The sequence below is a fragment of the Pseudomonas sp. 05T35 genome, from assembly GCF_056396605.1.
This window is the reverse complement of sequence record NZ_JBFTLU010000020.1, coordinates 1-43,808: the sequence shown is the minus strand read 5'-3', so window position 1 is coordinate 43,808 and position 43,808 is coordinate 1. Positions and strand designations below refer to the sequence as shown.

The 43,808-nt window shown below is 60.2% G+C and carries 34 protein-coding genes and 1 pseudogene; 28 read left to right on the top strand and 7 right to left on the bottom strand.

Annotated elements, in window-relative coordinates; all coding sequences use genetic code 11:
- Positions 1-61: 61 nt before the first annotated feature.
- The 5 genes from hslU to AC1DH9_RS02885 all read right to left on the bottom strand — a co-directional run bounded on the left by hslU (position 62) and on the right by AC1DH9_RS02885 (position 7,116).
- On the bottom strand, positions 62-1,402 hold the full coding sequence (gene hslU, locus AC1DH9_RS02905) for an ATP-dependent protease ATPase subunit HslU (RefSeq protein WP_477807777.1): 1,341 nt from the start codon (positions 1,400-1,402) through the stop codon (positions 62-64).
- Positions 1,403-1,456: 54 nt separating this feature from the next.
- Positions 1,457-1,987 (bottom strand): ATP-dependent protease subunit HslV, encoded by a 531-nt coding sequence (gene hslV, locus AC1DH9_RS02900; RefSeq protein ID WP_007899242.1) that lies wholly within the window; start codon positions 1,985-1,987, stop codon positions 1,457-1,459.
- Between the two features lie 231 nt (positions 1,988-2,218).
- On the bottom strand, positions 2,219-2,920 hold the full coding sequence (locus AC1DH9_RS02895) for an SPOR domain-containing protein (protein WP_054595220.1): 702 nt from the start codon (positions 2,918-2,920) through the stop codon (positions 2,219-2,221).
- A 1-nt stretch (position 2,921) separates the two neighbouring features.
- Entirely contained in the window at positions 2,922-4,658 is a 1,737-nt protein-coding gene (argS, locus tag AC1DH9_RS02890; RefSeq protein ID WP_477807776.1) for an arginine--tRNA ligase, read from the bottom strand.
- A 238-nt stretch (positions 4,659-4,896) separates the two neighbouring features.
- Positions 4,897-7,116: a primosomal protein N' gene (locus tag AC1DH9_RS02885; RefSeq protein WP_427537719.1), complete on the bottom strand. Its 2,220-nt coding sequence runs from the start codon at positions 7,114-7,116 to the stop codon at positions 4,897-4,899.
- A 329-nt stretch (positions 7,117-7,445) separates the two neighbouring features.
- On the opposite strand from AC1DH9_RS02885, the gene rpmE reads away from it, so the two are divergent.
- From rpmE to AC1DH9_RS02865, 4 genes are all read left to right on the top strand, one after another.
- Positions 7,446-7,661 (top strand): 50S ribosomal protein L31, encoded by a 216-nt coding sequence (gene rpmE / locus AC1DH9_RS02880; RefSeq protein WP_145016632.1) that lies wholly within the window; start codon positions 7,446-7,448, stop codon positions 7,659-7,661.
- Positions 7,662-7,669: 8 nt separating this feature from the next.
- On the top strand, positions 7,670-8,488 hold the full coding sequence (locus AC1DH9_RS02875) for a thermonuclease family protein (RefSeq protein WP_427537722.1): 819 nt from the start codon (positions 7,670-7,672) through the stop codon (positions 8,486-8,488).
- A gap of 181 nt (positions 8,489-8,669) precedes the next feature.
- Positions 8,670-9,938, top strand: coding sequence for a malic enzyme-like NAD(P)-binding protein (locus AC1DH9_RS02870; protein ID WP_054595225.1), 1,269 nt, complete (start codon positions 8,670-8,672; stop codon positions 9,936-9,938).
- Positions 9,939-10,920: 982 nt separating this feature from the next.
- On the top strand, positions 10,921-11,310 hold the full coding sequence (locus AC1DH9_RS02865) for a DUF6124 family protein (protein ID WP_054593867.1): 390 nt from the start codon (positions 10,921-10,923) through the stop codon (positions 11,308-11,310).
- 72 nt (positions 11,311-11,382) lie between these two features.
- Here AC1DH9_RS02865 and AC1DH9_RS02860 read toward each other — a convergent pair.
- A pseudogene (locus tag AC1DH9_RS02860) lies at positions 11,383-13,471 on the bottom strand (penicillin-binding protein 1A).
- A 216-nt stretch (positions 13,472-13,687) separates the two neighbouring features.
- On the opposite strand from AC1DH9_RS02860, the gene AC1DH9_RS02855 reads away from it, so the two are divergent.
- From AC1DH9_RS02855 to gspM, 23 genes are all read left to right on the top strand, one after another.
- Positions 13,688-14,752 carry a pilus assembly protein PilM gene (locus AC1DH9_RS02855; protein ID WP_477807775.1) on the top strand — a complete coding sequence of 355 codons (1,065 nt, stop codon included), beginning with the start codon at positions 13,688-13,690 and terminating at the stop codon, positions 14,750-14,752.
- Positions 14,752-15,318 carry a PilN domain-containing protein gene (locus AC1DH9_RS02850; protein ID WP_427537729.1) on the top strand — a complete coding sequence of 189 codons (567 nt, stop codon included), beginning with the start codon at positions 14,752-14,754 and terminating at the stop codon, positions 15,316-15,318. The genes AC1DH9_RS02855 and AC1DH9_RS02850 overlap by 1 nt, the downstream gene beginning before the upstream one ends.
- The gene (gene pilO / locus AC1DH9_RS02845) at positions 15,315-15,938 is read left to right on the top strand and encodes a type 4a pilus biogenesis protein PilO (RefSeq protein WP_054595229.1); all 624 of its coding nucleotides are present in this window, start codon (positions 15,315-15,317) and stop codon (positions 15,936-15,938) included. The genes AC1DH9_RS02850 and pilO overlap by 4 nt, the downstream gene beginning before the upstream one ends.
- Positions 15,935-16,462, top strand: a complete 528-nt coding sequence (locus AC1DH9_RS02840) for a pilus assembly protein PilP (RefSeq protein ID WP_427537733.1) — start codon at positions 15,935-15,937, stop codon at positions 16,460-16,462. Before pilO ends, AC1DH9_RS02840 begins: the two co-directional genes overlap by 4 nt.
- 13 nt (positions 16,463-16,475) lie before the next feature.
- The gene (locus AC1DH9_RS02835; protein ID WP_427537736.1) at positions 16,476-18,554 is read left to right on the top strand and encodes a type IV pilus secretin PilQ; all 2,079 of its coding nucleotides are present in this window, start codon (positions 16,476-16,478) and stop codon (positions 18,552-18,554) included.
- Between the two features lie 4 nt (positions 18,555-18,558).
- Positions 18,559-19,077, top strand: coding sequence for a shikimate kinase AroK (gene aroK, locus AC1DH9_RS02830; RefSeq protein ID WP_427537739.1), 519 nt, complete (start codon positions 18,559-18,561; stop codon positions 19,075-19,077).
- Between the two features lie 147 nt (positions 19,078-19,224).
- The gene (gene aroB, locus AC1DH9_RS02825) at positions 19,225-20,325 is read left to right on the top strand and encodes a 3-dehydroquinate synthase (RefSeq protein ID WP_477807774.1); all 1,101 of its coding nucleotides are present in this window, start codon (positions 19,225-19,227) and stop codon (positions 20,323-20,325) included.
- Positions 20,326-20,335: 10 nt separating this feature from the next.
- Positions 20,336-21,961, top strand: a complete 1,626-nt coding sequence (locus AC1DH9_RS02820; protein ID WP_427537745.1) for an AAA family ATPase — start codon at positions 20,336-20,338, stop codon at positions 21,959-21,961.
- Positions 21,962-22,310: 349 nt separating this feature from the next.
- Entirely contained in the window at positions 22,311-26,756 is a 4,446-nt protein-coding gene (gene gltB, locus AC1DH9_RS02815) for a glutamate synthase large subunit (protein ID WP_427537748.1), read from the top strand.
- Between the two features lie 33 nt (positions 26,757-26,789).
- Positions 26,790-28,208, top strand: a complete 1,419-nt coding sequence (locus AC1DH9_RS02810) for an FAD-dependent oxidoreductase (protein WP_477807773.1) — start codon at positions 26,790-26,792, stop codon at positions 28,206-28,208.
- A 240-nt stretch (positions 28,209-28,448) separates the two neighbouring features.
- A complete protein-coding gene (gene hemE / locus AC1DH9_RS02805) occupies positions 28,449-29,516 on the top strand; it encodes a uroporphyrinogen decarboxylase (RefSeq protein WP_477807772.1) in 1,068 nt (355 codons plus the stop codon).
- Between the two features lie 537 nt (positions 29,517-30,053).
- Positions 30,054-31,979: an N-acetylglucosamine-binding protein GbpA gene (gene gbpA, locus AC1DH9_RS02800; protein ID WP_477807771.1), complete on the top strand. Its 1,926-nt coding sequence runs from the start codon at positions 30,054-30,056 to the stop codon at positions 31,977-31,979.
- Positions 31,980-32,546, top strand: a complete 567-nt coding sequence (locus AC1DH9_RS02795) for a type II secretion system protein N (RefSeq protein WP_477807770.1) — start codon at positions 31,980-31,982, stop codon at positions 32,544-32,546. It begins immediately after the preceding gene.
- A complete protein-coding gene (gspD, locus tag AC1DH9_RS02790; protein WP_427537766.1) occupies positions 32,547-34,445 on the top strand; it encodes a type II secretion system secretin GspD in 1,899 nt (632 codons plus the stop codon).
- A complete protein-coding gene (gene gspE, locus AC1DH9_RS02785; RefSeq protein ID WP_427537769.1) occupies positions 34,442-35,923 on the top strand; it encodes a type II secretion system ATPase GspE in 1,482 nt (493 codons plus the stop codon). Before gspD ends, gspE begins: the two co-directional genes overlap by 4 nt.
- Positions 35,924-35,926: 3 nt before the next feature.
- Positions 35,927-37,138, top strand: a complete 1,212-nt coding sequence (gene gspF, locus AC1DH9_RS02780) for a type II secretion system inner membrane protein GspF (protein ID WP_477807769.1) — start codon at positions 35,927-35,929, stop codon at positions 37,136-37,138.
- 3 nt (positions 37,139-37,141) lie between these two features.
- On the top strand, positions 37,142-37,597 hold the full coding sequence (gspG, locus tag AC1DH9_RS02775; RefSeq protein WP_427537775.1) for a type II secretion system major pseudopilin GspG: 456 nt from the start codon (positions 37,142-37,144) through the stop codon (positions 37,595-37,597).
- A 3-nt stretch (positions 37,598-37,600) separates the two neighbouring features.
- Complete coding sequence (gene gspH, locus AC1DH9_RS02770) at positions 37,601-38,068, top strand: type II secretion system minor pseudopilin GspH (RefSeq protein ID WP_427537778.1); 468 nt, start codon at positions 37,601-37,603, stop codon at positions 38,066-38,068.
- Entirely contained in the window at positions 38,061-38,453 is a 393-nt protein-coding gene (gene gspI / locus AC1DH9_RS02765; protein WP_427537781.1) for a type II secretion system minor pseudopilin GspI, read from the top strand. Before gspH ends, gspI begins: the two co-directional genes overlap by 8 nt.
- Complete coding sequence (locus tag AC1DH9_RS02760) at positions 38,446-38,991, top strand: type II secretion system protein GspJ (RefSeq protein WP_427537784.1); 546 nt, start codon at positions 38,446-38,448, stop codon at positions 38,989-38,991. The genes gspI and AC1DH9_RS02760 overlap by 8 nt, the downstream gene beginning before the upstream one ends.
- Positions 38,988-39,851, top strand: a complete 864-nt coding sequence (locus AC1DH9_RS02755; RefSeq protein WP_477807768.1) for a type II secretion system protein GspK — start codon at positions 38,988-38,990, stop codon at positions 39,849-39,851. Before AC1DH9_RS02760 ends, AC1DH9_RS02755 begins: the two co-directional genes overlap by 4 nt.
- Positions 39,848-40,945 (top strand): type II secretion system protein GspL, encoded by a 1,098-nt coding sequence (gene gspL / locus AC1DH9_RS02750; RefSeq protein ID WP_427537790.1) that lies wholly within the window; start codon positions 39,848-39,850, stop codon positions 40,943-40,945. The genes AC1DH9_RS02755 and gspL overlap by 4 nt, the downstream gene beginning before the upstream one ends.
- Complete coding sequence (gene gspM / locus AC1DH9_RS02745) at positions 40,942-41,409, top strand: type II secretion system protein GspM (RefSeq protein WP_427537793.1); 468 nt, start codon at positions 40,942-40,944, stop codon at positions 41,407-41,409. Before gspL ends, gspM begins: the two co-directional genes overlap by 4 nt.
- Before the next feature lie 10 nt (positions 41,410-41,419).
- Here the strand turns inward: gspM and AC1DH9_RS02740 are convergent, their stop codons facing one another.
- Positions 41,420-42,664: an MFS transporter gene (locus AC1DH9_RS02740; RefSeq protein WP_427537957.1), complete on the bottom strand. Its 1,245-nt coding sequence runs from the start codon at positions 42,662-42,664 to the stop codon at positions 41,420-41,422.
- A gap of 152 nt (positions 42,665-42,816) precedes the next feature.
- On the opposite strand from AC1DH9_RS02740, the gene AC1DH9_RS02735 reads away from it, so the two are divergent.
- The gene (locus tag AC1DH9_RS02735) at positions 42,817-43,713 is read left to right on the top strand and encodes a LysR family transcriptional regulator (protein ID WP_427537796.1); all 897 of its coding nucleotides are present in this window, start codon (positions 42,817-42,819) and stop codon (positions 43,711-43,713) included.
- Positions 43,714-43,808 lie beyond the last annotated feature (95 nt).

The following is a 43,808-nucleotide window of genomic DNA, read 5'->3' as shown; positions in this document are numbered from 1 at the left end:
TGTTATGGCCTCATCGCGAGCAGGCTCGCTCCCACAGGTCCTGTACCACAGTAGAAGTGACCTACAGGATATAACGGGACAGGTCTTCGTTCTGCGCCAATTCGCCGAGGTGGCTGTTGACGTAGTCAGCGTCGATGCGGATCGGCTCTTCGCTGTGGGTGCTGGCCAGGTCGCTGGCACTGAACGACACCTCTTCGAGCAGGCGCTCAAGCAGGGTGTGCAGGCGACGGGCACCGATGTTCTCGGTCTTCTCGTTGACCTGCCAGGCGATCTCCGCCACGCGTTTGATGCCGTCGGGCTGGAACTCGATGGTCACGCCTTCGGTTTTCAGCAGGGCGCAATACTGCTCGGTGAGCGATGCATGCGGCTCGCAGAGGATGCGCTCGAAGTCTTCCGGCGTAAGGGCCTTGAGTTCGACGCGGATCGGCAGGCGGCCTTGCAGCTCGGGCACCAGATCGCTTGGCTTGCTCAGGTGGAACGCACCGGAAGCGATGAACAGGATGTGGTCGGTCTTGACCATGCCCAGTTTGGTGTTGACCGTGCAGCCTTCGATCAGCGGCAGCAAGTCGCGCTGTACGCCTTCGCGGGACACGTCGACGCCACCGGTATTGCCGCGCTTGGCGACCTTGTCGATTTCGTCGATGAACACGATGCCGTGCTGCTCGACCGCTTCCAGCGCTTTGGCTTTGAGCTCTTCGTCATTGACCAGGCGGCTGGCTTCTTCGTCGCGCACCAGTCTCAGCGCTTCCTTGACCTTGAGCTTGCGGCTCTTGCGCGTGCCCTTGCCCATGTTGGCAAACAGGCTCTGCAACTGGTTGGTCATTTCTTCCATGCCCGGTGGCGCGGAGATATCGACGCCGGACACTTCGGCTACTTCGATTTCAATCTCCTTGTCATCCAGCTGACCTTCGCGCAGGCGCTTGCGGAACAGTTGGCGGGTGTTGGAATCCTGGGCCGGCGCGGAGTCTTCGTTGCTGAAGCCCATGCGTGCCGGTGGCAGCAGTGCATCGAGGATGCGCTCTTCGGCGGCATCTTCGGCGCGATGGCGAACCTTGACCATTTCCTGTTCGCGCAGCAGCTTGATTGCTGCATCGGCGAGGTCGCGAATGATCGACTCGACGTCACGGCCGACATAGCCGACTTCGGTGAACTTGGTCGCTTCGACCTTGATGAACGGCGCGTTGGCGAGTTTGGCCAGGCGACGGGCGATTTCGGTTTTACCGACACCGGTCGGGCCGATCATCAGAATGTTCTTGGGTGTTACTTCAACGCGCAGCTCTTCAGGCAGTTGCATCCGGCGCCAGCGGTTACGCAGGGCGATGGCGACGGCGCGCTTGGCATCGTCCTGGCCGATGATATGGCGACTGAGTTCATGGACGATTTYGCGGGGAGTCATTGGCATAGTAATTGGCGGTCCTCAAGCAAGAATGAGCCGTGGCGCAAGGCCAAAACAGGCTTACTCGGCGAGATCCTGCTCCTCAATGGTGAAGGTGTGGTTGGTGAAGACACAGATGTCGCCGGCGATGCCGAGCGCGGTTTCAACGATTTCGCGGGCTGACAGATCGGTTTTCTTCAGCAGGGCGCTGGCTGCGGCCTGAGCGTAACCGCCGCCGGAACCCATGGCGATCAGGCCTTCTTCGGGTTCGACCACATCGCCGTTACCGGTGATGATCAGAGAGGCGTCTTTGTTGGCGACTGCAAGCATCGCTTCGAGGCGGCTGAGGGAGCGGTCGGTGCGCCACTCTTTGGCGAGTTCGACGGCGGCACGAACCAGATGGCCCTGGTGCTTTTCAAGCTGGCCTTCGAAACGTTCGAAGAGGGTAAAGGCGTCAGCGGTGGCGCCAGCAAAACCGGCGATGACCTGCCCGTGGTACAGGCGGCGAACTTTTTTCGCGTTGCCTTTCATCACGGTATTACCGAGAGAAACCTGGCCGTCGCCGCCCATGACGACTTTGCCGTGGCGGCGAACTGAAACGATGGTGGTCAAGAGAAGAGTCTCCACGCAGCGGGGCGAAAATGCCTTATCCCAACTCATATGGGGGTGGTGAGGCGTTTTTCAACTGCGGGGCGGGAGAGGGGACGAGCGGTGCGAGCGAATCAGAGATGTGGTGTTTATAAGGATGCCATCGCGAGCAGGCTCGCTCCCACAGGGGGTGGTGCATATTCTGTGGGAGCGAGCCTGCTCGCGATGAACGATGACGCGGTGTGACTGAAAGGATCAGCGGCTTTGGCGTTGTTGTAACAACAGGTTGCTGAAGCCGCTGCCAGCCAGTTGTTTCTGGGCGGTGGTCAGCTGTTCGCGGTTGCTGAACGGGCCGACCAGTACGCGGTACCAGGTCTCATCCTTCACCGTGCCGGACTCCACCGAAACCGCCTGGCCGAGCAGAATGATCTGCGCACGAACCTTGTCGGCGTCGGCTTCCTTGCGGAAAGAGCCAGCCTGCAGGAAGAACTTGGTCACCGGCGCCGCTTTCGCCACCGGTGGCGCTGGCGGCGGGGTAACGCCGCTCAGGGCCGCCTGCGCACGCGCGGTGTCGATCTTCGCTGCTTCTGCCGGGGTTACCGGTGCAACAGGTGCAGTCTGCGGCGTCGGCAGGGTTTTCTCCGGCACGGCATCCGGCGGCACGATGACCTCCGATTCCGGCAGCAAGGTGTAGAAGTCATATTTCGGCTTCACCGGCTGCGTCGGGCTCGGCGGGGTCTTGTTGGCCTCGGCGATCTTGCTGGCTTTCTGTTGCTCGACCTTCTCGCGCTTGACGCTTTCGCTACCTTTACCCGGCTCCAGCTTCATCAGGAACACGATGAATGCGCCTACGGTCAGGCCGATGGCCATCCACAGCCATCCCGGAATCGGCTTTTTTGCAGGAGCTTGGTAACGGCTGGCGCCACGCTTTGGTGCTGGTTTTTTCTTGGCAGCCAACTTACATACGCTCCAGAGTTTCCAGACCCAAGAGTTCCAGGCCTTGCTTGAGGGTGCGACCGGTCAATGCGGCGAGGCGCAAGCGGCTTTGCATTTGTGCCGGGGTTTCGGCGCTGAGGATCGGGCAGTTCTCGTAGAAGCTGGAGAACAGGCCGGYAACATCGTACAGGTAGGTGCAGAGGATGTGCGGCGTGCCTTTTTCGGCGACGTTGTTCAGCACTTCACCGAACTGCGCCAGCTTGGCGGCCAGTTCGTGTTCGTGAGTGGCCTCAAGGACGATCTGCCCTTCGACTTCGCTGAAGTCCTTGCCGAGTTTGCGGAACACGCCGGCTACGCGAGTGTAGGCGTACAGCAGGTACGGCGCAGTGTTGCCTTCGAAGTTCAGCATCAGGTCGAAKTTGAAGCTGTAGTCGCTGGTGCGGTGCTTGGATAGGTCGGCGTATTTCACCGCGCCAATGCCCACGACTCTGGCGATGTTGCGCAGGTCGGCTTCGGCGAGCTCAGGGTTCTTTTCCTTCACCAGCGTGTAGGCGCGTTCCTTGGCTTCGTTCAGCAGGTCGATCAGCTTCACGGTGCCGCCATCACGGGTCTTGAACGGACGGCCATCGGCGCCGTTCATGGTGCCGAAGCCCATGTGCTCCATTTCCATTGGATGGGTCACGAAACCGGCCAGGCGAGCCACTTCGAATACCTGCTGGAAGTGCAGGGCCTGGCGCTGGTCGACGAAGTACAGCACTCGATCGGCTTTCAGCACGCCGTTACGGTAGCGCACGGCCGCCAGGTCAGTGGTGGCGTAGAGGTAGCCGCCGTCAGCCTTGACGATGATCACCGGCAGCGGGTCGCCGTCGGCATTCTTGAACTCGTCGAGGAACACGCACTGGGCGCCGTTGCTCTCGACCAGCATGCCTTTGGCCTTGAGGTCGTTGACCACGTTGATCAGGTCGTCGTTGTAGGCACTTTCGCCCATCACGTCGGCCATGGTCAGTTTGACGTTCAGCTGTTCGTAGATTTTCTGGCAGTGGGACAGGGAAATGTCTTTGAACTTGGTCCACAGCGCCAGGCAGTCCGGGTCACCGGCTTGCAGCTTGACCACCAGGCCACGGGCGCGGTCGGCGAATTCTGCGGATTCGTCGAAGCGCTGCTTGGCGGCGCGGTAGAAATTTTCCAGGTCCGACAGCTCGTCGCTGGTAATCGGGTTTTCTTGCAGGTACGCCATCAGCATGCCGAACTGGGTGCCCCAGTCGCCGACGTGGTTCTGACGGATCACTGTATCGCCGAGGAACTCCAGCACGCGCGCCACGCCGTCGCCGATGATGGTCGAGCGCAAGTGACCGACGTGCATCTCTTTGGCCAGGTTCGGCGCCGACAGGTCGACCACGGTGCGCTGCACGGGACCCGCCTTGCGCACGCCGATCCTGGCGTCGGCCAGGGCTGCGTCCAGGCGCGAGGCCAGGGCCTGGGTGTTCTGGAAGAAGTTGAGGAAGCCCGGGCCGGCGATTTCGGTTTTGCTGACGTTTTCGTCAACCGGCAGTGCGGCGATGATTTTTTCCGCCAGATYGCGCGGTTTCATGCCGGCCGGTTTCGCCAGCATCATGGCGATGTTGCTGGCGAAATCGCCGTGAGTCTTGTCACGGGAGTTCTCCACCTGAATCGCCGGCGTCAGGCCTTCAGGCAACACACCGTCGGTAACGAGTTGGGTGAGGGCTTGCTGGATCAACTGGCGAATGGTGTCTTTCATGGTCTTCTCTTTCAACCGCAGAGCGGCGGCGCATCAATGCGCAGGTGGAAAAACTGGGCATTATCCGTTGCGAAGTCGGGCTTGCCAACCATAGCAGGCAGGTTATGGATATGTGGTGACAAATCGGGCGCCATCGCGAGCAGGCTCGCTCCCACAGTGGATCAGCAGTGCTCACCTATTATGTGCCTGGTACAAAATCCCTGTGGGAGCGAGCCTGCTCGCGATGGCAATCGCCGAATCAATACAAATCGACCGGATCGACATCCAAAGACCAGCGCACCGCCCGCCCGCTCGGCATCTGTTCCAGCGCCAGCAACCAGGCGCTCAACAATCGGTGCAGCGGCGCCCGTGCCGTGGCCTGCAACAGCAATTGCGCCCGATAACGTCCGGCCCGACGCTCCATCGGCGCCGGCACCGGCCCCAGCAATTCGATGCCGGTCAGGGTGTGCTCATCCAACAATCGCTCCGCCGCGCTGCAGGCTTCATCGAGGAAACTTTCGGCCTGCCCCGGCTTATGCGCCTCGGCCCGTAACAGCGCCAGGTGCGCGAACGGCGGCAGCCCGGCGGAACGACGTTCGCTCAAGGCCTGCTCGGCAAAGGCGAAATAGCCTTGCTCGGTCAGTTGCACCAACAACGGGTGGTCAGCCAGGTGAGTCTGGATGATCACTTTGCCCGGCTCTTCGGCGCGGCCGGCGCGTCCCGCCACCTGCACAATCAACTGAGCCATGCGTTCACTGGCGCGGAAGTCGCCGGAGAACAGTCCACCGTCGGCATCGAGAATCGACACCAGCGTCACCCGCGGAAAGTGGTGCCCTTTGGCGAGCATCTGCGTGCCGACCAAAATGCACGGCTGGCCTTTCTGAATGGTCGCAAACAACTGATTCATYGCGTCCTTGCGCGAGGTGCTGTCGCGGTCGACCCGCAACACCGGGTAGTCCGGGAACAGAATYCCCAGGCGCTCTTCAGCGCGTTCGGTGCCGGCACCTACGGGGCGCAAATCGACTTTGCCGCATTTCGGGCAGTGCCGAGGGACACGTTCAACGTAGCCGCAATGGTGGCAACGCAGCTCGCCGGAGCGCTGGTGCACGGTCATCCGCGCATCGCAGCGTTGGCACTCGGACATCCAGCCGCAATCGTGGCAGAGCAGGGTGGGCGCAAAACCGCGACGGTTGAGGAACACCAGGACTTGCTGGCCGGCAGCGAGGGTCTGGCCGATCGCCTGCTGCATAGGCCCGGAAATGCCGCTGTCCAGCGGACGGCTTTTGACGTCCAGCCGCAGGAAACGTGGCTGTTTCGCCCCGCCGGCGCGCTCGTTCAGGCGCAGGAGTCCGTAACGACCGGTGTAGGCGTTGTGCAGGCTTTCCAGTGACGGCGTCGCCGAGCCGAGGACAATCGGAATGTTTTCCTGCCGCGCTCGGACCAATGCCAGGTCGCGGGCGTGATAGCGCAAACCTTCCTGCTGTTTATAAGAGCCGTCGTGCTCTTCATCGATGATGATCAGCCCCGGGTTTTTCATCGGTGTGAACAGCGCCGAGCGGGTGCCGATAATAATGTCGGCCTCGCCATCTCGTGCCGCGAGCCAGGATTCCAGCCGTTCGCGGTCATTGACCGCCGAATGCACCAGGGCGATGCGCGCATTGAAGCGCTGTTCGAAGCGCGCCAGGGTCTGCGGCCCGAGGTTGATTTCAGGGATCAGCACCAGCGCCTGCTTGCCGGCCTCAAGGGTTTCTCGGATCAGCTGCAAATAGACTTCGGTCTTGCCGCTGCCGGTGACCCCGGCCAGCAGGAACGCATGGAAACTGTCGAAGCCTGCGCGGATCGCTTCATACGCGGCGCGCTGTTCCGGGTTCAGCGGCAGCTCCGGTTGCGCCAGCCAGTGTTCGTGACGCTCGCCGGGGGCGTGTTTGCGGATATCCACTTGCACCAGTTCTTTGGCCAGCAACAGGTCAAGGCTGTCCTTGCTCAGCATCAGTTTGCTCAGCAGTTGGTGAGCAACGCCATGCGGGTGCTGGGCCAGCGTCGCCAACGCCTCGCGCTGACGCGGAGCACGGGCGATACGCGGATCATCCAACTTGGCGCCCGGAGTGATCGACCAGAACCGCTCCTGGCGCGCTTCGGCCATTTCACCCTGGCGCAACAATACCGGCAGCGCCCAGCTCAAGGTGTCGCCGAGGCTGTGCTGGTAATACTGGGAAGTCCACAGGCACAACTTGAACAGCGCTGCCGGTAGCGGTGGCGTGGCGTCGAGCAGGGCCAGTGCCGGTTTCAGTTTGTCGGCCGGGACTTCGCTGTGGCTGGTGACTTCCACCAGGATCCCGATCATCTCGCGGCGGCCGAACGGCACCCGCAACCGCATGCCCGGATGCAAATGCGCGCGCAGGACTCCCGCCGGGGCACGGTAGTCGAACAGGCGGCGCAGGGGCGAAGGCAGGGCGAGGCGCAAAATGGCGTCGGGCACGCGGGGGGATCTCATTGAACAGGCGGTAAAGAAGGGTCGGAGCCTAGCAGACGGTCGGTGCAGTGTCCTCCATTAGGAAAGCGTTCGAGAGCTGGCGAGTGGATTTTAATGCCGTGCAAGGCGCCGCGACGAGCCATAGCGCGCTATGGGGAGGAGCGGCAACGTCGCATGGCATTAAAAGCCGCCGCCAGAATCGAACAGTCTTTTCTGATGGAGGACACTTTGGACAGCTTGCGTGATCGCAAAGGTCTGGTAGAATCCGCGGCCTAATTACGTGCGGTATTCAACAATAGTGTTGGGTGGCGGCACGCTAGCCTGAGGAAGACACCATGAAAGCCGATATCCATCCAGATTACCCAGTCATTGCTGTTACCTGCAGCTGTGGCAACAAGTTCGAAACCCGTTCGACCTTCGGCAAAGCTCTGCCGATCGACGTTTGCAACGAGTGCCACCCGTTCTACACCGGTAAGCAGAAGACTCTGGATACCGGCGGCCGTGTACAGAAGTTCGCCGATCGTTTCGGTGCTTTTGGCAAAAAAGCCTAAGACTGATCATGTTGGAAAGTCGTTTCGACTTCTCCAGACTGATGAAAAAGGCGCCCCTAGCGGGCGCCTTTTTTATGTCCGCGATTTGGCTCTCCAGCGCCCACGCCCTCTGTCCTGCGCCAGCCAGTCAGCTGGAAGCTGTCAGCGTGCAACGCGTGGTCGATGGCGACACGGTGCGCCTGAGCGACGGCCGCAATGTGCGCATGATCGGTTTGAATACCCCGGAACTGGGCAAGAAAGGTCGCTCCGACGAGCCATTCGCGGCGGCTGCACGCAAACGTCTGCAAGCGTTGGTGGCGGCAAGCGACGGACGGTTGGGTTTGCTGGCGGGACAAGAGGGTAAGGATCGTTACGGGCGCACCCTGGCTCATCTCTATAGTGCCAACGGTGACAATCTTGAAGCGCAGATGCTCGCCGAGGGGCTTGGTTACCTGGTGGCAGTGGCACCGAACGTCGATTTTGTCAGTTGCCAACAGGCCGCCGAACACACTGCGCGGCAGGCCAGGCTGGGGTTGTGGCGGCAGTCACCTGTGCTGAAAACGGAGCAGATCAACCAATCGGGTTTTGCGCTGCTCAGCGGACGTGTGAGCAAGGTTCAGCGCAATCGTGGCGGAATTTGGATCGAGTTGCAGGATTCGGTTGTATTGCACGTTGCACCCAATCTGTTCGGTCAATTCGATATGGCGGCTCTGGAGCGGCTCAACGGCAAGCGGATCGAGGCGCGTGGCTGGGTGATCGATCGCTCACGGCGCGGTGGTCTGGATTCCGGTCAAGCGCGCTGGTTATTGCCATTGACCCATCCGGCCATGCTGCAAGCTGTACCGTGAAAAGAAATTGTCGACATTTTTTAAGTTGATTGTGAACAGTTGAGCCCTTATGTTCCGTGGCTCTTGGCCCAAAGTCGTAGGGTAGGGCGCTTGACAGGGGTGACCGGTCAGTCTTGTGGGGACTTTGCGACGCGAGTATCCTCGGCGGTCCGTCGTTCAACAGTAAAAGCGGAATGCCCACATGTCTGATTTGAAAACTGCCGCTCTCGAATATCACGCCCATCCTCGTCCAGGTAAGCTGAGTGTCGAGCTCACCAAGGCCACCGCTACCGCCCGCGATCTGTCGCTGGCCTACAGCCCCGGCGTAGCCGAACCAGTACGCGAAATCGCCCGCGATCCTGAACTGGCCTACAAATACACCGGCAAGGGCAACCTGGTTGCAGTCATTTCCGATGGCACCGCGATTCTCGGCCTGGGTAACCTTGGCCCATTGGCTTCCAAGCCGGTGATGGAAGGTAAAGGCGTGCTGTTCAAGCGCTTCGCCGGTATCGACGTGTTCGACATCGAAGTCGACTCTGAAAGCCCGCAAGCCTTCATCGACACCGTCAAGCGTATCTCCATCACCTTCGGTGGCATCAACCTGGAAGACATCAAGGCACCCGAGTGCTTTGAGATCGAACGTGCTCTGATCGAGCAGTGCGACATTCCGGTGTTCCACGATGACCAGCACGGCACCGCGATCGTGACCGCTGCCGGCATGATCAACGCCCTGGAAATCGCTGGCAAAACCCTGCCGGAAGCCAAGATCGTCTGCCTGGGCGCTGGCGCTGCCGCTATCTCCTGCATGAAGTTGCTGGTGAGCATGGGCGCCAAGATCGAAAACATCTTCATGGTTGACCGTACCGGCGTGATCCACTCCGAGCGTGACGACCTGAACCAGTACAAAGCTGTCTTCGCTCACGCGACCGACAAGCGTACGCTGACTGACGCCCTGAAAGGTGCAGACGTGTTCGTTGGCCTGTCCGGCCCGAACCTGCTGAGCGCTGAAAACCTGATGCTGATGGCGGCCAACCCGATCGTGTTCGCGTGCTCGAACCCTGATCCGGAAATCGCCCCGGAACTGGCTCACGCCACCCGTAACGACGTGATCATGGCGACTGGTCGTTCGGACTACCCGAACCAGGTGAACAACGTACTGGGCTTCCCGTTCATTTTCCGTGGTGCTCTGGACGTTCGCGCCAAGCGCATCAACGAAGAGATGAAAGTGGCTGCGGCCAACGCTCTGCGTGAATTGGCCAAGCTGCCAGTGCCTCAGGAAGTGTGTGACGCTTACGGTGGCATCAAGCTGGAATTCGGTCGTGAGTACATCATTCCGAAGCCAATGGATGCGCGTTTGATCACTGTGATCTCGGATGCTGTGGCCAAGGCTGCAATCGAGACGGGTGTGGCGACTCTGCCGTATCCGAAGAACTACCCGCTGAAAAGCGTGGATGACGTGTTCAACGGCTAAGCCGTTGTAGCGTCCCCTAAAAAGCCCCGGCTCTCGCGAGTCGGGGTTTTTTTATGCCTGTCATTTACCATGCAAGCTGGCTTGCCTGCGAAGGCGGCCTGACAGTCGACCAACCTCTCGCAGGTGTACCCCAATCAAAACTGTGGGAGCGAGCCTGCTCGCGAAGGCGGCCTAATAGCCGACCAACCTCTCGCAGGTGTACATATCCATTCCTGCGGTAACGGCCGCTTAGGATTTCGCCCTTACGGCGAGGCACTTTTGGCAAACGCCCCAAAAGTACCCAAAAGGTCTCGCCCCAAGCGTACGGCACCTCGCCTAGGCTCGGCGTACCCTCACTCCGGTGTCCATCAGGGGGCATCGCCTACGGTCTGCTTCGCGACGACCTCCTCTCGATGTGTCCGGCTGCGCCGTACGGCGCTGCGCGCCCACCCCCCCTGATGAACACCTCCACTCGGCCTCCCGAAGGGGCGGGTGGATCAAGATCAACAGCAAAGCACGGCGACCTACCGGTCGGCCTGAGTGGTTGGGGCGTGAACGGCTTTAGATCGTTCCCGCACGCAGCAAAGGAATGCCGCCAGGGACGCTCCGCGTTCCGCTTCACGAGCTGACGCAGAGCGTAGGAACGATCATTTGTGTAATGCCCGTAGGATGAGGCCGGAACTTGATGACAGCATCACGGGCACCGTAGAAATCTCCGACAAGTCTTTAAGGTTGCCCCTCGGAAGCGTGGCTTCTAGCCTTTGATCGTCGCTGCCCATTCAGCGACCGGATTTGACCGTCCGTATAAATCAAGGCGCACCAGCGCCCAAGACCTATTCCAGGCGCTTTTTTTGCGTCTGAGGTATCGTGTCATGGCGGCTGTGCGTGGGACACCTTCGGGTGTGCCGGGTTCCTTGATTCCTGGTCGGTCAACCCGCGTACAGCTGCCACCTTTTCGTTTGACCGCGGACGGTGGTAGCTCCAACAATCAAGGAGCTCCATCATGATCAAAGAAACCCCTAATCCCCCAGAACACGACGACGTCTCCCCCTACGAATCCCTCGATTCAAAAAAGCTCCACGACGCTGCGCACCGCGCCCTCGATCACTACCTGAAACCCACCCTCGCCAAACTGCGCTTCAGCGACTTGCGCTCAGACCGCTTGTTCAGCGTTTCACCCGACGTAGGCCTCGAAAGCCTGTTGGCCAATGCCTCAGAGGATCTGGCCTCAGTCAAGGTCATGGCCGCCGACCTGGCATTCGAAATCGAGGGTTCGCGCCGCAGTGTGGCGTTGGCGATTTGCCGGATGGTCGATGGTGCTTTGTTGTTGGTGGACAAGGCGCTGGATGACTACAACCCGTCGGAGTCGGACCAGTTTTACGTCAAAGAGTAGAACTGCGAACTCCAGACGCAAAAAAGCCCCGCCTTCAAACGAAGAGCGGGGCTTTTTGTTGGGGCTGCGCGATCAGAACAGGTCGATCGGCGCCGCTTCGTCCGCGGGCAGTGGGCTGCCCGGTGCATTGCCGTTGCCCAGTTCGTTGRTCGATGGCGGGGAGTCTTCGGACTTGAACAGCTCGAAGTAGGCGCCTGGCGTGCTTGGGGTGGCTGCACGGCCGCTGACCGGGTCAACCCGCAGGCTGAGGATGCCTTCCGGCTCGGCCTGGGTATGCGGTGGTTTGCCTTTGAGCGCGGCGCTCATGTAGTTCATCCAGATCGGCAGCGCCACGGTGCCACCGAACTCGCGCTTGCCAAGGCTTTCCGGTTGGTCGAAACCGGTCCAGACCGTGGTCACGTAATCAGCGTTGGGTGATCTTGTAGCCGCCGTTGGCAAAGGTGCTCCAGCCGGTGGCGATTTCCATCGGCGTCAGCGTTGCGGTGCCCAGGGCCAGCGACAGGTTGCGCGGCAAGTCCTGCTTGTTGAAGCCGAACTTGCTGATGTAGTCGATGGTGCGATCGACGCCCAGCGCCTGGAGCAGGCGGATCGATACCAGGTTGCGCGACTTGTAGAGCGCTTCACGCATGCGGATCGGGCCGAGGAAGGTGTTGGTGTCGTTCTTCGGACGCCAGACCTTGTCCAGGTACTCGTCGACGAACACGATCGGTGCGTCGTTCACCAGCGTTGCCGGGGTGTAGCCGTTATCCAGCGCAGCGCTGTAGACGAATGGCTTGAAGCTTGAGCCCGGTTGGCGCTTGGCCTGCATGGCGCGGTTGTAGTTGCTCTGCTCGAAAGCGAAGCCGCCGACCAGCGCGCGGATGGCGCCGTTTTGAGGGTCCAGCGAAACCAGTGCGCTTTGGGCGACCGGAATCTGGCTGAACTTCAGGGCGTTGTCCGCTTGGCGCTGTACGCGAATCAGGTCGCCGACCTGGGCGACGTCTGATGGCTGCTTCGGTGCCGGGCCCATGCTGTTGGTGTTCAGGAACGGGCGCGCCCATTTCATGCTGTCCCAGCTGACATGTTCTTCGCCGTTGCGGGTCAGGACCTGCACGCCGTTTTTCTCGATCAGGGTGACGATGGCCGGTTCCAGGCCGCTGATGGTGCGCTGCTTGGTCAGTTCCGTGGCCCAGGCATCGGGCGTCTTGCCCGGCAGGCGGGATTCAGGGCCGCGGTAGCCGTGACGCTGATCGTAGGTGATCAGGCCTTCATGAACGGCGGTGTTGGCCATTTCCTGAAGGTTGCTCGGTACGGTCGTGGTGACGCGGAAACCTTCGGTGTAGGCATCGCTGCCATAACGGCCGACCATTTCGGCACGGGCCATTTCAGCGATGTACGGCGCGTTCACTTCCGGCGTCGGCACGTGATAGCTGGCGTTCAGCGGCTCGTTGATCGCGGCCTGATACGCTGCTTCGTCAATTTTCCCGAGCTTGTACATGCGCCCCAGGATCCAGTCGCGACGTTCTTTGCTGCGCGCCGGGTTGGCCAGCGGGTTGAAGCGCGAAGGGGCTTTCGGCAGGCCGGCGATCATCGCCATCTGCGCCAGGCTGACGTCGCGGATCGACTTGCCGTAATACACCTGCGCCGCCGCCTCGATGCCGTAGGCGCGGTTGCCCAGATAGATCTTGTTCACGTAGAGCTCAAGGATCTCGTCCTTGGTCAACTGACGCTCGATTTGCAGGGCCAGGAGGATTTCCGTGGTCTTGCGCGAGAAGCTGCGTTCGCTGGTGAGGAAGAAGTTCTTCGCCACCTGCATGGTGATGGTGCTGCCGCCGGATTGAATGTGTCCGCTTTTGACCAGTTGGCTCGCGGCACGCATCAGGCTGCTGGGGTCGACGCCATAGTGATTGGCGAAGTTGTCGTCTTCGGCACTGAGTAACGCATTGATGAAATTCGGTGGGATGTCGGCGAAGCGGATCGGCGTGCGGCGCATTTCGCCAAACTCGGCGATCAATTTGCCGTCGCTGCTGTAGACCCGCAAAGGAATCTGCAACTGAATGCTTCTCAGCGCCTCCACGGATGGCAATCCCGGACTAAGGTAAAGAAAAGCGCCGCTCAGACCGAGGAGCAGTCCGCAGAAAACGGCGACGATGGACCACCCGAAAAATTTCAGCAGACGAATCAAGGCTTTTGGACATCCAGGGTAAAGAATGAATTAGGCGTCAGGGCATTCAAGGTAAGCAAGGGTCGACCCGCGCTTGAGAAAGCGGAAAAAACGCTGGCCATTATAAGCATTTTTCCGCCAAAAGCGCATTTGGCGCCTCTGTCAAGACGCAGCTATTGAACGCAATGAATCATAAAGAGTCCGTAACTCACGGATAGTCATAGGGAATTGCAAGTGCTGGGACTCTTCAATAAAAAAAGCCGCACGCTTTTGGGGATCGATATCAGCTCCACTTCGGTGAAGCTTCTCGAGCTAAGCCGTGCAGGCAATCGATACCGGGTCGAAGCCTACGCGGTAGAGCCGTTGCCGACCAATGCCGTGGTCGAAAAAAATATCGCCGAACTCGAAGGTGTCGGGCAGGCATTGTCCCGGGTGTTGCTCAAGGCCAAAACCAGCGTCAAGAGTGTCGCGGTGGCGGTTGCCGGATCGGCGGTCATCACCAAGATCATCGAAATGGACGCCGGGCTTTCCCCTGATGAGATGGAAAATCAGCTGAAGATTGAAGCTGACCAATACATTCCCTATCCCCTCGAAGAAGTCGCCATCGATTTTGAAGTGCAGGGCGTTTCCCGGCGTAATCCCGAGCGGGTCGATGTATTGCTGGCGGCCTGTCGCAAGGAARACGTCGAAGTTCGCGAAGCCGCGTTGGCCCTTGCCGGCCTGACCGCACGGGTCGTCGATGTCGAGGCGTACGCGCTGGAGCGTTCATTCGGCTTGCTGACGGCACAGTTGGCCGGCGTGACCGAGCGCTCGACGGTAGCCGTGGTCGACATCGGTGCCACCATGACCACCTTGAGCGTGCTGTCCAACGGCCGAATCATCTACACCCGCGAGCAGTTGTTCGGCGGTCGTCAGTTGACGGAGGAAATCCAGCGCCGCTATGGCATGACCGTCGAACAGGCCGGTCTTGGAAAAAAACAGGGTGGCTTGCCTGAAGACTACGCCAGCGAAGTCCTGCAACCGTTCCGCGAGGCGCTGGTGCAGCAGGTTTCGCGATCGTTGCAGTTCTTTTTCGCCTCGGGTCAGTACAACGCGATCGACTACATCCTGCTGGCCGGTGGCACAGCCTCGGTCACCGGGCTGGATCGACTGATCGAGCAACGCTTGGGCACGCCGACGCAGGTGGCCAATCCGTTTGCGGACATGACATTGAGCAGCAAGGTCAACGCCGGCGCCCTGGCCAGTGATGCGCCGGCGCTGATGATCGCCTGCGGCCTGGCGTTGAGGAGTTTCGACTGATGGCGCGGATCAATCTTCTTCCTTGGCGCGAAGAGCTGCGTGAGGAGCGTCGCAAGCGCTTCCTGTTGGGGTTGGCCGGCGCGCTGGCGGCGGCGGTAGGGGTGATTTTTCTGGGTGACCAGGCCATCAGCAGTGCGATTGATCGACAGGTCGCCCGCAACGATTACGTCGGCAAACAGATCGCCGTGCTGGATGACCGGATCAAGCAGATCAGCGATCTGAAAACCCGTCGTCGGCAACTCGTGGAGCGGATGCGGATCATCCAGGACTTGCAAGGCAATCGATCGGTCAGCGCACGTATTTTCGATCAACTGGCGCGCAGGCTGCCGGACGGGGTGTATTTCACCGACGTGAAACTGGTCGATAAAACGCTGTCCATCAGCGGGGCGGCAGAATCGAACAATCGCGTCTCGGAGTTGTTGCGCAACCTCGATGCCTCCGACCGGTTCGAGTCGCCGAACCTGGCCGAGGTCAAAGCGACCACGGCCGGCGCGCTGGATCAGGCCAACGTGTTTCAGTTGACTGTTCGTCAGTCTCAACCGGCCGCAGCGGAGGACGCGAAATGAGTCCGTCCCAATGGTTCGAGGGGTTGCGCAAGGTCGATATCAACGACCTGGACCTGAACAACATAGGCTCCTGGCCCACGGCGATCAAAGGCCTGGCCAGCGGGCTGCTGATCGTGCTGGTGTTGGCGCTGGGCTACAGCTTTTACCTCAAGGATCTTGAAGATCAGCTTGAGCAGGCCCGCGCCGGGGAAGCCACCCTCAAGGAGCAGTTCGCGAGCAAGGCGCACATGGCGGCCAATCTGGAGCGCTACATCGAGCAGATGAAAGCAATGGAAACCTCCTTCGGCGTGCTGTTGCGGCAGTTACCCGGCGATACCGAGGTGCCCGGTCTGCTGGAAGACATCACTCGCACCGGATTGGGCAGCGGGCTGGAGTTTGAAGAGATCAAGCTGCTGCCGGAAGTCACCCAGCAGTTCTACATCGAGCTGCCGATCCAGATCACTGTCACTGGCGCCTACCATGACCTGGCGACCTTCGTCAGTGGCGTCGCCAACCTCCCGCGGATCGTCACCCTGCACGATTTCAACGTCGAGCCGGTCGTTCCGGGCAGCGGCGCGAAACTGCGCATGAACATCCTGGCCAAGACTTACCGCTACAACGACAAGGGGTTGCAGAAATGAACGCGGCCCGATGGTTTTCGCTGGCTGTGCTGCTGGGAGGGCTTGCCGGTTGCGGCAACGGTAACGACTTCAGCGATCTGGACGCCTACATGAACGAGGTACGCCTGCACCCGCCCGGCAAGATCGAGCCGGTGCCGACGTTCAGGTCCTACGAGACATTCACTTACAGTGCTGCGTCGTTGCGCAGTCCGTTTTCACCGCAGATCAGGGTCGACCTGGCAGGTCGAAAACCGGGGGCACGCAACGTCAAGCCCGATCCGAGCCGGGTCAAGCAATACCTTGAAGGTTTCAACATCGAGCAGTTTGAAATGGTCGGCACTATTTCCAATGCGTCCGGCGCCTTTGCGCTGCTGCGCGGTGCCGGTGGGGTGCATCGGCTGAAGGTCGGTGACTACCTGGGGCGCAACGATGGCCGGATCGTGGCCATCAGCGACTCGCAAGTCGATGTGGTCGAAATCGTTCCCGATGGCCAAGGTGCCTGGCTGGAGCGAGCGCGGACTATTCCTTTGAAAGAGCACTCATAGTGGAACTCGTATCATGAACAGGATCTTCTCAACCCTCGGTCTTTCGCTATGGATGGCGCTGCTTTCTCCGATGGTGCAGGCAGCCAATCTCAAAGCGCTGGATGTCGCCGCGCTGCCGGGTGATCGCATCGAGTTGAAACTGGCTTTCGACGGGCCACCGCCGACGCCTCATGGCTATACCACTGATCAGCCGGCACGCATCGCCCTCGATCTGCCGGGTGTGAGCAGCCAACTGGCGAGCAAGACGCGGGATCTGGGAGGCGGCAACGCTCGCAGTGCGACAGTGGTCGAGGCCAAGGACCGCACCCGTTTGATCATCAACCTGACACAGTTGACGCCTTACAGCACGCGAGTCGAGGGCAACACGCTGTTCGTGGTGATTGGGCAGGCTGCCGCTCAGAAACCCCGGCCCGCGGCACCGCGAGTGGCGAGCGCTATGCCAGTGGCAGCCAAGACTTATGCTCCCGTGATCAAGGCCATTCGCGGCGTGGATTTTCAGCGCGGTGCGCAGGGTGAAGGCAATGTCGTCATTGATTTGTCAGACGCCGGTATAAGCCCGGACATCCAGGAACGTGACGGCAAGATCATCCTCACCTTCGCCAAAACCCAGCTGCCTGAACGGTTGCGGGTTCGTCTGGACGTCAAGGATTTCGCCACGCCGGTGCAGTTCGTCAACGCCAGTGCGTCCGCCGATAAAGCGAGCATCAGCATTGAGCCCGGTGGTACATATGACTATTCGACTTACCAGACCGATAACAAGCTGACCGTCAGCGTCCGCCCGATGACCGTCGACGATCTGCAGAAGCGCAACGCAGAGCGCTTCGCCTACAGCGGCGAGAAGCTGTCGTTGAATTTTCAGGACATCGACGTGCGCTCGGTGCTGCAACTGATTGCCGATTTCACCAATCTCAATCTGGTGGCCAGCGACACGGTGCAGGGCAGCATTACCTTGCGCCTGCAAAACGTGCCGTGGGATCAGGCGCTGGATCTGGTGCTCAAGACCAAAGGGTTGGACAAGCGCAAGATCGGCAACGTCTTGCTGGTCGCGCCGGCAGACGAGATTGCCGCCCGCGAGCGCCAGGAGCTGGAGTCGCGCAAGCAGATCGCCGAGCTGGCGCCGCTGCGCCGTGAGCTGTTGCAGGTCAACTACGCCAAGGCGGCGGATATCGCCAAGCTGTTCCAGTCGGTGACCAGCGCCGAGGCGAAAGTCGACGAGCGTGGCTCGATCACTGTCGACGAGCGAACCAACAATATCATCGCCTACCAGACCCAGGATCGCCTGGATGAGCTACGGCGAATCGTCGCTCAGTTGGATATTCCGGTACGCCAGGTGATGATCGAGGCGCGGATCGTCGAAGCCAACGTCGACTACGACAAAAGCCTCGGCGTGCGTTGGGGCGGCTCGGTCCGCAACAAGGGTAACTGGAATGCCTCCGGGGTCAGCAACGGGGCCAACGCCTCATCGACCATTGGTACGCCGGGCAGCACCAGCACCAACTCACCGTTCGTCGACATGGGCGCGGCGGGAAATACGTCGGGGATAGGCATCGCCTTCATCACCGATAACGTGTTGCTGGACCTTGAGCTGACGGCCATGGAGAAGACCGGTAACGGCGAAATCGTCTCTCAACCCAAAGTGGTCACCTCCGACAAGGAAACCGCGAAGATCCTCAAAGGCACGGAAATCCCCTATCAGGAAGCCAGCTCCAGCGGCGCGACATCAGTGGCGTTCAAGGAGGCTTCGCTGTCTCTGGAGGTAACGCCGCAGATCACCCCGGACAACCGCATCATCATGGAGGTCAAGGTCACCAAGGATGAGCCGGACTACCTGAACAAAGTGCAGGATGTTCCGCCGATCAAGAAGAACGAGGTCAATGCCAAGGTACTGGTCAACGATGGCGAAACCATCGTCATTGGCGGGGTTTTCTCAAATACTCAGAGCAAGGTTGTAGATAAGGTGCCATTTCTCGGTGATGTGCCGTATCTTGGCCGCCTTTTCCGGCGTGACGTGGTGTCGGAGAAAAAATCCGAGCTGCTGGTATTTCTCACTCCGCGTATCATGAATAACCAGGCGATTGCTGTGAGTCATTGATTCTGTGCGAAATTTGATTCTTGTTGGGCCGATGGGTGCTGGAAAAAGCACCATCGGTCGCTTGTTGGCCAAAGAGCTGCGCCTGCCGTTCAAGGATTCCGATAAGGAAATTGAATTGCGCACGGGCGCCAATATCCCGTGGATCTTCGACAAAGAAGGCGAACCCGGCTTTCGCGACCGCGAGCAGGCGATGATCGCCGAGCTGTGCGCGCTCGATGGCGTGGTGCTGGCGACGGGCGGTGGCGCGGTGATGCGCGAAGCCAATCGTCTGGCCCTGCATGCTGGCGGGCGCGTGGTGTATCTGCACGCATCCGTCGAGCAGCAGGTCGGGCGCACCGCGCGCGATCGCAATCGTCCGCTGTTGCGTACTGCCGATCCGGCAAAAACCCTCCGGGATCTGCTGGCATTGCGCGATCCGCTGTATCGGGAAATCGCCGACCTGGTGGTGGAAACCGATGAGCGGCCGCCGCGGATGGTAGTCCTGGACATCCTGGAACGCTTGCAGCAGCTGCCTCCCCGTTAATGCACAGGGCGAAATGCGCTATCCTCGGCTCCGGTCATGACCGCTCGAAGGTGTGGCGCATGACGAACGGGCAGCGTCACACACGCAGATGTTGTCAGTCGATAATGTAAGGCACGACGCCTGATTCCAACTTCACTGTGGGGACACATGCAGACACTTAAGGTCGATTTAGGCGAGCGAAGCTACCCGATCCATATTGGCGAAGGGTTGCTGGATCAGCCCGAACTGCTGGCGCCGCATATCGCCGGGCGGCAAGTCGCGATCATCTCCAACGAGACCGTTGCGCCGCTGTATCTAGAGCGTCTGACCCGCAGCCTTGCACAGTTTTCGGTTATTTCCGTGGTTCTGCCCGACGGTGAAGCCTTCAAGAACTGGGAAACCCTGCAAACCATCTTTGACGGCCTGCTCACCGCTCGCCATGACCGCCGCACTACCGTGATCGCCCTGGGCGGCGGTGTGATTGGCGACATGGYCGGTTTTGCCGCCGCCTGTTACCAGCGTGGTGTCGATTTCATCCAGGTTCCGACCACCTTGCTGTCGCAAGTCGACTCTTCGGTGGGCGGCAAGACCGGCATCAACCACCCGTTGGGCAAAAACATGATTGGCGCCTTCTATCAGCCGAACGTCGTGTTGATCGATACCGCCACGCTCAATACCTTGCCGGCTCGCGAGCTGTCGGCGGGTCTGGCGGAAGTCATCAAGTACGGGTTGATCTGCGATGAGCCGTTCCTGACCTGGCTCGAAGACAACGTCGATCGCTTGCGGGCACTGGATCAAACGGCCCTGACCTACGCTATCGAACGCTCCTGCGCGGCCAAGGCTGCTGTGGTCGGTGCCGACGAACGCGAGTCTGGCGTGCGCGCGACGCTCAATTTGGGCCATACCTTCGGCCACGCCATCGAAACCCACATGGGCTATGGTGTCTGGCTACATGGTGAGGCGGTGGCTGCTGGCACTGTAATGGCCCTGGAAATGTCTTCGCGCCTGGGCTGGATCAGCGACCAGGAGCGTGATCGCGGCATTCGCCTGTTCCAGCGGGCCGGGTTGCCGGTCATCCCGCCAGAAGAGATGACAGAAGCCGATTTTCTCGAACACATGGCAATTGACAAGAAAGTAATCGACGGTCGTTTGCGACTGGTATTGTTGCGCCGCATGGGCGAAGCCGTAGTGACCGACGATTATCCGAAAGAGGTTTTACAGGCCACGCTGGGAGCGGATTACCGCGCCCTGGCTCAGCTTAAAGGTTAATAAGATCCCGATGACTAGTTTGCATGCCGACGAGGCGTTCCTCGGCCATTACCAGTTGAGTCACGACCCTTTCGCTCCACGGGTGCCTGGCTTCAAGTTTTTCCCTGCCCAGCGCAAGCCCGTGCTGGGGCAACTGCATCACCTGGCCCGTTACAGCCAGTTGTTGCTGGTGGTTACCGGCCCGCAAGGCAGTGGCAAAACCCTGTTGCGTCAGGCGCTGGTAGCCAGCACCAACAAGCAGTCGGTGCAGAGCGTGGTGGTTTCCGCTCGTGGTGCCGGTGATGCGGCGGGTGTGTTGCGTCAGGTGGCGCAGGCGCTGAACGTTGCCCAGGCTGAAGTCGGCGCGATTCTCAAGCAAGTGGTGCAGCTCGCACTGACCGGTCAGGAAGTCTACTTGCTGGTCGATGACGCCGAGCAACTCGACGAGTCCGCCCTTGAAGCGCTACTGGCGTTGGCGGCGGGTGCGCCGGAAGGTCGTCCGCACGTGTTCCTGTTCGGTGAGTCGTCGCTGATCGCTGAACTTGAGCAACTGAGCACCGAGGAAGAGCGCTTCCACGTCATCGAACTGCAACCTTACGCCGAAGAAGAAACCCGCGAATACCTGGCCCAGCGACTCGAAGGCGCCGGTCAGGGAATCGAACTTTTCTCTGCGAATCAGATCTCTGAGATACACGAAAGCTCCGATGGATGGCCTGGAAACATCAATCAGGTCGCCCGCGATGCGATGATCGAAGCCATGATTGCTAGCCGCTCAGCGGTCAAGCGTCCAAGTATGGGGTTCAATATGCCGAAGAAACACGTATTGGCGATATCTGCCGTAGTCGTGGTCGCGGTGGCCGCAGCCTGGTTGATGCCAGGTCGCAGCAAGGCACCAGCCACCGGCGCGCCCGCCAATGAGCAGGCGCAATTGCCACTGGGCACACCAAAGCCGAACGGCGGTGCTCCGGCGGTCGAGTTCGCCGGTAATACCCAGCCGATGCCATTGCCGCTGGTCGGACAATCGCAGCCGGTTATGCGCGGCCCATTGGCGGAAGCTGCGGGCGGTATCACTGAAGGCGACGACGGCGTGCCGGTCGAAGGCTCCAGCGCCAAACCGCCTACCGTGACCACCACTGCGCCGCCAGCCGGTATTCCGGCCGGTCCGACGCCAGCACCTGCGCCAGCGCCTGCGGCCAAGCCAACACCTGCTGCCAAGCCGGCGCCTGCGCCGACTCAGGTCGCTACCGCCAAGCCTGCTCCTGCACCTGCTCCTGCGGTCAAACCGGCTCCAGTGGCCAAGCCTGCCCCGGTCGCCAAGGCTGTCGAGAAGCCGGTCGAGAAACCGGCGACCGTCGCCAAAGCAGCAACCGGCGGTACCTGGTACGCAGGTCAGGCGCCAGGCAACTATGTGGTGCAAATCCTCGGCACCAGCTCTGAAGCCACGGCGCAGAACTTCGTCAAGGAGCAGGGCGGCGAGTACCGCTATTTCAAGAAAGTCCTCAACGGCAAACCGCTTTACGTCATCACTTACGGTAGCTTCGCCAACCGCGATGCAGCCGTTACCGCCATCAAGGCCTTGCCAGCGAAGGTTCAGGCTGGTAAACCTTGGCCTCGCTCTGTCGCCAGCGTCCAACAGGAACTGGCAACAGCTCGCTGAAGATTCGGCGGCCTTACCCAGGCCGCCTCTCCCGGCACCTCAAAATTTCTGCAAGCGCATGTGGCTGTCAAAGCCGCGTGCCTTGTGGCGTCTGCGTCACAGTAGTCTTTGAGTCGTTGCGGTCAACATTAAAAATGTTTTGACTAGCACAGCATATCGCTTTAAACCTTTCACAAATGCGACATAGATTTGCGACATTTCGTCGTCAAATTTGTGAGCCTCTGTGTCGGTGTGTACAATGACCTCCCTTTTGCCCCCGCAAAGCTGGCGTACGTTCGGCGTGGAAGGTAACTGGCTGAATTGAAAAGAAATTTGTCTCGATAAGAGGCAGCCTGGTGAGAAAGTGTCTATGAAAGCAGGTCTGTACCAACCAGATGAATTCAAGGATAACTGCGGTTTCGGCCTGATAGCCCATATGCAGGGCGAACCCAGTCATACCCTGTTGCAAACGGCCATTGAGGCCCTGACCTGCATGACCCACCGCGGTGGGATCAACGCTGACGGCAAAACCGGCGACGGTTGCGGTCTGCTGATGCAAAAGCCTGACGTGTTCCTGCGAGCGATCGCCCAGGAAACGTTTGGTATTGAATTGCCCAAGCAATACGCCGTGGGCATGGTGTTCTTCAACCAGGACCCGGTAAAAGCCGAAGCGGCTCGCGAGAACATGAACCGCGAGATCCTGGCGGCCGGCCTGCAACTGGTGGGTTGGCGCAAAGTGCCGATCGACACCAGCGTTCTCGGCCGTCTGGCACTCGAGCGCCTGCCACAGATCGAACAAGTGTTCATCGGCGGTGCTGGCCTGAGCGATCAGGACATGGCCGTCAAGCTGTTCACCTCCCGTCGTCGCTCGTCCGTGGCTAACGCCGCCGACCTCGACCACTACGTTTGCAGCTTTTCGCACAAGACCATCATTTACAAAGGCCTGATGATGCCGGCGGATCTGACCGCCTTCTATCCAGACCTCAGCGACCAGCGCCTGCAAACCGCGATCTGCGTGTTCCACCAGCGCTTCTCCACCAACACCCTGCCGAAATGGCCGTTGGCTCAACCGTTCCGCTTCCTCGCGCACAACGGTGAAATCAACACCATCACCGGTAACCGTAACTGGGCCCAGGCCCGCCGCACCAAGTTCACCAACGATCTGATGGATCTGGACGAACTCGGCCCGCTGGTCAACCGCGTGGGTTCCGACTCCTCGAGCATGGACAACATGCTGGAGCTGATGGTCACCGGCGGCATCGACCTGTTCCGTGGCGTGCGGATGATCATTCCGCCAGCGTGGCAGAACGTCGAGACCATGGACGCCGACCTGCGCGCGTTCTACGAATACAACTCGATGCACATGGAGCCGTGGGACGGCCCGGCCGGCGTGGTGATGACCGACGGTCGTTACGCGGTGTGCCTGCTCGACCGTAACGGTCTGCGTCCGGCGCGTTGGGTCACCACCAAAAACGGCTTCATCACCCTGGCCTCGGAAATCGGTGTCTGGAACTACCAGCCTGAAGACGTAATCGCCAAGGGCCGTGTCGGGCCTGGCCAGATTTTCGCCGTGGACACCGAAACCGGTCAGATCCTCGACACCGATGCCATCGACAACCGCTTGAAGTCCCGTCATCCGTACAAGCAATGGCTGCGCAAGAATGCCCTGCGCATCCAGGCGACCATGGAAGACAACGACCACGGTTCGGCGTTCTACGATGTCGATCAGCTCAAGCAATACATGAAGATGTATCAGGTCACGTTCGAAGAACGTGATCAGGTGCTGCGTCCGCTTGGCGAACAAGGCTACGAAGCCGTTGGCTCCATGGGCGACGATACGCCGATGGCCGTTTTGTCCCAGCGTGTACGCACGCCGTACGACTACTTCCGCCAGCAGTTCGCGCAGGTCACCAACCCGCCGATCGACCCGCTGCGTGAAGCCATCGTCATGTCGCTGGAAGTCTGCCTCGGTGCCGAGCGCAACATCTTCCAGGAGTCGCCGGAGCACGCCTCGCGCGTGATCCTCAGCTCGCCGGTCGTTTCCCCGGCCAAGTGGCGCTCGCTGATGAACCTCGATCGTCCGGGCTTCGAACGCCAGGTCATCGACCTCAACTACGACGAGGCGCTGGGCCTTGAAGCCGCAGTGCGCAACATCGCCGACCAGGCCGAAGAAGCCGTGCGTTCCGGGCGTACCCAGATCGTGCTGAGCGACCGTCACATTGCCCCAGGCAAACTGCCGGTTCACGCTTCCCTGGCCACTGGCGCGGTGCACCATCGCCTGACCGAAAAAGGCCTGCGTTGCGACAGCAACATCCTGGTCGAGACCGCGACCGCACGCGATCCGCATCACTTCGCGGTGCTGATCGGTTTCGGCGCCTCTGCGGTGTATCCGTTCCTGGCTTACGAAGTGCTGGGCGACCTGATCCGCACCGGTGAAGTGCTGGGCGACCTCTATGAGGTGTTCAAGAACTACCGCAAAGGCATCACCAAAGGCCTGCTCAAGATCCTCTCGAAGATGGGCATCTCGACCATCACCTCCTATCGCGGAGCACAACTGTTCGAAGCCATCGGCCTGTCTCAGGAAGTTTGCGACCTGAGCTTCCGTGGTGTGCCGAGCCGTATCAAGGGTGCGCGTTTCGTCGACATCGAAGCCGAGCAGAAGGCCTTGGCTGCCGAAGCCTGGAGCCCGCGCAAGCCAATCCAGCAGGGCGGTTTGCTGAAGTTCGTCCACGGTGGCGAATATCACGCGTACAACCCGGACGTGGTCAACACCCTGCAAGCCGCTGTGCAGCAGGGCGACTACAGCAAGTTCAAGGAATACACGGCGCTGGTGGACAACCGTCCGGTGTCGATGATCCGCGACCTGTTCAAGGTCAAGACCCTTGAGAAGCCGCTGGATATCAGCGAAATCGAACCACTGGAATCGGTGCTCAAGCGCTTCGACTCTGCCGGCATCTCCCTCGGCGCGCTGTCGCCGGAAGCTCACGAAGCCCTGGCCGAAGCCATGAACCGCCTGGGTGCGCGTTCCAACTCCGGCGAAGGCGGCGAAGATCCGGCGCGTTACGGCACCATCAAGAGCTCGAAAATCAAGCAGGTGGCCACCGGCCGTTTCGGTGTGACCCCGGAATACCTGGTCAACGCCGAAGTGCTGCAGATCAAGGTCGCGCAGGGCGCCAAGCCCGGCGAAGGCGGTCAGCTGCCAGGCGGCAAGGTCAACGGTCTGATCGCCAAGCTGCGCTATGCAGTGCCGGGCGTGACGCTGATTTCGCCACCGCCGCACCACGACATCTATTCGATCGAAGACTTGTCGCAGCTGATTTTCGACCTGAAACAAGTCAACCCGAAGGCCCTGGTCTCGGTGAAGCTGGTAGCGGAAGCGGGCGTTGGCACTATCGCCGCTGGTGTGGCCAAGGCCTATGCCGACCTGATCACCATTTCCGGTTACGACGGCGGCACCGGCGCATCGCCGCTGACCTCGATCAAGTACGCGGGCGCTCCGTGGGAACTCGGCCTGGCTGAAACCCACCAGACCCTGCGCGGCAACGACTTGCGCGGCAAGGTTCGGGTGCAGACTGACGGCGGTCTGAAAACCGGCCTCGACGTGATCAAAGCGGCGATTCTCGGCGCTGAAAGCTTTGGCTTCGGCACCGCGCCAATGATCGCCCTGGGCTGCAAATACCTGCGCATCTGCCACCTGAACAACTGCGCCACCGGCGTGGCGACTCAGAACGAAAAACTGCGCAAGGACCACTACATCGGTACGGTCGACATGGTGGTGAATTTCTTCACCTACGTCGCTGAAGAAACCCGTGAGTGGCTGGCGAAGCTGGGCGTACGTTCCCTCGAAGAGCTGATCGGTCGCACCGATCTGCTGGACATCCTCGAAGGCCAGACCGCCAAGCAGCAACACCTGGACCTGACGCCGTTGCTCGGCAGCGATCACATCCCGGCAGACAAGCCACAGTTCTGTCAGGTCGACCGCAACCCGCCGTTCGACAAAGGCCTGCTGGCCGAGAAGATGGTCGAGATGGCCACTTCGGCGATCAACGACCTGAGCGGCGCCGACTTCGCTCTGGATATCTGCAACTGCGACCGTTCGATCGGCGCGCGGATCTCCGGTGAAATCGCTCGCAAACACGGCAACCAGGGCATGGCCAATGCGCCGATCACCTTCCGCTTCAAAGGGACGGCCGGTCAGAGCTTTGGTGTGTGGAACGCCGGCGGCCTGAACATGTACCTCGAAGGCGATGCCAACGACTATGTCGGCAAAGGCATGACGGGCGGCAAACTGGTCATCGTTCCGCCAAAAGGCAGCGTCTACAAGACTCAGGACAGCGCCATTATCGGCAACACCTGCCTGTACGGCGCCACCGGCGGCAAGCTGTTTGCCGCCGGTACCGCGGGCGAGCGTTTCGCGGTGCGCAACTCCGGTGCTCATACCGTGGTGGAAGGCACTGGCGATCACTGCTGCGAGTACATGACCGGTGGTTTCGTCTGCGTACTGGGCAAGACCGGCTACAACTTCGGCTCAGGCATGACCGGTGGTTTCGCCTACGTGCTCGACCAGGACAACACCTTCGTTGACCGGGTCAACCACGAACTGGTTGAAATCCAGCGGATCAGCGGTGAGGCGATGGAAGCCTATCGCAGCCACCTGCAACGCGTGCTGAACGAATACGTCGAGGAAACCGACAGCGAGTGGGGTCGTAACCTCGCTGAGAACCTCGATGACTACTTGCGTCGGTTCTGGTTGGTCAAGCCTAAGGCTGCCAGCTTGAAATCGTTGCTTTCCAGCACCCGTGCCAACCCGCAGTGATATGCGCCTGAAGAGTTTGATGAGGTTTTAACAATGGCTGAACGTCTGAATAATGACTTCCAGTTCATCGAGGTCGGGCGCAAAGATCCGAAGAAGAAACTGTTGCGTCAACGCAAGAAAGAGTTCGTGGAGATCTACGAACCCTTCAAACCCCAGCAGTCGGCCGACCAGGCCCACCGCTGCCTGGGCTGCGGTAACCCGTATTGCGAATGGAAGTGCCCGGTGCACAACTTCATTCCCAACTGGCTGAAGCTGGTGGCCGAGGGCAACATCCTCGCCGCCGCCGAACTGTCGCACCAGACCAACACCCTGCCTGAAGTCTGCGGCCGCGTGTGCCCGCAGGACCGTCTGTGCGAGGGTGCGTGCACCCTTAACGACGGCTTCGGCGCGGTGACCATCGGTTCGGTCGAGAAGTACATCACCGACACCGCATTCGCCATGGGCTGGCGCCCGGACATGTCCAAGGTCAAGCCGACCGGCAAGCGTGTCGCGGTGATTGGTGCAGGCCCTGCTGGCCTGGGTTGTGCCGACGTGTTGGTACGCGGTGGCGTGACCCCGGTGGTGTTCGACAAGAACCCGGAAATCGGCGGTCTGCTGACTTTCGGCATCCCCGAGTTCAAGCTGGAAAAGACCGTGCTGAGCAATCGTCGCGAAGTCTTCACCGGCATGGGCATCGAGTTCCGCCTGAATACCGAAATCGGCAAGGACGTGAGCATCGAGCAACTGCTCGAAGAATACGATGCCGTGTTCATGGGCATGGGCACCTACACCTACAYGAAGGGCGGCTTTGCCGGTGAGGACCTGCCGGGCGTCTATGACGCGCTGGACTTCCTGATTGCCAACGTCAACCGCAACCTGGGCTTTGAAAAGTCGCCGGAAGATTTCGTCGACATGAAGGGCAAGAAGGTCGTGGTACTGGGCGGTGGTGACACGGCGATGGACTGCAACCGCACCTCGATCCGCCAGGGCGCCAAGTCGGTGACCTGTGCCTATCGTCGTGACGAAGCGAACATGCCGGGCTCGCGCAAAGAGGTGAAGAACGCCAAGGAAGAAGGCGTGAAATTCCTCTACAACCGTCAGCCAATCGCCATCGTCGGTGAGGACAGGGTCGAAGGCGTGAAGGTGGTCGAGACCCGTCTCGGCGAACCGGACGCCCGTGGCCGTCGCAGCCCCGAGCCGATCCCGGGTTCCGAAGAGATCATCCCGGCCGACGCCGTGGTCATCGCGTTCGGTTTCCGTCCAAGCCCGGCGCCGTGGTTCGAGCAGTTCAGTATCCAGACCGACAGCCAGGGTCGCGTTGTGGCCCCCGAACTTGGCCAGTACAAGCACCAGACCAGCAACCCGAAGATCTTCGCCGGTGGCGACATGGTGCGTGGTTCCGACCTGGTGGTGACGGCGATCTTCGAAGGCCGTAATGCGGCTGAAGGGATCCTGGATTACCTGGGCGTCTGATCAGACGACACAAAACCCTGTGGGAGCGAGCCTGCTCGCGATAGCGGTGGATCAGCCAACAGAGATGTTGAATGTGAAGCCCTCATCGCGAGCAGGCTCGCTCCCACATTGGTTTCAGGGTGTTGCGCAGAGTGTGTTCCAGCGCGACAAATTGACCCGATAGACAAAAGGTGCGGCGCTTGCCGTGCCTTTTGCGTCGCGCTCTGAGAAAATGCCCGCACTTTTTTTCCGGATGCCGACATGACTGCCCTGAAGAACGACCGTTTCCTTCGCGCCCTGCTCAAGCAACCCGTAGACGTCACCCCTGTGTGGATGATGCGTCAGGCCGGTCGCTACCTGCCGGAATACCGCGCCAGCCGTGCCAAGGCCGGTGATTTCATGAGCCTGTGCATGAACCCGGAGTTCGCTTGTGAAGTCACGATGCAGCCGCTCGACCGTTATCCACAGCTGGATGCGGCGATCCTCTTCTCCGACATCCTGACCATTCCCGATGCCATGGGCCAAGGCCTGTACTTCGAAACCGGCGAAGGTCCGCGCTTCAAGAAAGTCGTCAGCACCCTGGCCGACGTCGAAGCCCTGCCAATTCCTGATCCACAGAAAGACCTCGGCTACGTCATGGATGCGGTCAGCACCATTCGCCGTGAGCTGAACGGCCGCGTGCCGCTGATCGGCTTCTCCGGCAGCCCATGGACCCTGGCCACCTACATGGTCGAAGGCGGCTCGTCGAAAGACTTCCGCAAGACCAAGGCCATGCTCTACGACAACCCGCAAGCCATGCACCTGCTGCTGGATAAACTCGCACAGTCGGTCACCTCCTACCTCAACKGCCAGATTATGGCCGGCGCGCAAGCGGTACAGATCTTCGACACTTGGGGCGGTAACCTCTCGGCAGCGGCGTACCAGGAGTTCTCCCTGGCCTACATGCGCAAAATTGTCAGCGGTCTGATCCGCGAGCATGAAGGCCGCAAAGTGCCGGTCATCCTGTTCACCAAAAACGGCGGCCTGTGGCTGGAAAGCATCGCCGATGCCGGTGCAGATGCCCTGGGGCTGGACTGGACCTGCGACATCGGCGAAGCCCGCCAGCGTGTCGGCAGCAAAGTTGCGCTGCAAGGCAACATGGACCCGACCGTACTCTACGCAAAACCAGAAGCCATTCGCGCTGAAGTTGGCCGCATCCTTGCCAGCTACGGCAAAGGCAGTGGCCACGTGTTCAACCTCGGCCATGGCATCACCCCGGAAGTCGACCCGGAACACGCCGGCGCCTTCCTGCGTGCGGTGCATGAGCTTTCAGCGCAATACCATCAGTAATTCATAGCAACCTGCCCGGCCTCAGCGCCAGGCAGGTTTTGCGCCCTCGATAATCCATACTCACTTCCTCAGACCGTCCTGGCTGCTGGCGTTTGCTTGCCTGTCATATTGACGTTTTTCTTTGGCGGCGGATGTGTTAGTTGTTTACTTTTGAGCAGCCTTTACGCGCTGAATCTTTAAGAAATATCTCATCTCTATGTAAGGCGATATTACCTTTCTTGTCCGATTAGTTCGATTGCCGATATTCCCTGCCTGATTATTAGATTTATCCTACATAGAATAAAAGTTTCTGGCGGTAAAGTGCCATTCTCAACGTTTCCAACGCGACCTGTATGGCAAGCATGTCATAAAAACTGCCGTAGCATTACTGCTGCGCAAGCGTTAGTTGCTGGCGTTCAGTCATATTGTTTTTACAGGATGCTTGCATAAACTCGGGGGAATGTTGGAAGCATGGGGGTGCGATAAGGATTTGTAAGTCTTCGTCGAGTTGATGAGGGCTTGCAAGTGATTCTTAATGATTAAGTCGGAACTAATAATATGAAAAACACTATTTCCAAAGGAGGTGCATTAACAGGATGTGCTTCCTCACTGACGCTGTTGGCGGCATTGTTGTCTTCACAACATGTTGCCGCCCATGGCTATTTGAATGAACCTCCCTCCCGTGCTTTTCTTTGCCAGAAAGGTCTGAACAAAGACTGTGGCGGCGCACAGTACGAACCGCAAAGTGTGGGTGAAACTTTCAAAGGTTTCCCGAACGGTGTGGGTGGTRCTCCGGGTCAAGGCCCGATTGACGGCAAGATCGCCAGTGGCGGTATTGCACTGTTTTCCGCGGTCGATGCTCAGTCCGCTACTCGTTGGCATTTGACTGAAATCAAGGACCGTTCGCTCGATTTCGATTGGAAATACACCGCCGCACATCCTGCCACCAAGCATGAGTACTTCATTACCAAAAACGGCTGGAACCCGAATGAGCCGCTCAAACGCGCTTCTTTCGAAACCACGCCGTTTTGTTTTGTCGACGGCGGTAATGTTCTGCCGGTTTCCGGGGACAAACACGCTTGCGTGATTCCGGATGACAAGACCGGCCACCATGTGATTCTGGGTATCTGGACTGTTGGTGATACCGCTGCGGCGTTCCACAACGTCGTTGACGTCAACATTCTTGCCGAGGCCGCATTGCCTGGCGGCTGGAACTCTGTTGGCGCCATCACCCCTGCAACCACCCTGATTGCCGGGGACAAGGTCAAGGCTCGCGCCTTTACCCATAGCGGTGAAAGCGCGCAGTACAGTGTCGAGATCACCGTCGATAACGCTGATGAAGGCAAACCGGAGAACTGGTCGTTCAAGTTGGCCGAGCAGATCAACAAGACCCAGACGTTGATAAAAGCCGGCATTCGCGATGAGCAAGGCAACATCGAGCCGGTCAAAGGCATGAACAAGCTATACGCCCAGAAAGAAAGCGGCATCACTCGTTATGAAGTGGCGCTGGACATGCAGGAGGATATCGACGCTCGCATGGAGTTTGGTGGCCTGGCGCCAGAGCATGAACTGGTGAAAGGCGTTGGCAAGGTCGCGGTCCCGATCGTCAACAACCGCACGATGATCATCGAAGCGACCATTTTCGATGACAGCAACAAGCAAGTGGGTTTCACCCGGCAACAGGTGGCGGCACAGAGCAACACTGTACTGAATGTCGATGTACGTTCTGCACCGGGCAAGCATGGCGTGAAGCTGGTGGGCACCACGGAAGACGGTCGTACCACTCGTCAAGCCTTCGAAGAAACCCAATTCACCGGCGAGGGCGGTGCGCAAGAGTACGACTTCGAGTTCCCGAATAATGTTCGCCAATACACCGCGGGGACCAAGGTACTGCAGCCTAAAAACGGTTTGGTTTATGAGTGCAAACCATTCCCTTATTCGGGTTACTGCATGCAATACAGTGAAACGGCACAAGGTTTCGAGCCGGGTTACGGCAGTGACCTGCACTGGCTTTCTGCTGTCATTATTATCTGGGCACTGGCCAGTGGTTTTTATGTGTCGCTGTTTGAAGTGGATGTATCGGTCAAGGAATGGGTAGCCTTTGTTAATGTGTCGTTGACAACCGCGTTTTTGCCTTTTTTCGCTTTAAGACTTTATCTTTCTTCGAGTGGGCGTCGTTCTGATACTGGGCGATATCGGACGGTGAGCGAAGTGTTGGCGTTATGCGTGCATCGGCTTATTTATCTGGCCGTTAGTGTGGTGTTGGTGACGGGTGTGCTCATGATGGACCGTGCCATTAATGTTTTTGATCTCTTTTCTATTCCTCAACCTCTGGAAGACCCTTACTGGATTCTACTGTTTCTGACGATTCATATTTGGGCGTGTCTCGTACTGGCAGTGTTGATTGCCTTGCACATTACTGCGGTCATCAAACATGAAGTATCGGGACGCCGTGTGCTTGTAAACATGTGGTTTCACCGCTGAATGGGCAAGCCATTGACGCTGGACTCTTTATTCACGGCAATGTCCACAGGCTGGCCAACGCTGCTCGGGGCCATCCTGTGGATATTGCCGCTGGGGTACGGCGTTTACCTGTTTGCCAACGAACAGACGCTACGCGATGAGTCATCTATGCAAGCCGAGCGGCCGGTACGGCTGCCACCGGATACGCAACCGATGCCTGAATTCAACCCTGACGCTATCGCGACGGTGATGGGGCTGTCCACGCAAACGGCAACACTGCGCAGTGCTGAACCGCTGACCTTGCGCGCCAGTTTTGTCTCCAGCACCGGGCTTTCGCGGGCGTTGCTGGCGGGTGCTGACGGTGAACGTTTGTATCAGGTCGGCGACAGCTTGCCCGGCGGCAGTGTGCTGCGGCGGGTTGAAGTGTCCAGGGTGGTGCTGTGGCGCAAAGGTCGCGAGGAGTTGCTGGCCCTGCAACCCGCTACCGAGCGCACCTTGTTGACGATCAAACCTGCCGACACCCGATCCKATCCCGCACCTGCCCTTATTCACTTTCGGCCAACCGCTGATTTGCCAAAGAGTCACTGAATGAACCGCTCGAATTGTTTTCGCACCTACGGCGCACTGCTGCGCGCCCTGGGCATTGCAGTCCTGTTGCTCTCGGGTTGGGTAGCGGCTGAAGAACAGCGTTGGCAACTGGCGATGAACAACGCTGAACTAAGGGACGTCGTTGCCGAAATGTCGTCGATTCTGGACACGACCGTGATCCTCGACCCCAAGGTTCAAGGGCGAATCACGGTCATGTCCGGACAAGCGCTGGATCGCGAGGGCGTCCGACGGTTGTTCTATTCGGTACTCGATGCTCACAACTTCACGGTGATCGATCAAGGCGACCGAATACTCATCACACCGGTTGCCGAAGCCAAGACCCGTGCCAGTCAGGGGGACCCGCGCACGTCTCGCGATGGACAGTTCGTGACCGAGGTCATCGCCCTCGGTGCCAGCTCGGCTGCTGACCTGGCCGGTCTGGTCCGACCGCTGGTCTCGACCAATGGCTATGTGGGGCCGTCGGTCTCGGCCAACGCGCTGGTGGTCACCGATACCGCGAGCAATGTTCGGCGGATTGGGCAAGTGGTACGGCAACTTGATTCCGGGGCGAAAAATGCTCATACCATTGTTGTGCTACGCCATGGTCTGGCAGCCGATATCGCCACAGTGATGGAGGCGTCACTGGGCAAGTCCGGAGCCGAGGCCGGAAGCCTGGTGATTCCGGACCCCCGGGCCAATCGCCTGGTGGTTGTCGGGCCGCCGGTAGCGCGCGAGCGCCTGGTCCGGTTGGCCCGCTCGCTGGACATTCCGGCGACGACCAAACTTGATAACGCTCGGGTGATCCGTTTGCACCACAGCGATGCCAAGCAGTTGGCCGAGGTGCTGGATGCACTGGGGCAGGGGTTCAAGCCACAGTCGAGTAGCCGCGGTTCAAAAGAACCGGTATCGGCCACGCCGGTCATGGTAAAGGCCGACGAACGCCAGAATGCACTGGTGATTTTCGCCGATCCCGCGCAATTGCGGACGTTGGAGAACATCGTTCGTGAACTGGATCAACCGCGTGCCCAGGTGCTGATTCACGCAGCCATCGTGGAGATTTCCGGTGACATCGTCGAAGCGCTTGGTGTGCAGTGGGGGCTGGACAGTGGAAGCGCGAAAGGGATCATCAACTTTCCGGGGACCGGGGTTCCGGTGCTTGGCGGGTTCAATGTCGACGACAAGAACCCGGCCCCGGAAGGTTCATTGCTGCGGCTCGGTGGCGGCAATTTTGGCGCACTGATTTCAGCTCTGGCCAGTAACAGCCGCAGCAACCTGCTGTCGACGCCGAGCCTGCTGACCCTGGACAACCAGGAAGCAGAAATCATCGTCGGCCAGAACGTACCGTTCAAGACCGGCTCCTACGCCACCAACAGCAGCGGTGCAGACAACCCCTTCACCACGGTTGAGCGCAAGGATGTCGGGATCAGCCTGAAGATTCGTCCGCACATCAACGAAGGTTCGATCCTGCGTCTGGAGGTCGAACAGGAGATCTCCGACATCGCGCCTTCGGTGTCCGGTGTGGATTCTTCCGACCTGATTACCAACAAGCGTGCCCTCAAAAGCACGATCCTCGCCAACGATGGCGAAATCATCGTGATCGGCGGCCTCATCAAAGACAGCGTTCGAACCCAGGAAAGCGGGGTGCCGGTGTTGCGCAGCATTCCTTATCTCGGTGCGCTGTTTCGCTGGACGAAAGACACCCAGACCAAAAGTAACCTGATGGTGTTTTTGCGCCCGACCATCGTGCGCACCCGGCAGGATATCGCCGAAATCAGCGAGGACCGCTACAAGGCCTTGCGGGATCTGAGTCAACCGACGGCTCGCCAGAACCATTCGTTGTTACTGCCCGATGATCCGCATCAGCTATTCGACGAGGCCCGTGAGCGCCGCGCCCCATGACGAGCCTGACGGGTTACATCGAGCAGCTGCCATTCGGTTTCGCCCGGCGCTTGGGGGTGTTGCTGGAAGGTTCGGGCGAGGCGTTGAGCCTGTCGATCCGCAGCGATACGCCGTTGACCGCACTGGCGGAAGTTCGGCGTGTGACGGGGCGCGATCTACCTGTTCAGGTCCTTGAACCTGCGATGTTCGCGACACGGCTGGCGAGCGCTTACGGCGTAGGTCAAAGCGCCGCCGAACAGGTCGCCCAAGGGCTGGACGAAGAACTCGATCTGTTGAGCCTGGCCGATCAGCTTCCGCAGACCGCCGACCTGCTCGAACAGGACGGTGACGCGCCGATCATCCGGCTGATCAATGCGTTGCTCAGTGAGGCGGTGCGCGAAAAAGCCTCGGATGTTCACCTGGAAACCTTCGAGCAGTACCTGTTGGTGCGGATGCGGGTGGATGGGCAATTGCGTGAGGTACTCAGACCCCGGCGTGAGTTGGCCAATTTGCTGGTGTCACGGATCAAGGTCATGGCTCGCCTCGATATCGCTGAAAAGCGCGTGCCGCAGGACGGTCGCATTGCGCTGCGCCTGGCCGGGCATGAGGTCGATGTGCGGGTCTCGACTCTGCCGTCTGCGCATGGCGAGCGAGTGGTGTTGCGACTGCTCGACAAACAAGCCGGACGCCTCGACTTGCAGCGCCTGGGTATGCCGCCCGACACCCTGGCACGCTTTCAGCGGATTCTTGGCAGGCCCCACGGGATTTTCCTGGTGACCGGCCCTACCGGCTCCGGCAAGACCACCAGCCTGTATGCGGCGCTGGCCAGTCTCAACGACCAGACGCGCAATATTCTCACGGTGGAGGATCCGATCGAGTATCACCTGCCGGGGATTGGCCAGACGCCGGTCAATCCAAAGGTCGAGATGACGTTCGCCCGGGGCCTGCGGGCGATTCTGCGCCAGGACCCGGATGTGGTGATGGTCGGTGAAATCCGGGACCGGGAAACCGCCGAAATTGCCGTGCAGGCGTCGTTGACCGGACACCTGGTGTTATCGACCTTGCACACCAACAGCGCGGTTGGCGCGGTCACCCGGTTGCTGGACATGGGCGTCGACGCCTACTTGCTGGCGTCGTCGTTGATCGGTGTGCTCGCCCAGCGCTTGTTACGAACCCTCTGTCCACACTGCAAGCACGCCTATGAAGCCGATGCTGTCGACTGCCAGAGCTTGGGCGTTGCCGGCGACCGTACTGTGCGGCTATTCAAGGCCAGCGGATGCGCCCGATGCCAACAGGGTTACCGGGGGCGGGTCGGCATGTACGAGTTGATCAGCATGAGCCCGACGCTGTCCGCGCTGGTTCATCAGGGCGCCAGTGAACAGGCGTTGGCGGACGAGGCGCGGACGCTGTCGCGCAGCCTGTTCCAGGACGGTCAGCGGCTGGTGCTTGAGGGTGTCACCAGTCTCGATGAATTGCTGCGCGTCAGCCAGGAGGACTAGCCGGTGCCGGGATTCGAATACCGCGCCCAGGACCGCAGTGGCCGTCAGTCCCGAGGTGTGCTGGAGGCCGACAGCCCACGGCATGCCCGGCAGATGTTGCGTGAACGGGGTTTGTTACCCAGTCACGTCGGCGAGGCGAAATACCAGGGCACTCGGGCGGGGATTTTTGCGAATGCCGTGAAGCTGAGCTCCGGCGAACTGGCGCTGCTGACGTTGCAGTTATCCACGCTGATCCAGGCCGGTCTGCCCCTCGAGGAGGCCTTGCGAGCGGTTGCGGCGCAGAGCGAAAAGCGCAAGGTCAACGCCTTGCTCTCAGCGGTGCGGGCGCGAGTGATGGAAGGTTATGCATTGGCGGCGGCGCTGGGTGGATTTCCCCGGGCGTTCCCCGAACTGTTTCGCGCCACCATCGCGGCAGGTGAGCGCTCCGGGCATCTGGGTCATGTGCTTGAACAGTTGGCGGCCTACACGGAGGCTCGTCAGGCGTCGCGTCAGCGAATTCAGCTGGCGCTGGTTTACCCGATGATTCTGATGGTCGCTTCGCTGGCCATCGTCGGCTTCCTGCTCGGCTATGTGGTGCCGGATGTGGTGAAGATTTTCGTCGACAGCGGTCAGCCGTTACCGCTGCTGACCCGGGGCATGATTCTGCTCAGCGACGGTCTGCGTCGTCATGGCCTGACTCTGTTGGGGCTGTTGTCGGTGTTGGTATTCCTGGGGCGTTGGGCGTTGGTCCAGCCACCTCTGCGTGTGCRCTGGCACGCACTGGTGTTGCGTTTGCCGTTGTTGGGTGGAGTGTTGCGGGCCATGGAGGCGGCGCGTTTTGCCAGCACCCTGGCGATCCTCGGCAAGAGCGCGGTGCCGTTGGTCGATGCCCTGGAAATCGCTGCTGCCGTCATTGGCAACCTGACGATTCGCACGCGCATGCGTGATGTTGCGCGTTCGGTACGTGAGGGCGGCACCCTGACCCATGGCCTGGAACAAGGCGGCGATATACCGCCGATGATGTTGCACATGATCGCCAGTGGCGAGCGTGCCGGTGAACTCGACAGCATGCTGGCGAGGGCTGCCGAGCAGCAGGAAAAGACCCTGGCAGCGCGCATCGCGCTGGTTGTCAGCCTGTTCGAGCCGGTCATGTTGGTGCTGATGGGCGGCGTCGTGCTGCTGATCGTCATGGCCATTCTTTTACCCATTCTTAGCCTGAACCAACTGGTGAGTTGATCGATGAATCCTGTCCGTAATACTTCAGCCAAGCGTCAGCGTGGCTTTACCCTGATCGAAATCATGGTGGTGGTGGTCATCATCGGTGTGCTGGGCGCCATCGTCGTGCCGCAGTTCATGAGCCGGCCCGATCAGGCCAAGGTCACCGCGGCCCGCACCGACATCCTGGCGATCTCCACCAGCCTTGAAATGTACCGCCTCGACAACTTCAGCTACCCCACCACCCAGCAAGGGCTGGAAGCGTTGGTCAAACGGCCGCTGGGCGCACCGGTACCGAGAAACTGGAGTCCGCAGGGTTATCTCAAAAGTCTGCCGGTGGACCCTTGGGGAACGCCGTATCAGTACCTCAATCCCGGGGTGAATTCGCTCGATGGCGGCTATGACCTGTACTCCTTTGGCGCTGACGGTGTGTCCGGTGGCGAAGGCCATGGGGCAGACATCGGCAACTGGGGAGATTGACCGATGCGTCAGGCGTGYCGGGGTTTCACTCTATTGGAGTTGATGGTGGTCATGGTGTTGATCGGCGTGCTGTTGGGCATGGCGGGTCTGGCCATCGGCAATCACCCGGCGCGTCTGGCCCGGCAGGAGGCCAACGGTTTGATCCAGTTGTTGCAGACGCTGCGTGAGCAGGCGGTGCTTGAAGGACGTGAGTATGGCCTTCGGCTGGAGCCCGAGGGTTATCAGGTGCTGGGTCTCGATGGCCAGGACTGGCGCCCGGCAGGCCGCGCTTATAGTTTACCGGAAGGCTTGCAGCTGCGTCTGGAGCAATCTGGCCAAATGTCGACGCTGGCGGGGCGTCCCGGTCAACCGCACCTGGTGTTGCTCAGCAGTGATGAAAGCACTGCGTTCACCTTGCACCTGCAAGCCGGTCAGCAATCGTTGATCAGCCTCTCCAGTGATGGTTTGAACGAGGCGGCCCTTGATGAGTAAGAGAAAGCCCGCGCCGCCGCGCCAGGCACACCGTGGCTTTACCCTGTTGGAAATCATGATCGCGCTGGTTGTCTTTGCGACGTTGGCGGCGGCAGTGATGGCGGCCAGTCAATACGCCCTCAAGCAGAATGCTCGATTGGAGGAGCAGTTGTGTGGGACCTGGCTGGCTGACAATCACTTGAGCGAATTGCAACTGGGGCCCGCACCGGCTCAAGGGCACGAATACCTGAGCCGACACTTCGACCGACGCGACTGGAGCCTGAGCCAGACCGTCACCCCGGTGGCCGATTCGCGTTTGCTGAAGGTCGAACTCAGTGTCAGCCGTTCAGGCAGCGATCGGGTCGTACACCGAACGACGGGTTGGATTGGCGCCCGTGATGAATAAGCAGCATGGCTTCACCTTGCTCGAACTGGTGATCGCCATGGCGATATTCGCCTTGCTTGGCTTGGCCAGCTGGCGGCTGTTCGATGGCGTGGTCCGTGCTGAACGCAGCAGTTCATCCCATGAGCGCGACATGCGTGGGTTGCAACGCGCCATCGCCGTGATCGAACGTGATGCCTTGCAGGTAACGGCGCAGCCTGTGGTGCTGCAGCAAAACGTTTTGCAGTTGCAGCGCGGCAACTGGCGTAATCCGTTGGATGAGCCGCGTAGCGAGTTGCAGAACGTCACTTATCGTCTCGACAAGGGGACGTTGTGGCGTGAAAGCCAACCCCCTGATCAGCCGCTGGTGCAGCGGCAAAAACTCCTCACCGGGGTGCGCGAATTGCGTTGGCGGCTCTATGATCAGAGTGGTTGGCGCAGCGAGAGACCGCCCGGTGCCGGTAAGTCAGTTTCCGCGCCGAAGGCTTTGGAAATCACCTTTTCAACGGAGCGCTTCGAGTCGATTCGCCGGGTCTTGCTGTTGCCTGGGAGCGCGTCATGAGTYGGCAACGCGGCGTCGCGCTGCTCAGTGTGTTGCTGGTCATGAGCCTGGCGTTGCTGCTGACGGGCGGGATGCTGCGCAACCATCGGCTGGTGGTCAAAAGCACCGCGCAACAGCTTCATCACGTGCAACTGCGCCAACTGGGTTTTTCCGGTGAACGCTGGGCCTTGCAGCGGTTGCGCCACCCTGAGGTGCAAGCGTCCCGTAGCGTCAATCTGGCGCAAGCGTGGGCGCAGGCCACGCCGCCGTTCGAGGTCGAGGGCGGGACGCTGTACATCCAGGTCGAAGACCTGGCCGCGCGCTTCAACCTTTCTGCACTGCTGACCGGCGGGCAAATCGATCCGCTCACGCAACAGCGTTGGGTGCGTCTGCTGGCCCTGCTGCAGATCCGCAATCCAGACCTCGAAAGTCTCGCAACCTCGCACTTCGGCGCGCTGACAGACCTCAGTCAATTGCGCGTGTGGCCGGGCGTTGACGGCGGGGTGCTGCGGCGCTTGCAGCCAATGGTGGCCCTGCTGCCCGGGAACGCCAGCCTGAACATCAATACCGCGTCGGCGCAGCAACTGATGACACTCGACGGTGTGAGCGAAACGTTGGCCCGGGCGTTAGTGCAACAGCGTCCGGCCGAGGGCTATCGCTCGGTGCAGGCATTTGTCGAGGACCCTCTGCTCGCCGGGCTTGAGCTGGGCAGCCATGGCCTGGGGCTGGGCAGTCGCTGGTTTCGGATCACGGTAGAYGTGGCCGTTGGGCAAAGCCGTCTGCAACTGGTCAGCGAAGTGGAACTCGACGCCAAAACCCGGCAGGTGAACGTCGTGCAACGACGGTTCCTGACCTCACTGACAAGCGAGTCCTCGTCATGAACACCTGGCTTTACCTCACCCCCGAAGGGGCGGTGCAACCTTGCGCGCAATGGCTCTGCTGCCTGGTCTCTGCCTCGAATGAGCGGTCGCTCCTTTCGCTTGCCGATGCGGCCAAACAGTTATCAGGGCAGGCTGTCCATCTGGTGTTGCCGATGGAGATGTGCGGCTGGCTACGTACCGAAAAATGGCCCTCGCGACGTCGCCCTGACGCTCAGGCCATTGCGTTCGCCATCGAAGATCAACTGAGCGAAGACCTTGAGACGCTGCACCTGAGCATCGGCCCGCGTGACTCGCAGGGGCGCTATCCGGTGCTGTTGCTCAACAAACAACGCTTTGCAGCGTTGCTGGCGCTGGTGGCTGAACTGGGAATTGCCGTCAGCACCGTACAGGTCGATGCCGACCGTTTACCCCATGATCAGGCCTATGGCGTGTGGTGGTTGGGGCGCTGGCTCCTTGGCGGCGCATTGGATGTTCGTCTGGCGGTGTCGGCGCACGGGCTGGCTGCGATCAGTCCACAGCTGCCTGAGCCCATCTGCTGGCTGGACGAGGGGTTTGCAGCGCTGCACAGCCAGACGGGGGCGGGGTCTGCGATCAACCTGCTGCACGGTGAGTTTCGTCGGGAGCGCCGGCGTTTTCCCTGGTCGACGGCACTGATCTCGGCAGCGTTGTTGTTCACTCTGGGGTGGGGAAACACACTCGCACGCAGCCACTTTTTCGAGGCTCAGGCCCAACGCTTGTCAGACCAGAGCGAACAACGTTTCAGGGCCTTGTATCCAGAGCAGACACGTATCGTTGATCTTTCGGCGCAACTCAAGGCGCTGCAAAAACAGACTCGTATCAGTGCACAGGACACGCAGATCGCCCGTTTGTTGAAGCTGACCGAGCAGGTGATCGGTGCAAGCAGTGTTGAAGTGCAACGCATCGAATACCGTGTCGGCGATGGTTGGAAACTGCAACTCACGGCAGGCAGTTTTGCCGAACTCGAACAACTGCGCGAGCGTGGCCAGCGCAGCGGATTGCCGATCAGTCTGGGCAGCGCAAGCAAGGTTCAGGACCGGGTCCAGGCACTGCTGACATTGGAGAATCGCTCATGAAGCTCAACACACCGAAGCTGCCGGTTAGTGTGGCTCAGACCTGGAATCGGCTGGCACCGCGCGACCGACAGGCGCTGAGTGTCCTGGCGGTAGCGCTCGTTGCCGTACTGGCGTTCGTCGGGTTGTGGCAGCCATCCCAGCAGCGGCTGGCAGTGGCCGAGCGTTTGTATCAGCAGCGGCTGGTTCAGGCCGGGGAAGTCGCTCGCGCTCAAGCCCCCAGTGCTCGGGCGGCTGGGGCTGCGCCCCTGTCCACGCAACTCAGTGAGCGCGCAATCGCCGACGGCCTCGACCTGCAACAGCTGGAGGTGCAAGGCGATCTTCTGCGCCTGACGCTGCGCGGTGATGCGCGGGCGTTATTGGCCTGGCTGCATCGAACCGAACTGGAGGGCGCGACCTTGCAATCACTGACACTGGACAAGCAAGGTCAAGCGCTGGAGGCGCAGGTGGTGGTGCAGGGTTCCTGACGTGCAGGCCTCACGCCGGTTGGTTGTTTGGCAGCAATGGCAAGCGGGCCAGTTTCAACGCCACCAGCAGCGCAATCACCAGCAACCCGCCGATGAACAGGCCGATGCCATTCCAGCCGCCCAGGTGCCAGAACACCCCGCCCGCCGTGCCGGCGATACTTGACCCGGCGTAGTAGCTGAACAGGTACAGCGACGAGGCCTGGCCCTTGGCTTTGGTCGCGCGACGACCGATCCAGCTGCTGGCCACCGAGTGCGCGGCGAAGAAGCCGAAGGTGAAGATCAACATGCCGATGATCACCAGCGGCAATGGCGTGAACAGGGTCAGCGCAAGGCCTGCGAGCATCAGCACGATGGTTGCCCACAAGACTTTGCGCCGGCCAAGCTTGTCGGCCAATGCGCCGATTTTCGCCGAGCTGTAGATGCCCGACAGGTAGACCACCGAGAGCAAGCCGACGAAAGCCTGATCCATGTGATACGGCTCGGCCAGCAGGCGATAGCCGATGTAGTTGAACAGTGTGACGAACGCGCCCATCAGCACGAACGCTTCGAGGAACAACCACGGCAGCCCGGCGTCGCGAAAGTGCATGGTGAAACCGTCGAGCAAGCTGCGCGGATGCATCGAGCGGGAGCGGAAGTTGCGCGACTCGGGGAGAATTTTCCAGAACACCGTCGCGGCAATCAGCGCCAGTCCACCGATGATCAACATCGCGGTGTGCCAGTTAACGAAGTCGATCAATACGCCGACGATCAGCCGGCCGCACATCCCGCCAATCGCGTTGCCGCCGATGTACAACCCCATCGCCAGGCCGATGTGTTGTGGATGAATCTCTTCACTCAGGTAAGTCATGGCCACCGCCGCCAGCCCGCTGAGAGACAGCCCGACCAGTGCACGCATTACCAGCACGCCCTGCCAGCTCGGCATCATCGCACTGGCTATGGTGCACAACGCTGCCGCGAACAGCGCCGCAACCATCACCGGTTTCCGGCCGATGCGGTCGGAAACCGGGCCGGTGATCAGCAGGCCGATGGCGAGCATCCCGGTGGCCACCGACAGGATCAGGCTGCTCTGCGCCGCGTTGATCGAAAACTCACGGGAGAACAGCGGCATCATCGGCTGCACGCAATAGAGCAGGGCGAAGGTCGCAAAGCCGCCGGAGAACAGCGCCAGCACCGTGCGCATGAACATCGGCGTGCCTTTTTCGATGTACACGTCATTGCGTTGGGCGACCACATCGTCCAGCGCGGTAGGCGGCAATTCATGGGCGAGCGGGGCGACAGCAGTTTTCACGGAGGACCTCGGGAGGGCACGGCCAGGCAGGCAATGGAAAAATCATATAGCTGGCTAATGTTTCTATCCAATATATTGTTCGACCTGTTTGATAGGTTTAACGACCTAATGGAGTTTTCATGGAATTGCGCCATCTGCGCTACTTCATCGCCGTCGCCGAAGAACTGCACTTCGGCCGCGCCGCACAGGTGCTGGGTATCTCCCAACCGCCCTTGAGCCAGCAGATTCAGGTGCTGGAGCAGGAAGTCGGTGCACGTTTATTCGAGCGTACCAATCGTCGGGTCGAGCTCAGTGAAGCCGGTCGGCTGTTCCTCGAAGAGGCTCGGCTGGTGCTGGCCCAGGTCGACAAGGCTGCCGACGTCGCCCGTCGAGCCCAACTTGGCGAGTTGGGGGAACTGAAGATCGGCTTCACCTCGTCGGCACCGTTCAACTCGACGATCCCGCAGGCGATCTTCGCGTTTCGCCAGCGCTTCCCGGCCGTGCATTTGAACCTGCGGGAAATGAGCAGCACTCAGGTCGCCGAGGCGCTGGTGGATGAGTCGATTCAGGTCGGGATCATGCGGCCATTGCCGCTGCCGGATTCGCTGGAGGTGGTCGAGTTGACGCGTGAACCCTTGGTGGCCGTGCTCAGCTCCAAGGATCCGCTGGTGATCGGCAGCGAGGACGGGTTGTTTCTGTCGGCATTGGCCCACGAACCTTTCGTGTTCTTCCCACGCAGCTACGGCAGCGGTCTATACGCGCAACTGCTGAGCCTGGCACGCGACGCCGGGTTCAGCCCGCACTTCACCCAGGAAGCCGGCGAGGCCATGACCATCATCGGCCTGGTGGCAGCAGGGCTCGGGGTGTCGGTGTTGCCGGCGTCTTATCAGCGCATGCGCATCGACGGCGTGGTCTATCGGCCCTTGCTCGATCCGCTGGCGATGTCAGCCGTGTGGCTGGTGCAGCGCAAGGACCAGAAGTCGCCGATGGCCAAGGCGTTTGTCGAGTTGCTGACGCGTAAGGTTGAGGTGACGTAGCAGATACAGGGCGATGACAAGCTTAAGAGACTCCGGGGGTAACATATGACCTGTAGCAGCTGGCGAAGCCTGCGTTCGGCTGCGAAGCAGTCGTC

Excerpts from the sequence above, each read along its gene's own strand:
- AC1DH9_RS02735 (WP_427537796.1), top strand. The coding sequence starts at position 42,817 with ATGGAATTGCGCCATCTGCGCTACTTCATCGCCGTCGCCGAAGAACTG.
- AC1DH9_RS02835 (WP_427537736.1), top strand. The coding sequence starts at position 16,476 with ATGAACAGGATCTTCTCAACCCTCGGTCTTTCGCTATGGATGGCGCTG.
- gspG (WP_427537775.1), top strand. The coding sequence starts at position 37,142 with ATGAATCCTGTCCGTAATACTTCAGCCAAGCGTCAGCGTGGCTTTACC.
- AC1DH9_RS02870 (WP_054595225.1), top strand. The coding sequence starts at position 8,670 with ATGTCTGATTTGAAAACTGCCGCTCTCGAATATCACGCCCATCCTCGT.
- gspL (WP_427537790.1), top strand. The coding sequence starts at position 39,848 with ATGAACACCTGGCTTTACCTCACCCCCGAAGGGGCGGTGCAACCTTGC.
- gltB (WP_427537748.1), top strand. The coding sequence starts at position 22,311 with ATGAAAGCAGGTCTGTACCAACCAGATGAATTCAAGGATAACTGCGGT.
- rpmE (WP_145016632.1), top strand. The coding sequence starts at position 7,446 with ATGAAAGCCGATATCCATCCAGATTACCCAGTCATTGCTGTTACCTGC.
- gspI (WP_427537781.1), top strand. The coding sequence starts at position 38,061 with ATGAGTAAGAGAAAGCCCGCGCCGCCGCGCCAGGCACACCGTGGCTTT.
- AC1DH9_RS02840 (WP_427537733.1), top strand. The coding sequence starts at position 15,935 with ATGAACGCGGCCCGATGGTTTTCGCTGGCTGTGCTGCTGGGAGGGCTT.
- gspM (WP_427537793.1), top strand. The coding sequence starts at position 40,942 with ATGAAGCTCAACACACCGAAGCTGCCGGTTAGTGTGGCTCAGACCTGG.
- gspE (WP_427537769.1), top strand. The coding sequence starts at position 34,442 with ATGACGAGCCTGACGGGTTACATCGAGCAGCTGCCATTCGGTTTCGCC.
- pilO (WP_054595229.1), top strand. The coding sequence starts at position 15,315 with ATGAGTCCGTCCCAATGGTTCGAGGGGTTGCGCAAGGTCGATATCAAC.
- AC1DH9_RS02850 (WP_427537729.1), top strand. The coding sequence starts at position 14,752 with ATGGCGCGGATCAATCTTCTTCCTTGGCGCGAAGAGCTGCGTGAGGAG.
- AC1DH9_RS02875 (WP_427537722.1), top strand. The coding sequence starts at position 7,670 with ATGTTGGAAAGTCGTTTCGACTTCTCCAGACTGATGAAAAAGGCGCCC.
- AC1DH9_RS02820 (WP_427537745.1), top strand. The coding sequence starts at position 20,336 with ATGACTAGTTTGCATGCCGACGAGGCGTTCCTCGGCCATTACCAGTTG.
- AC1DH9_RS02760 (WP_427537784.1), top strand. The coding sequence starts at position 38,446 with ATGAATAAGCAGCATGGCTTCACCTTGCTCGAACTGGTGATCGCCATG.
- AC1DH9_RS02865 (WP_054593867.1), top strand. The coding sequence starts at position 10,921 with ATGATCAAAGAAACCCCTAATCCCCCAGAACACGACGACGTCTCCCCC.
- gspD (WP_427537766.1), top strand. The coding sequence starts at position 32,547 with ATGAACCGCTCGAATTGTTTTCGCACCTACGGCGCACTGCTGCGCGCC.